General features: G+C 50.3%; 57 protein-coding genes and 1 pseudogene (2 of these 58 running past the window's edge). 7 read left to right on the forward strand and 51 right to left on the reverse strand.

The genetic code is table 11. From position 1 onward, the window contains the following. The 6 genes from RSX24_RS15810 to RSX24_RS15835 all read right to left on the reverse strand — a co-directional run. Positions 1-506 carry the start of a glycoside hydrolase family 30 protein gene (locus tag RSX24_RS15810; RefSeq protein WP_343261132.1) on the reverse strand. 988 nt of this gene lie to the left of the window's left edge, so only the first 506 of its 1,494 coding nucleotides appear in the window; its start codon is at positions 504-506; its stop codon lies beyond the left edge, outside the window. Positions 507-609: 103 nt separating this feature from the next. After that, positions 610-1,455, reverse strand: coding sequence for a carbohydrate ABC transporter permease (locus tag RSX24_RS15815; RefSeq protein WP_343261133.1), 846 nt, complete (start codon positions 1,453-1,455; stop codon positions 610-612). Beyond that, on the reverse strand, positions 1,448-2,335 hold the full coding sequence (locus RSX24_RS15820) for a carbohydrate ABC transporter permease (RefSeq protein ID WP_236415681.1): 888 nt from the start codon (positions 2,333-2,335) through the stop codon (positions 1,448-1,450). Before RSX24_RS15820 ends, RSX24_RS15815 begins: the two co-directional genes overlap by 8 nt. Positions 2,336-2,416: 81 nt before the next feature. After that, positions 2,417-3,685, reverse strand: coding sequence for an ABC transporter substrate-binding protein (locus RSX24_RS15825; RefSeq protein ID WP_343261134.1), 1,269 nt, complete (start codon positions 3,683-3,685; stop codon positions 2,417-2,419). A 182-nt stretch (positions 3,686-3,867) separates the two neighbouring features. Next, positions 3,868-4,896: a LacI family DNA-binding transcriptional regulator gene (locus RSX24_RS15830; protein WP_236415678.1), complete on the reverse strand. Its 1,029-nt coding sequence runs from the start codon at positions 4,894-4,896 to the stop codon at positions 3,868-3,870. A gap of 103 nt (positions 4,897-4,999) precedes the next feature. Continuing rightward, positions 5,000-6,151: a metallophosphoesterase family protein gene (locus RSX24_RS15835; protein ID WP_343261135.1), complete on the reverse strand. Its 1,152-nt coding sequence runs from the start codon at positions 6,149-6,151 to the stop codon at positions 5,000-5,002. 1,026 nt (positions 6,152-7,177) lie between these two features. Between RSX24_RS15835 and RSX24_RS15840 the strand changes: the two genes are divergently transcribed. Beyond that, positions 7,178-7,552, forward strand: coding sequence for an iron-sulfur cluster biosynthesis family protein (locus RSX24_RS15840; protein ID WP_236415675.1), 375 nt, complete (start codon positions 7,178-7,180; stop codon positions 7,550-7,552). A 252-nt stretch (positions 7,553-7,804) separates the two neighbouring features. Here RSX24_RS15840 and RSX24_RS15845 read toward each other — a convergent pair whose 3' ends face one another. The 5 genes from RSX24_RS15845 to RSX24_RS15865 all read right to left on the reverse strand — a co-directional run bounded on the left by RSX24_RS15845 (position 7,805) and on the right by RSX24_RS15865 (position 12,800). Then, a complete protein-coding gene (locus RSX24_RS15845) occupies positions 7,805-8,278 on the reverse strand; it encodes a hypothetical protein (RefSeq protein ID WP_343261136.1) in 474 nt (157 codons plus the stop codon). 287 nt (positions 8,279-8,565) lie between these two features. Further along, positions 8,566-9,426 carry a carbohydrate ABC transporter permease gene (locus tag RSX24_RS15850; protein ID WP_343261137.1) on the reverse strand — a complete coding sequence of 287 codons (861 nt, stop codon included), beginning with the start codon at positions 9,424-9,426 and terminating at the stop codon, positions 8,566-8,568. Between the two features lie 25 nt (positions 9,427-9,451). Beyond that, positions 9,452-10,396, reverse strand: coding sequence for a carbohydrate ABC transporter permease (locus tag RSX24_RS15855; protein WP_343261138.1), 945 nt, complete (start codon positions 10,394-10,396; stop codon positions 9,452-9,454). A 29-nt stretch (positions 10,397-10,425) separates the two neighbouring features. Then, on the reverse strand, positions 10,426-11,784 hold the full coding sequence (locus tag RSX24_RS15860; RefSeq protein WP_438286837.1) for a sugar ABC transporter substrate-binding protein: 1,359 nt from the start codon (positions 11,782-11,784) through the stop codon (positions 10,426-10,428). 56 nt (positions 11,785-11,840) lie between these two features. Further along, a complete protein-coding gene (locus tag RSX24_RS15865) occupies positions 11,841-12,800 on the reverse strand; it encodes an amidohydrolase family protein (RefSeq protein WP_343261140.1) in 960 nt (319 codons plus the stop codon). 464 nt (positions 12,801-13,264) lie between these two features. Between RSX24_RS15865 and solA the strand changes: the two genes are divergently transcribed. Beyond that, positions 13,265-14,425, forward strand: a complete 1,161-nt coding sequence (gene solA, locus RSX24_RS15870; protein ID WP_343261141.1) for an N-methyl-L-tryptophan oxidase — start codon at positions 13,265-13,267, stop codon at positions 14,423-14,425. A gap of 62 nt (positions 14,426-14,487) precedes the next feature. On the opposite strand, the gene RSX24_RS15875 is transcribed toward solA, so the two are convergent. From RSX24_RS15875 to RSX24_RS15985, 23 genes are all read right to left on the reverse strand, one after another. Then, on the reverse strand, positions 14,488-15,519 hold the full coding sequence (locus tag RSX24_RS15875; protein ID WP_343261142.1) for a zinc-binding alcohol dehydrogenase family protein: 1,032 nt from the start codon (positions 15,517-15,519) through the stop codon (positions 14,488-14,490). A gap of 63 nt (positions 15,520-15,582) precedes the next feature. After that, the gene (locus tag RSX24_RS15880; protein WP_343261143.1) at positions 15,583-16,959 is read right to left on the reverse strand and encodes an FAD-dependent oxidoreductase; all 1,377 of its coding nucleotides are present in this window, start codon (positions 16,957-16,959) and stop codon (positions 15,583-15,585) included. A 98-nt stretch (positions 16,960-17,057) separates the two neighbouring features. Then, positions 17,058-17,474 carry a hypothetical protein gene (locus RSX24_RS15885; RefSeq protein WP_236415666.1) on the reverse strand — a complete coding sequence of 139 codons (417 nt, stop codon included), beginning with the start codon at positions 17,472-17,474 and terminating at the stop codon, positions 17,058-17,060. 287 nt (positions 17,475-17,761) lie between these two features. Next, positions 17,762-19,819, reverse strand: a complete 2,058-nt coding sequence (locus tag RSX24_RS15890; RefSeq protein WP_343261144.1) for a methyl-accepting chemotaxis protein — start codon at positions 19,817-19,819, stop codon at positions 17,762-17,764. 520 nt (positions 19,820-20,339) lie between these two features. Then, a complete protein-coding gene (locus RSX24_RS15895; protein ID WP_343261145.1) occupies positions 20,340-20,552 on the reverse strand; it encodes a hypothetical protein in 213 nt (70 codons plus the stop codon). A 67-nt stretch (positions 20,553-20,619) separates the two neighbouring features. Next, the gene (locus tag RSX24_RS15900; protein WP_343261146.1) at positions 20,620-20,946 is read right to left on the reverse strand and encodes a hypothetical protein; all 327 of its coding nucleotides are present in this window, start codon (positions 20,944-20,946) and stop codon (positions 20,620-20,622) included. 121 nt (positions 20,947-21,067) lie between these two features. Next, on the reverse strand, positions 21,068-21,517 hold the full coding sequence (locus RSX24_RS32345; protein WP_438286838.1) for a CPCC family cysteine-rich protein: 450 nt from the start codon (positions 21,515-21,517) through the stop codon (positions 21,068-21,070). Continuing rightward, entirely contained in the window at positions 21,514-21,810 is a 297-nt protein-coding gene (locus RSX24_RS15910) for a hypothetical protein (RefSeq protein ID WP_343261147.1), read from the reverse strand. The genes RSX24_RS32345 and RSX24_RS15910 overlap by 4 nt, the downstream gene beginning before the upstream one ends. A gap of 122 nt (positions 21,811-21,932) precedes the next feature. Beyond that, positions 21,933-23,168 (reverse strand): IS110 family RNA-guided transposase, encoded by a 1,236-nt coding sequence (locus RSX24_RS15915; protein ID WP_343261255.1) that lies wholly within the window; start codon positions 23,166-23,168, stop codon positions 21,933-21,935. Positions 23,169-24,730: 1,562 nt separating this feature from the next. Then, on the reverse strand, positions 24,731-25,576 hold the full coding sequence (locus RSX24_RS15920) for a recombinase family protein (RefSeq protein WP_343261148.1): 846 nt from the start codon (positions 25,574-25,576) through the stop codon (positions 24,731-24,733). A 187-nt stretch (positions 25,577-25,763) separates the two neighbouring features. Further along, positions 25,764-26,273 carry an HGGxSTG domain-containing protein gene (locus tag RSX24_RS15925; protein ID WP_343261149.1) on the reverse strand — a complete coding sequence of 170 codons (510 nt, stop codon included), beginning with the start codon at positions 26,271-26,273 and terminating at the stop codon, positions 25,764-25,766. Positions 26,274-26,374: 101 nt separating this feature from the next. Then, positions 26,375-26,581, reverse strand: coding sequence for a hypothetical protein (locus RSX24_RS15930; RefSeq protein WP_343261150.1), 207 nt, complete (start codon positions 26,579-26,581; stop codon positions 26,375-26,377). A 124-nt stretch (positions 26,582-26,705) separates the two neighbouring features. Beyond that, positions 26,706-26,870 (reverse strand): hypothetical protein, encoded by a 165-nt coding sequence (locus RSX24_RS15935; protein WP_343261151.1) that lies wholly within the window; start codon positions 26,868-26,870, stop codon positions 26,706-26,708. 23 nt (positions 26,871-26,893) lie between these two features. Then, positions 26,894-27,160 carry a hypothetical protein gene (locus RSX24_RS15940; RefSeq protein ID WP_343261152.1) on the reverse strand — a complete coding sequence of 89 codons (267 nt, stop codon included), beginning with the start codon at positions 27,158-27,160 and terminating at the stop codon, positions 26,894-26,896. Then, the gene (locus tag RSX24_RS15945) at positions 27,153-27,626 is read right to left on the reverse strand and encodes a hypothetical protein (RefSeq protein ID WP_343261153.1); all 474 of its coding nucleotides are present in this window, start codon (positions 27,624-27,626) and stop codon (positions 27,153-27,155) included. Before RSX24_RS15945 ends, RSX24_RS15940 begins: the two co-directional genes overlap by 8 nt. A gap of 164 nt (positions 27,627-27,790) precedes the next feature. Beyond that, positions 27,791-28,162, reverse strand: coding sequence for a hypothetical protein (locus RSX24_RS15950; protein WP_229523048.1), 372 nt, complete (start codon positions 28,160-28,162; stop codon positions 27,791-27,793). Between the two features lie 14 nt (positions 28,163-28,176). After that, positions 28,177-28,389, reverse strand: coding sequence for a hypothetical protein (locus RSX24_RS15955; protein ID WP_229523047.1), 213 nt, complete (start codon positions 28,387-28,389; stop codon positions 28,177-28,179). A 347-nt stretch (positions 28,390-28,736) separates the two neighbouring features. After that, the gene (locus RSX24_RS32350; protein ID WP_438286845.1) at positions 28,737-29,063 is read right to left on the reverse strand and encodes an RHS repeat-associated core domain-containing protein; all 327 of its coding nucleotides are present in this window, start codon (positions 29,061-29,063) and stop codon (positions 28,737-28,739) included. A 360-nt stretch (positions 29,064-29,423) separates the two neighbouring features. Then, positions 29,424-30,587, reverse strand: coding sequence for an iron-containing alcohol dehydrogenase (locus RSX24_RS15965; RefSeq protein ID WP_343261154.1), 1,164 nt, complete (start codon positions 30,585-30,587; stop codon positions 29,424-29,426). 119 nt (positions 30,588-30,706) lie between these two features. Further along, the gene (locus tag RSX24_RS15970) at positions 30,707-31,009 is read right to left on the reverse strand and encodes an AbrB/MazE/SpoVT family DNA-binding domain-containing protein (RefSeq protein WP_343261155.1); all 303 of its coding nucleotides are present in this window, start codon (positions 31,007-31,009) and stop codon (positions 30,707-30,709) included. A gap of 219 nt (positions 31,010-31,228) precedes the next feature. Beyond that, positions 31,229-32,428 carry an MFS transporter gene (locus RSX24_RS15975; protein WP_339278464.1) on the reverse strand — a complete coding sequence of 400 codons (1,200 nt, stop codon included), beginning with the start codon at positions 32,426-32,428 and terminating at the stop codon, positions 31,229-31,231. 408 nt (positions 32,429-32,836) lie between these two features. Beyond that, on the reverse strand, positions 32,837-33,871 hold the full coding sequence (locus RSX24_RS15980; RefSeq protein ID WP_343261156.1) for an ROK family protein: 1,035 nt from the start codon (positions 33,869-33,871) through the stop codon (positions 32,837-32,839). A gap of 197 nt (positions 33,872-34,068) precedes the next feature. Beyond that, a complete protein-coding gene (locus RSX24_RS15985) occupies positions 34,069-34,338 on the reverse strand; it encodes a hypothetical protein (protein WP_343261157.1) in 270 nt (89 codons plus the stop codon). A 295-nt stretch (positions 34,339-34,633) separates the two neighbouring features. On the opposite strand from RSX24_RS15985, the gene RSX24_RS15990 reads away from it, so the two are divergent. Then, positions 34,634-35,386, forward strand: coding sequence for an IS30 family transposase (locus tag RSX24_RS15990; protein WP_438286846.1), 753 nt, complete (start codon positions 34,634-34,636; stop codon positions 35,384-35,386). A gap of 701 nt (positions 35,387-36,087) precedes the next feature. Here RSX24_RS15990 and RSX24_RS15995 read toward each other — a convergent pair. Together RSX24_RS15995 and RSX24_RS16000 are read right to left on the reverse strand one after the other, a co-directional pair. Further along, positions 36,088-36,795, reverse strand: a complete 708-nt coding sequence (locus tag RSX24_RS15995; protein WP_343261158.1) for a hypothetical protein — start codon at positions 36,793-36,795, stop codon at positions 36,088-36,090. A gap of 60 nt (positions 36,796-36,855) precedes the next feature. Continuing rightward, on the reverse strand, positions 36,856-37,446 hold the full coding sequence (locus RSX24_RS16000) for a hypothetical protein (RefSeq protein WP_343261159.1): 591 nt from the start codon (positions 37,444-37,446) through the stop codon (positions 36,856-36,858). A 252-nt stretch (positions 37,447-37,698) separates the two neighbouring features. Here RSX24_RS16000 and RSX24_RS16005 point away from each other — a divergent pair. Further along, positions 37,699-38,008: pseudogene (locus RSX24_RS16005) on the forward strand (IS30 family transposase); the annotation flags it as partial. Between the two features lie 28 nt (positions 38,009-38,036). Here the strand turns inward: RSX24_RS16005 and RSX24_RS16010 are convergent. From RSX24_RS16010 to RSX24_RS16030, 5 genes are all read right to left on the reverse strand, one after another. Continuing rightward, on the reverse strand, positions 38,037-38,498 hold the full coding sequence (locus RSX24_RS16010; RefSeq protein ID WP_438286839.1) for a DUF2262 domain-containing protein: 462 nt from the start codon (positions 38,496-38,498) through the stop codon (positions 38,037-38,039). 661 nt (positions 38,499-39,159) lie between these two features. Then, positions 39,160-39,639 carry a YbaK/EbsC family protein gene (locus RSX24_RS16015; protein WP_343261160.1) on the reverse strand — a complete coding sequence of 160 codons (480 nt, stop codon included), beginning with the start codon at positions 39,637-39,639 and terminating at the stop codon, positions 39,160-39,162. A 30-nt stretch (positions 39,640-39,669) separates the two neighbouring features. Further along, positions 39,670-40,227, reverse strand: coding sequence for a helix-turn-helix domain-containing protein (locus RSX24_RS16020; protein WP_343261161.1), 558 nt, complete (start codon positions 40,225-40,227; stop codon positions 39,670-39,672). A 336-nt stretch (positions 40,228-40,563) separates the two neighbouring features. Beyond that, positions 40,564-41,238, reverse strand: a complete 675-nt coding sequence (locus RSX24_RS16025; RefSeq protein ID WP_343261162.1) for a hypothetical protein — start codon at positions 41,236-41,238, stop codon at positions 40,564-40,566. A 1-nt stretch (position 41,239) separates the two neighbouring features. Continuing rightward, positions 41,240-42,232, reverse strand: coding sequence for a hypothetical protein (locus RSX24_RS16030; RefSeq protein ID WP_343261163.1), 993 nt, complete (start codon positions 42,230-42,232; stop codon positions 41,240-41,242). Positions 42,233-42,629: 397 nt separating this feature from the next. On the opposite strand from RSX24_RS16030, the gene RSX24_RS16035 reads away from it, so the two are divergent. Next, the gene (locus tag RSX24_RS16035; protein ID WP_343261164.1) at positions 42,630-44,897 is read left to right on the forward strand and encodes an alpha/beta hydrolase family protein; all 2,268 of its coding nucleotides are present in this window, start codon (positions 42,630-42,632) and stop codon (positions 44,895-44,897) included. Between the two features lie 156 nt (positions 44,898-45,053). On the opposite strand, the gene RSX24_RS16040 is transcribed toward RSX24_RS16035, so the two are convergent. After that, positions 45,054-45,512, reverse strand: a complete 459-nt coding sequence (locus tag RSX24_RS16040) for a MarR family winged helix-turn-helix transcriptional regulator (RefSeq protein WP_343261165.1) — start codon at positions 45,510-45,512, stop codon at positions 45,054-45,056. A 141-nt stretch (positions 45,513-45,653) separates the two neighbouring features. On the opposite strand from RSX24_RS16040, the gene RSX24_RS16045 reads away from it, so the two are divergent. Continuing rightward, the gene (locus RSX24_RS16045) at positions 45,654-46,535 is read left to right on the forward strand and encodes an SDR family NAD(P)-dependent oxidoreductase (RefSeq protein ID WP_343261166.1); all 882 of its coding nucleotides are present in this window, start codon (positions 45,654-45,656) and stop codon (positions 46,533-46,535) included. Positions 46,536-46,667: 132 nt separating this feature from the next. Here the strand turns inward: RSX24_RS16045 and RSX24_RS16050 are convergent, their stop codons facing one another. Next, on the reverse strand, positions 46,668-47,117 hold the full coding sequence (locus RSX24_RS16050; RefSeq protein WP_343261167.1) for a GNAT family N-acetyltransferase: 450 nt from the start codon (positions 47,115-47,117) through the stop codon (positions 46,668-46,670). 326 nt (positions 47,118-47,443) lie between these two features. On the opposite strand from RSX24_RS16050, the gene RSX24_RS16055 reads away from it, so the two are divergent. After that, positions 47,444-48,370 (forward strand): LysR family transcriptional regulator, encoded by a 927-nt coding sequence (locus RSX24_RS16055; RefSeq protein ID WP_343261168.1) that lies wholly within the window; start codon positions 47,444-47,446, stop codon positions 48,368-48,370. A 65-nt stretch (positions 48,371-48,435) separates the two neighbouring features. Here the strand turns inward: RSX24_RS16055 and RSX24_RS16060 are convergent, their stop codons facing one another. From RSX24_RS16060 to RSX24_RS16095, 8 genes are all read right to left on the reverse strand, one after another. Beyond that, complete coding sequence (locus tag RSX24_RS16060; RefSeq protein WP_343261169.1) at positions 48,436-49,194, reverse strand: SDR family NAD(P)-dependent oxidoreductase; 759 nt, start codon at positions 49,192-49,194, stop codon at positions 48,436-48,438. Positions 49,195-49,367: 173 nt separating this feature from the next. Continuing rightward, positions 49,368-51,167: a M28 family peptidase gene (locus tag RSX24_RS16065; RefSeq protein ID WP_343261170.1), complete on the reverse strand. Its 1,800-nt coding sequence runs from the start codon at positions 51,165-51,167 to the stop codon at positions 49,368-49,370. Continuing rightward, positions 51,160-52,398 carry a M20 metallopeptidase family protein gene (locus tag RSX24_RS16070; protein WP_343261171.1) on the reverse strand — a complete coding sequence of 413 codons (1,239 nt, stop codon included), beginning with the start codon at positions 52,396-52,398 and terminating at the stop codon, positions 51,160-51,162. Before RSX24_RS16070 ends, RSX24_RS16065 begins: the two co-directional genes overlap by 8 nt. 45 nt (positions 52,399-52,443) lie before the next feature. Further along, positions 52,444-53,427 carry an ABC transporter ATP-binding protein gene (locus RSX24_RS16075; RefSeq protein WP_343261172.1) on the reverse strand — a complete coding sequence of 328 codons (984 nt, stop codon included), beginning with the start codon at positions 53,425-53,427 and terminating at the stop codon, positions 52,444-52,446. Continuing rightward, positions 53,411-54,430, reverse strand: a complete 1,020-nt coding sequence (locus RSX24_RS16080; protein WP_343261173.1) for an ABC transporter ATP-binding protein — start codon at positions 54,428-54,430, stop codon at positions 53,411-53,413. Before RSX24_RS16080 ends, RSX24_RS16075 begins: the two co-directional genes overlap by 17 nt. After that, complete coding sequence (locus RSX24_RS16085; RefSeq protein ID WP_343261174.1) at positions 54,408-55,331, reverse strand: ABC transporter permease; 924 nt, start codon at positions 55,329-55,331, stop codon at positions 54,408-54,410. Before RSX24_RS16085 ends, RSX24_RS16080 begins: the two co-directional genes overlap by 23 nt. Before the next feature lie 41 nt (positions 55,332-55,372). Further along, a complete protein-coding gene (locus tag RSX24_RS16090) occupies positions 55,373-56,311 on the reverse strand; it encodes an ABC transporter permease (protein ID WP_438286840.1) in 939 nt (312 codons plus the stop codon). A gap of 101 nt (positions 56,312-56,412) precedes the next feature. Beyond that, on the reverse strand, positions 56,413-57,671 hold the 3' portion of the coding sequence (locus RSX24_RS16095) for an ABC transporter substrate-binding protein (RefSeq protein WP_236415631.1). The gene runs 343 nt beyond the window's last position; 1,259 of the gene's 1,602 nt are visible here — the last part of the coding sequence; its start codon lies beyond the right edge, outside the window; it ends in the stop codon at positions 56,413-56,415.

Here is a 57,671-nt window from a genome sequence, read left to right on the forward strand (position 1 = left end):
ATGGTCATCCAGTACGGCGGAGAATTGGAAAAGGCCTCGGTGATGTTGACGCCGCGTTCGATCGAGCCCTGCAAAACTTTCCGCTGTCCGGCATCCGCTTCCCAGTCCCATACGCCCGGTTCGGGCTGGTACCCCGGAACGTCGCCGCCGGGACGAAGCGCTTTCATTTCAGGATTTTCCTCGCCGCCGATGTTGTACCGCACAATGTTCAGCCCCAGCCCTTTGGCCGGATCAAACACAAGGTCCATTACTTCATTCAGCTTCGCCTGATCCTTCCATTCACCCAGATCGTTGGCCCACCAGGCCAGGGACGTGCCCCAGCCTTCAAAATGGTCATAGGACTGCTCCATGTTCAGGCGAACCGGCTCCCCCTCAAAAGTCAGCGTTCGGGATGCATTCATTTGGCTCATCAGTATTCCTCCTCCTGCCAGTAACGCGATCAGGGCGATGCCTGCCGCAATATAACCGGATTTTCGTTTGCCGCTGCGTTGCTTGTCGTTCGCCATCGTTCGCACAGCCCTTCCCATTTACGTTTATTCCATACCCCTGTCCGGGCATGCATGTGATTCACGTTGGGTTCTTTGCTGTCGTATTTGCTGCACCCCTGCGTTACTTGATGCCGCTGCTGCCTCCGCTGATGTTCGCTTCATAGACATACCGCTGGCCGAGCAAATACACCAGCACCATCGGAATCGTCAGGAACAGGGAAGCAACCATGACCAGGTTCCACGGCGGCATTTGCCCTCCGCCTACGGTCGTCAGGAGCTGAACGCCGAGGGCCAGAGGCATTTTTTCGGGATCATTGATATAAATGAGCGGCCCCATGAAGTTCCCCCAGTTCCACGAAAACGAGAAAATCGCAATCGCCGCCAGGATCGGATACGTCAGCGGCATGATGATTTTCCAATAGATGCCCGGATGGCCCATGCCGTCGATCATCGCCGCTTCGTCCAGCGACTTCGGAATGCTCATGACGAATTGGCGGATCAGGAATACGTTGAATGCTCCGGCAAAAAAGCTCGGCACGATCAGCGGATAGAACGTATTGATCCATTCCAGATGACGGAAGATGATGAACTGCGGCACCATCGTAACCTCGCCCGGAATCATCATCGTGCTCAGCAGCACAACGAACAGGAAGCGGCTTCCTTTCGCCTTGATCCTTGCAAAGCCGTAAGACACAACCGATGCGGACAACACCGATCCGATAATGGTGAAGACGGTGATGATGATCGAATTTTTCAGATACGTGCCCAAATTGTTATTCGTGAAGATCGTATAAAAGTTGGACCACTCAAACTCCGTCGGAACGAAGGTAAACGCCGATTTGACCGTCGTCGACTCGCTGGCCAGCGAGATGGAGATCATGTACACGAAGGGCGAAGCGAGCAGCACGCCGACCAGAATCAGAAAAATGTAGGAGATGACCTTCTCCGCCTTGGATGGATTACTCATTGGCTTTTCCCTCCTCGTAGTGCACCCATAGCGCCGATGAACGGAACACGATCAGGGTCAAGGCCAGAATGACGATGAACAGCACCCAGGCAATGGCCGAAGCATATCCCATCTTGTAGAACTGGAAGGCGTTCTGGAACAAATACGGCACAACCATCTGGCTCGCGTTATCCGGTCCTCCCGAGGTCACGATGAACACCTGCGCAAAGGTTTGAAGCGCACCGATGATGCCTGTCACCAGATTGAAAAAGATGACGGGTGTGAGCATCGGAAACGTAATGTGGAAAAAGGACTGCGTGTTTTTCGCCCCGTCGATGGCCGCCGCCTCGTACAGCTCCTGCGGTATGCCTTTCATCCCGGCCAGCAGCAGGACGACTCCGCCGCCAACGCCCCAGAGTGACATCAGGATGAGCGCCGGTTTGACCCAATTCGGGTCGAGCAGCCAGGAAGGGCCCTGAATGCCGAACACGGCCAGCGCTTTGTTGATGAGCCCTTCCGTCGGTGCCAGGAGATGAATGAACAGCAGCGAACTCGCGACGACCGGCACGACCGATGGCAGATAGAACAAGATGCGGAAAAAGGTGATGCCCTTGATCTTTTTGTTCAGGTAATACGCGATCCACAGCGAGATGGACATGCCCAGCGGAATGGAGATCAGAGCGTAGAAAAACGTGTTGCCCAGCGACTTCCAGAACAGCGGGTCATCGGTCAGCAGCGTTTGGTAATTATCGAAACCGATGAACTCCGGGGACTGGAACAAGTCCCAGTTGGTGAAGCTCATATAGATGGAAAACAGGATCGGTCCCAGCGTCAGCCCAAGGAATCCGATCAGCCAAGGCGAGATAAAGAGATAAAACCATTTCCCGTCCTTTTTTCTCACGTTAAGCCCTCCCATGACGTCGGGAGCGGATGGAGAGCGCCGATCGTCTGCGCCCCGTTTCCATCCGTTCCCCTGCCCATACTATTTATAGAGTCTTTCCAGTCCGCTCTGGATTTCGGTAACCGTCTCATCCAGGGAAGCTTTATCGTTAAAGTACACGCCGAGTTTGTCGTTGATCAGTTTCATCATTTCGTTCCACTGCGGGTTGAACGGTTCGGCATAGATCGTGGATTCCTTGAAGGCCGCCATGTTGATCTTTTTGCCGCCATACTCGGCATTCAGGAATTCGTCGCTTTCCAGCCCGGCCTTCGTTGCCGGCGCATCCTGTCCCGCCTTGATCATCGGCATCTGTGCCTCCGGCGTCGTCAGCGCCGCGATGATTTTGAATGCTTCTTCTTTATGCTTGGAAGCGTTCGTGATCGTGAAGCCGTTAAAGAATGCATTCGTTTCGCCCCAGATCGGGGAAATGTCCCAGTTGATGCCTTCGACCTTGGCCAAGGAGCCGATGTTCCAGAAACCTGTCGTTTCCATCGCAATCTTGCCTTGCGCGAACAGCGGATCGGCACCGATGTTGCCCATGTCGGCGATTTCGGTCGGTGTCGGGGACGCTCCGTATTTGAAAGTCAGGTCATTCAAAAATTGCAGCGCTTTGCGGACAGGCTCGGTGTTGAACGTCGGTTTGCCGCCCTCGTCGAACAGCGAACCGCCGTTCTGGTAGATCAGCTGCATCCACTGCGGCCACCAGCTGCCTGGATAGTAGCCCCATTGCACCGTTTTGCCGTTCTCCTTCACGGTCAGCTTCTGGGCTGCCGCAAGCAGGTCTTCCTGGGTCCAGTCTTTGGTCGGATACTCCACGCCCGCCTTGTCGAACAAATCCTTGTTATAGAAAAGCACCATGGCGCCCGCACGGTCAGGCAGGCCATATTGTTTGCCGTCGTATTTCATCAGGTTGGCAATGTCGTCGGAATAACGTTCCGAGATGCTGACATTGTTCGCTTGCAGCATTTCGTCGAGCGGAATGATCTGATTTTTGGAAGCATAGGCCTGGTAGTTCTCCGCAATCATCATGATGTCCGGTGCGGTACCGCCCGCGATCATCGTCTGTACTTTCTGGTCATAGTCTCCGGCAACCACGTTCAGTTTCACATTAATGTCGGGATACGTCTGTTTCACAATATCGAGCCGTTCCTGATAGATCTTTTTCTCATCTTCCGAACCCCAAATCGTCATGCTGAGATCCACCTTGCCGCCGGAACCGCCGGATGCACCGCTGTCGCCTTTGCTGCAAGCCGTTAGTGCGAATACCATTGTGAGCATTAATAACGAAATGATCTTCAAGCTTCTTTTCATACCGTGCGCCCCCTAGAAAGTTGAATGTTTTGGTGAAACCCATTTCATGAAATGGGTTTCATAAAGCCGGAAATTAAAACCCGATCCATTTTTATGAAAGGGGTTTCATTTACGAACCCATTATATTTCACCCTTCGCAGAAATGTCAACGCTTTCTTTTCCAAAAAAAACATGTTCCCCTCTTAACGAGGGGCAGGTCCCGTGCTCTGGCGAACAATCAGCTCCGGCTGCAGCACGGTCTGTTTTTTGGGCTTTCCCTGATTGATCAGCTCATGCAGCACGTCTACGCCGAGCTTGCCGAGCTGGTACGTATTTTGCGAAACGGTCGTCAGTTCGGGGATAACCGCACCCGCCAGCGGCGTGTTGTCGAAACCCACAATCGAAATATCGCCAGGGATGGATAGTCCGTGTTCGATCGTGGCTTTGATCGCTCCGATGGCCGTGTTGTCGTTGACGCAAATGACCGCCGTCGGCGGATTGTCGCGTTCCAGCAGCTCGTTCATCAACCGTTTGCCGTCATCGATGGAGAAGCTGCCCAGCAGTTGGCGGTCCTTCGGGAGTTCGAGCCCGTGTTCGCGCAGTTTTTTTTGCACCGCCTTCACTTTGACCATCGTGGTCGACGTCTCGGGCGATCCGCCTACAAACGCGATTTCCCGGTGGCCCAGCTCCAGCAAATGCTCCACGGCCAGCACCGCGCCTGCCCCCTCATCCGTATATACCCGGCGAAAGCCGCCCTTGGCAATATTTCCGTTCACCAGCACGATGGGCATGCGTTTGCCCATATCGATCATTTCCTGCGCCATGTTCTCCGGGCAGTTCTGGAGGTTGATCCGCCCGCCGAGAAACATGATGCCATCGACCCGTTTCTCGCGCAAAATAGACAAGTATTCGGATTCCCGTCCATAGTCCCCTGCCGTATTGCATAGAAAAAACGTATAACCCAGGCCTCTCGCTTCATTCTCTGCCCCCCAGAACACTTCGGGGAAAAACGGGTTGGTGATGTCCGGCAAAATGATCGCGATCGTGCCCGTTTCCTTCTTGATCAGGCTTCTTGCCTGCGCATTCGGCTGAAACTGGTGTTTCTCGATGATCGACATGATCCGCTCCCTGGTGCTGGCGCGCACGGGCGCCGTGTCGTTCAGAACGCGGGAGACGGTGGATACGGATACGTTCGCTTCCTTGGCGATGTCGTAAATGGTAATTGGCGTCATGGCAAACCTCTCTCTTTCTCTCGTTTTCCTGCTAATCATACCAGATAAGGATTGCCAATGAAATGGGTTTCATAGCCTTGCATTCGGGCGAAATACCACGACCTTATCTTCCTGCATTATCGGCTTCTTCCCTCGTTAAAATAAAGAGCCGACCATCGGCGTTTAAAATTTGCGTGCCGTTGTCCAGCTGGACGAGCGGCTGTTCCCAGTGGGTATGACCGCAAAAAACGACCGTCTCCGGCCCGGCCTCCAGCGCCTGCCGGATCAGCGGTTCGCCCATGCACCCGAGTTCGGGAATGCCCGGGCTCTGGTGCAGCAATAGGCAATCCGGCTGCTGCTTCAGCAGCTTGGTCAGGGATTGCAGGTACTGCTTCTCCGGCAGCCGGTTCGGCTTGTCCGGCCGGCCGATGATGCCGCCGAGGCCAGCGATGCGCAGCGGTCGCTGCTGGCCTGCGGCGCGGGGTGCGGGCCTGCCCGGCACGGGGCCCGCATGGCTTGGCGCGGGGCCGTCCGGAACGGGGCCCGCGCTGACCACGCCCGGGGCATCCAGGTAATGGATGCCCTCGGCGCGGTGCAACCGATGAGCGGATGCCTCATCGGTGAGATCGTGGTTGCCGTCGACGCCGGCAACCCAGCCGAACGCTTCCCGGAAGGCCAGCCATACGGGAAGCGGATTGCCGCTGGCGCCGCGCTTGCCGCGCCGGGCATAGAGGTCGCCGCACAGCAATACGCCCGTGCGGCGCGGATCGAGCTGCGGCCAGTACACTTCCAGCAGCAGCTTCGCGTGTTCCGGCAGCAGCTCGCCGAGCAGCCGGTCGACGGTTTGATCCCGTGCACCGTCTTCGCCCATATTAAAGGCATACAAATTTGCAGCGTTTGGATCACGACCGCTGACGCAACTCCCGGTTCCACCCTTTATACCACTGTTGCCGCCAATTTGTTCATTGGCGTATTTGTTGGTGTTTTCGTTAGTGTATTCGTCGTCCTGCTCCATATTGTGTACGCAAGGGCTCCCCCCGTTGTCGCTCAACCCCCGACCGGTGACCTGTCTTTCATTTCCACTGCACACTTTCACGGGCACGATGCCTTGCAAATCCGAAGCCACCAACAAAGCATCAAGATGCTCCGGCAGCCCGGAAACGATCGCATGATAGATCGGCAGCCTGGCCGCCGCGACCTCTCCGCCCGGAACGGCATTCAGGTAATCGAACCCGAACCCATCCATCGGCTCCGCATTCAGTTTGACGATTTTCACGTCACTCACCTCCTCGATTTGACGCTGCCAGGTTAGACTGCGGGCCTTGACCGACGTTGTATAATCATGCGTAAATTGGTTTCAGCCCGCACTTGTTTGTAATCCAACTCGCTCGTCGAATCACTAGTTATGTTTATAATCACACAGAGAGTGCAGTCCGCCCAACATCATCTGCTGCTCTCATCCTGCATATATATAGTCCTTCTCCTCTAATCACGCTTCTCCATAAATCACTAGACAATTTTGCCACACCATCTGCGATTTCTCCATCCACTCCGGATGCGCTCCCGTATTTGGCCTTGATTATCCACCCCAACATCAGAGCGAAGTTGGGCCCCGGACATCATCGGCGGGCAACGAACCCGAGACGTCTTATTTGGCCACATTTCGGCGGGGTTGAGCGCTAACGAACTTGAGCGTCGTTATTGGGGCTAAATCGCGTGTTTGTGACTCGTTTTATGCATATTAACGTGTCTCAGGTTTGTTACATTTTCAAAGTGTGGGATTCCCGCAGGATAAGGTGTACAATGTTCGTTAGAATTTCTCGTTGCGTATGTAAGCACTCCAAAAGGGGCGCAAACACAGATCAATAGCCGATATCATCAGCACAGCGGCCTCGACAGTCTCTTTTACTAGCCGCATATCCCATATGCAACGTTTGCATCTCACCCTTCACATTGCCATTCGCATACACATGCATATCCACATACACATTCTCTCCCAGCCTTATGCTTCCGTGCCAATCCGCCAATCTGTCCAAAAATGAAGCAGCGTGAGGCACCCCAGGCTAATCCAGCACATCATTAACAATGTCACCCTCATTGTAAACGGATCTTTCCACTGATTCCAACATAAGCTCAGCGCCACCCTCACCTAAATGGCGGTACTCCAAGGCATTCCGCATCCCCGCAGCCCAAACAACCTGCTCATATTTTGCATCAAGCTCCCTATGACTTTCTCATTCTAAGCGGCGGCACACGCCCATATACTGGATTGTAAGCGAATTCATAAGAGGATTAGAGGAGTGTGATCGACGTTATGATCATTCAGGTCAGCCCATTGGCGGAATCCAGGCTGCGTGCGAAGCTGGAGGACCGGCCAGGAACATTCAAGCTGTTCTATGACACGGATGGATGCGGTTGTGACGGGATTGCGGTGCTCCTGATCGTGAACGAGCCGGACGAGGATGATATTCACATTGAAGCCGGAAAGCTGCCATTTATCATCAACAAGCAGCAAAAGATCTATTTCGAGTCTTGCCTTCGCCTGCAATCAGAAGACAGTTTCCCTTCCTTCCGATTGAGCAGTGATTCCATGATATATGGCAATCATGTCAAGGTCCATGATCTTCGGGACATCGCAGACACTTCGCCGCAGCCGCTCAGTTGGTTCGTACGATAAAGTACTCGTCGTGGAACTGCTCATATGTTAAAAAGCTAGCACCCTAAGTGAAGTGCAACCTAAGAATAGACATTCGTAAAACCCCTTAGTTATTCCGTTGAATTCTAGGGGGTTATTTTACTAAGAGAAAAAAGTTTAAGCGATATTCCGAAAACCTCAAGCCAGAAGTCATATTTCTGAAAAAGCATAAAGAAAGCCTTTATACTTCGCATAATCCCATGAATTAGCGTAATAAAGGCTTCACAATATAATTTAATAGATGGACACCGTGTCTGATGGAAGTGAAATGGTAGAAACCGCATCCCATGTACTGACTTCCTCGATTTCCTTGATCGTCAACTCGGCAAAAAAACTGTATCCTCCGAATCCTTCCTGGTCGGTTATAGCGTCCTTAAACGCAGAGAACTTCGTTTTCAAAAAGTGTTTTTTGGATATGTTGAGATCATATTTAAGCATAATATTCACTTCAATCTTTTCTTCTGTTTCATTGAGTCTATGTTCGTCCATCAGGGTTTGCAGTGGTTTGAGAATCACTTCGCCAGCCATGGCCCCATCCCCCTCTGCCTTTTGTTTCACTCCTTCGCCCTCGATTGGAGGGTATATTTTTTTTGCCTTCACTGTTTTGACCGCAGGTGCCTTCAATTGTGCTTCCTTAGCTGAAACCACAGAAGGAATGAATAAGAGACATGCGACTAAAGAAACGATCACTTTTCTTCCTATCTGCATCCAATTCCCACCTTCTCCATTTAAATTTACAATCCTTTCCTAATGGACGTCAATTGAACAGTAAATGTTTCGTTGCCTGATTATTGTCCATCTGCTGCTGGTCTCCGTTAAGAAAAAAGATAAAACCTCCTTTCACTGAATAATTGAAGTGGCGAAAGGAGGTTATAGCCTGTTGAATATCTCGGCGCGAAACCAATGAATTCGGAGAAAAAATCCATTTGCAAGCTTTAAGGCGTGAAGCGAGAAAAGCATCAAGGACAAGATCCCCATCTATCTCAAGCTCCGCTTTATTTAAGGCCGGTTGTTGCGATCCCGCGAATGATTTGCTTTTGGAAAAAAAGAAACAACACGATCAACGGCAGCACAGAAAGCGTGGCACCCGTCATGATCTGTACCCAGTTGCTGCTGTCCTTCGCTTCGCTGGAGAAAAACGCCATGCCTACCGGGATAGTAAACATCTCCTCGCTCTGCGTGATGATCAGCGGCCAAATGAACGAATTCCAGCTGCCGAGGAACGTCAGGATCGACAGCGTCGCCAGCGCGGGTCTCACGAGCGGTACGGCGATCCGCAGCATAATGCCCCATTCACCCATGCCGTCGATGCGCGCCGCATCCAACAGCTCGGTAGGCAACGACTCCATGAACTGTTTCATCAGGAAAATGCCGAATCCCGTGATCAATCCCGGAAACAGAATGCCCCAATACGTATCCATCCCGTTCAGGCCGCTTGAGACAAGATACCAGGGGATAATGAGCATTTCGGTGGGCACCATCAGCGTGCTAAGGATCAGCACAAAGATCACCTGCCTGCCCGGGAACGAAAATTTGGCCAATATGTATCCCGTGATCGTATCGAACACGCATACGCTTGCCGTAGCAATCACCGCCACGTACAGGCTGTTCAGCATCCACCGGGGAAACGCCGTTTCACGAAACATGGCTGCATAATGCGCCCACGTGAATTCGGGCGGAATCAGGCTTAGGGAGTATATGTCGTCCAATGTTTTGAACGAAGTCGAGATCATCCACAGAAACGGAAATACCATCAATCCTAGCCCCAACGTAAGCAACACGTAACTGATCACAGCTCCGAAATGCTTTCGGCGTCCATTCGTGATCGCCCTGGGCCATGCGGCGGATCTGCTCATCCTTGAACATTCACCATCCTTTCCCTTACTCCTGACTGAAACGGTTGCCCATCACCTTCAACTGGATCAGCGTCAACCCGAAAATGATCACAAACAAAATGACGGTTGCCGCAGAAGCCAGCCCCATGTCGAAGCTTTTGAAAGCGAGATTATAGATATGCAGCACTACGGAAATCGTGGAATCGAGCGGACCGCCGCCCGTCATATTGAGCACCTGGGTAAAGGTTTGCAGAAAACCGATCGATGCCAGCACCGTGGACAGCAGTATGACCGGGTTCAGCAGCGGCAACGTAATATGTACGAAACGCTGCCAGGCGGTCGCGCCGTCGATGGAGGCCGCTTCATAGTACATTTGCGGAATGTTCTGGAGTCCTGCCAAAAAGATAAGCATCTGGAACCCGATATTTTGCCATACCATCGCCGCGATAATCCAAAAGATCGCCTGTGCGGGCGAGTACAGGAACGATTGCGGGCCAAGCCCGGCCTCGATAAACAAGGCATTCAAGATCCCGTTTTTCATCAGAATCCAGCGGAATACCCAGCTCACGGCCACGACGCTGGTCATATAAGGAATGAAATACGCGGTCCGGAACAGGCTGCGAAGCTTCACCACCTGCTGCAGCAGCAGCGCAACGACCAGCCCGGTCACCAGCTGTGCAGGCACGCCAACAATGACATAGATGCCCGTGTTCAGCAGCGATTGGAGGAATAGGGAATCGCCCAGCAATGCCGCATAGTTTGCCAGGCCGACGAACGGTTTGTCGGGCGAGAGCATGCCCCATTCCCGAAAGCTGACGTTGAAGGAATACAGGATCGGCAGAATGCGGATGACCACGAAATAAAGCAGCGGAATCGACAATCCGCCATAAATGAACAGCAGCCGTTTATGCCTGTAATGAAGCTTATGGACCCTGCGTTCGGAAAACAAACGTCGTTTCGGTCGAGAAGGAATGACGCCGGTTGTTCTCATCGCTGCGATGGCCTCCTTTGGTCAGGGTTTTATTTTTTCTTGTCCTGTTTCGCCCAGTAATCATCGTACAGCTGTTGGGTTTTGGTCACCAAGCCGTTGAAAGCCTGCTCAACGGGAACCTGATTAAGCAGCACTTCATCCACCGCGTTCACGAAAAGGGTTCGTTCCTGGGTTTCGTCAATGAAGAAATGAGCATTGGCATCGTTCAGTTGCGAAATGAACGGACCCAGCAGCGGGTCGTTGAAGTACTTGTCCTGAAGCGCCACTTCCTTCTGCGCAGGCAGTTCGCCCACCTTTTCCACCCACTGCTCCTGCACGCCCTTGCTCGTCAAAAATTGCAGGAACGCCGTTGCGGCTTCCAGCTTCTCTCCGGTCACGTTGGCCGGAATGGCATTGGCCCAAAAGGAGGCTTGGGTCGATTTCCCTTTGTAAGACGGAAGGGGAGCAACCGCGAAATTCAGGTCCGGCACGTCTTTTTGGATCGAACCCAGTCGGTAAGAACCGTCGATGTTCATTGCGGCATGCCCGGTTTTGAACGCATTCGCGTCATCTGTGTAAAAACCGTTGATCCCGACTTTGTGCACGGTAGCGAACTCGACCAAGTACTTGAACGCTTCCAGCCCTGCGGGCGATTCGTTCCACAGAATCTTCCGGCGATCCTCGCTCGTATCTTTGCCTCCCGCCTGGTACAGCAACCCGTCGCGGAACCAGTGATGCAGCTGGGAACCCGGTTCCCAAGCGAATCCTTCCGTCACCAGCTGCCCGTTCTGGTCCGTTTCCGTCAGTGCCTTGGCATCCGTGACCAGCTCCTCCCACGTCGTCGGCGGTTTCTCCGGGTCCAGTCCGGCTTTGGCAAACAGGTCCTTGTTATAGAACAATCCGAGGGTTCTCACGCCGGTGGGCAGCGCATAATACTTTCCATCCAGTTTGGCCGTTTGCACGAAAGGGAAAAACGTGTTTTCGATATCCGGGAAACTGCTCTCCGGCAATGGCTGCAAATAACCGGACTGCACGTATTTCGGCAGCCATCCGTAGTACAGGTTGATGACGTCCGGCCCCTTGCCGGCAGGCACCAGCGTGGCTACTTTTTGATTGTACTGGTCGTAAGGGAAATTGGTTTGCTTGACTTTGATGTCGGGATGTTCGCTCTCGAATTCCTTGATTAACGCGTCGATCAGCTCCACCTTGGCCGGGAACTCGTACTGCCAGTATTCAATCGTCACTGTCTTTGCCTGCCCGGCGGCAGCGGCATTTGCTCCCGTGTCCGCTTCCTGGGAAGGCTTTGCCGAGCAGGCCGTGATGCTTAACACCAGCGCACCTACAACCCACAAACACAGTGCTTTCCCAAGACCGAATGAAAATAAACCGGATCGTGTCAAGTCGACCACTTCCCCTTTGCTATAGTTTGGTTTTCCTTGCCTGCCGCTTCATTTATGAACGGTCCTCATTGCCGGGCCTTGCCTTCATTCCTGTGCCCTGCCTCTTTCCCCCATGGGACGTGAAGCAAACGTCTCGCATTGTTGCCGAAGATCAGCTCGATCTCCGCCTCGCGGAAGCGCAGGTCACGGCATACCCTGACTTGATCCTGCAAATACCGATATGGATACCCGCGCGGGAACCCGCTCGCATCCGTGCCGAAAATGATTCGCTCCGGCCCGAGCAATTCGTACGTTTTGCGGAACAGTGTTTCCAGTGTCAGCTCATATGGCACCCACCGCACCCATTGGTTGGAGCCTGACGTGTCGATATATACGTTGGGACAGCTCCAGCATAAATGCAGCAGTTCCTGAAAATATCCTGCTCCAAAATGAGGAATGATGAAGGGAATGTCCGGGTAAGCCCGAGCCGTATTGAAAATCGCCAGCGGGTTGATGTTGGAATGATGCACGATCCCCCCCGCATGGCCCAGCATCCCGAAATGGATCAGGACGGGCAGGCGGCGCTCCGCAAGGAATTTCCAGACGGGGTCCAATGAAGGTGAATCGAACGGGATCGGTGTGAGCGGGCCAAACAGTTTGTATCCTCGAAGCCCCAATTCGTCAACGGCGCGCTCCAGCTCGGAGGCAGCATCTTCGCTTTCAATCGGATGGCAGGCAAAGCCGGTGAACCGGTCGGGATATCCGGCGATTTGCTCGGCCAGCTTGTCGTTATCGAGCGCAGTGAGAAAGTTGAGTCCGCCGATCTTGTATTTGTCCAGCTCATCCACCCAACGTTCGATCAGAGGTTTCGCCGCTTCCCCGGCGGTCTCCTCAGGAGCCGGAAAATCCCACGAAAGCCTCATGCGCTCGCTTCGTTCCTTGCCGTAATTCGAAACCGATTCGTGCGGTTTGTGCGGGGACAGCAGCAGTTTATATGGCAGATGGCCGTGGATGTCGAACACTCGGAATTCAGGATTGGAAAACATCGCTTAGCTCCTCCCATGTTAGTTTTGTAAGAAAGATTTGATCGCATAAATGCCGACTAATCTTATCGGAATGTTTGTTTCAAAACTCTACCATGATTTCAATAACCATACAATGCCATGGCTTATCGAAAATTTGATGGTGGTATTGCCTTTCTTTATAAGCGAATGTATTGACTTCCTCGCAGATCAGGACTAAATTAGGCTACTATATAAACCGCACTAACAATCTCTCACTTGACTACTACGAGTGCAGTACCGTCTTCCGATTACTGTTATCCCCGGATTTTTTCGAATTCCCTTTTTCAAAGGGAAAATCCGGTGATAAGCCGTGCTTCCGATTCAGCTTTCTTGCAGAAAGCTTTTAGCGCACGCTTCGCTTCTTCAGATCGGTTCCGCCTCTCCGTTAACGTGTGGATATTTTTTTTCGGTTTTCTCTGGAGTACCAAGATGCGGGAGGGTTGGCCATGTCACATAACTATGACGTTATTATCGTAGGAGCAGGCTCGATGGGCATGAGCGCGGGTTATTATCTATCGCGGAGCGGGCTCAAAACATTGCTGATCGATGCGTTCGATCCCCCGCATGGCGAAGGCAGCCATCACGGTGAACCCCGTCTCATTCGCCACGTCTATAGCGGCGGACCCGATTATATCGCGATGGCGCTGCTTGCTCAGCAGCTCTGGGAAGAGCTTGAGGATGCCTCGGGCAGCAAATTGCTCGTTCCTTCCGGCGTGCTTAACATCGTGGATCCGGGCGTTTACTCCTTCCGCGACCGCTTGGCCCATGCGGATGAGGCAGGTGTGCGTTACGAACTGCTGCGGGCAAGCGAGATCATGAAACGCTGGCCCGGCGTCGACGTGCCGGAGCATTACGAAGCAATGTATGAACCTGACGCAGGCTATCTGTTCAGCGAACGCTGCGTTCAGGTGTATCGACAACGGGCCGAAGCGCATGGAGCCACCCTGTTGACGAACACGCTCGTCCAGCAGGTCGAATGCGGCCCGCAGACCGTGAGCGTCAAAACATCGGATGGCACGACCTACTCTGCTAATCGGCTCATATTGAGCGCAGGCGCCTGGTTCCGGACTTTGGAACCGTTCGTGAACCTGCCCATTCGGGCCGTGCGCAAAACGGTGGGATGGTTCGAAGCATCGGAGGAACTGTTTGCGGAGGAGCACTTCCCCGGTTTCACCCTGGCCGGACCAGAGGGCGGGTACTACGGGTTTCCAAGCATCGGCGGGGCGGGGTTAAAGATCGGCCGCCACGATACGGGCCAACCGTGGACGCCAGGCTCTCCCCCGGCTCCCTTCGGCAGCGAAGAAACCGACGAAGGCGACCTGCGCAGGCTGCTTGAACGCCGGATGCCTCGCGCTGCGGGGAGATTGAAGCGTGGAGCGGTATGCAAATACGAATTCACGCCTGACGAGCATTTTATTATTGATCGGCATCCTGCCTATGATCATGTATGGATTGCCGGCGGGTTTTCGGGCCATGGCTTCAAGTTCGCCAGCGTGGTGGGCAGCATTCTGTCCGATCTTGTGCAGACCGGGGTCACGGATCAGGACATTTCAAGGTTTGTCCTTTCCCGTTTTGCGGAAGCGAACATCTCCGGCACTTCCCCATAGAAAAGGGGCCTTCTGAGAAGGCCCCTTGGACGATATTCTGCTTTTTTCTGCGCATGCATGCCTCAAAATTTTTCCAAGACGATTTTCCCCACGGTCCGGCCCGTCTCCAGCATCGCGTGTGCCTTGCGCAGGTTCGCAGCGTTGATTGGCGACAATGTTTCGTTCGTGGTCGTCCGAATCACGCCTTCGTCGACGAGGCGCGCGATCTCGTTTAACAGTGCGTGCTGCTCAATCATGTCCGGCGTCTGGTACGTTGAACGCGTAAACATGAACTCCCAGGCAAACGTGGCGCTTTTGTTCATGAGCAAGGTCAGGTTTAACGGTTCAGCCGTCTCGACCACCGAGCAAATCTTGCCTTGCGGCGCGATCGCTTCGGCCATGTTCGCCCAGTGTTTCCCTGTACTGTTTAAGCACAAAATGTAGTCGACCTGCTCCATGCCGATCGCTTTCAATTGCGGCACAAATGCTTCGAAATGGTTGATGACGTAATCCGCTCCCAGTTCCTTGATCCAATCGGCCGATTCCGGACGGGAAGCCGTCCCGACGACCGTCAATCCTGAATATTTCGCAAGCTGCGTTGCGATTGAACCGACTCCCCCGGCCGCTCCGATGATCAGAATGTTTTTTCCTTCATTGTGCTCCTTCGTCTGCGATATGCCCAAGCGGTCGTACAAGCTTTCCCATGCGGTAATGGATGTCAACGGGAGCGCCGCAGCCTCTGCAAACCCCACTCGGGAAGGCTTGGAGCCAACGATCCGTTCGTCCACCAGATGAAACTCGCTGTTGCCTCCGGGACGCATAATGCTGCCCGCGTAGAATACTTCATCGCCTGGCTGGAACAGCGTGACATCCGGCCCGACCTGTTCAACGACTCCCGACACGTCCCATCCCAGCACTTTGGGTACGCTCTCCTCGCGGTCTTTCGGCGAACGGACTTTGTAATCGACGGGATTCACCGAAACGGCGTTGACCTTGACCAGCAGATCCCTTCCTGTTGGCGTCGGTGTGTCCAACTCTATGTCGATCAGGCTTTGCGGATCTTCAATCGGTAAATAGTTGTACAAACCTACGGCTTTCATCGTTTTTTTCGTCATGTCTTTGTTCTCTCCTTCAAGTTGAATTCATCAATTTATATCATTATAAAAACTTGGAATACGTCATTGGATCGCGCCAAGCAGATCGTTGATCGTCTCGGCCATCGACGGATGGGTGAAAATGGTATCGCGCAGCACCGTGAACGGCTGCTCCGATTGCATGAATACGGAAACGATGTTCACGACTTCGCTGGACTCCGCTCCGAACATCGTAAATCCAAGCAGTCGATCGGAATCCGCATCCACGACCGCCTTCATCAGACCATCCGTCTGCTGCAACTGGCGAGCCCTCGTCGATGCCGTAAGAGGCAGCTTTGCCGTCTTGACGGCATGCCCCCGTTTCACCGCCTCCTGTTCCGTATATCCGACATGTGCCAACGGAGGGTCGATAAAAACGGAGTAAGGAACGAATCGGCGGTCGACGGTCGTGCGTGTCTTGTCGCCAAACATCTGGTTTTTAACGATACGGGAGTCATCCAACGAGATATAGGTAAATTGCGGCCCGCCGTTTACGTCGCCCATAGCCCAGATATGCGGGACAGTGGTCCGAAGTGTTTCATCGACTCGGATAAACCCGCGTTCCGTCACCTCTACGCCTGCTGCTGCCAGATTCAATCCATCCGTATTGGCCCGTCTGCCCGCAGCGACCAGCACGGCATCTGCCAACCATTCTTCTTCGCCGTCAGGCCCGGACAAGAGCAGCCGTGCAGCTTCGCCCTGGCTTTCGATGCTCGTAACGTTCGTCTGCAGCCGGAAGCGAATTCCCTTCTGCTCCAGCACGTTTTTCACTTCTTCGGCAATCTCTCGATCTTCTCTCGGCAGAAACACCTTTCCGCTCTCAAGAACAGTCACCTGCGAGCCGAACCCGGCATAGATGGATGCAAACTCCAAACCGATATATCCGCCTCCGATAATCGTCAACCGGGAAGGGAGTTTAGCCAAATCCAGCATTTCGGTACTCGTATAGACACGGGGACCATGGATGCCCGGAAGATCGGGAATGTTCGGTTTGGCCCCTGTATTGATGAAGATCTGCTTGGCCTCCACCATAATGGTATCCGACTCGGTCTCCACCCGGACCTCATGCTGCGAATGAAACGAAGCCGTTCCGGTCAGCACGGTGATGTTAGGGTGGTTGTTCAGTTGATTGAAGTTTTTGTCGCGGAGCAGAGAGACCAGCTCATTCTTTTCCTGCATGGCATGCGCGTACTTGGCCTGTCTCGTTTGCTGGTCGTTCCCTTCTTCCCGTGAAGCGAGATGCGCTTGATAGGCCAACGCTTTCGTGGGGATGCAGCCGATATTAATGCAGGTTCCGCCGTACATGAAAGGCGACTTTTCCACCACACCCACCTTCCAGCCTTGCTCGGCCAGAAATGGAGCCAACGTTTTCCCACCTTTGCCGAAACCAATGATTAACGCGTCAAATGTTTTTCTGGTCATTTTGGACCCACCTTTCTATACGAGAATGATCATTCTAAAATAGATAAAATCATCCCTCTTTGATGTGAACATTGCCTCTCCACTTGCGTGCCTTATCTTCAGCTGATGGCGCTTAACAAAGGAACCGGGTTGGACAACCACTGCACGGCTTCGTTCCAATCGGTGAAGTTCTCCTGGTGATAGGGTAACGCGCCAAGCCCCTCTACCGTCCGGTTTACGCTTAACTTGGCGATGACGCTGGTCGGCTGCAGCAAAGCGATGTATTTGAGCCCGCTCTCATACGCCCGTCGGATGAAAAATTCCCCGATCCATACCTTGTCATCTGCCTTAATCGCTGCTCCGTTGCGCGTATCCATCAGCACTTTGCTGCCGTTCATTTTTTGGAGCAACGCTGCGCCTTCCAAAAGGATCGTTTGAAATTCCTGCCCGTAAGCAAACCCTTTCCATTCGATAATTACGCTCTGCAGCTCCTCGTTCCATGATACGACGCCATTTTTGGATTGAAAATGAACCATGTGGGCCAACTCCTTCGACATTTGGATTGTTGTATTGAATTTGAGAATGATCATTCTAATTCAGGTTGAGACATCTTGTTTCTTCATCTGCATTGATCTTATCATATTGAGAATGATTGGTAAAGAATTATTTTTACCGATCATTCTCAATACATTACATTTCCGTCCATCAACGTAATAAAGACGTGCACGAGCCTGAATCCATGGAACTTGAATTCAGGCCGATACACGTCTTTGTTAATTACATTCGGAACGGACGATGGGGCAGCGCCAAGGTTCCGAATAGGCTATTTCGTTTTGAAGCGGGAAGCTTCCTCGGCAAGCTGTTTGGTCAAGTCGTCGATAGTGCGAACCATGTCGGCCAGCATTTCCGTCTTGGCGGTCTGCTCCTGCATCGTCGCCGAGACTTCTTCCACCGAAGCCGATACCTCTTCCCCGGAAGCGGACAGACTCTGTGCCGATCCAAGCACGTCGTCCTTGTCGCGTTCGATCGATGCGATTTGACCCGCGATATCCTGGATCTGGTTCAGGATGGTGTTCATTTTTTCAGTTGCGAAACGGAAAATCTCCTGCGTATCTGCCACGCTCTGCTTATGCTGCTCGGCAATGGCCTCGATCGCCTGTACGCTGCGATTATTCTGCTCCACATGTTCGATCGTCTGCATGACGATCTGGTGGATGACGTCCGACTGCGCGGTCGTCTGCTGCGCAAGGCTGCCGATCTCTGCGGCAACGACGGCAAATCCGCGTCCCTGATCGCCTGCACGCGAAGCCTCGATGGAAGCATTAAGCGCAAGCAATTTCGTTTGTTTGGCAATGCCGGCAATGGTCTCGGTAATCTGCTGGATACCGCTTGAGCTTTCGGCCAATTGGACCGTAATATCGGAAATGTTGCGCACCTCGGCCTCATTCCGATCATTGACGGCAATCAAAGCATCAATCGTCGCCTGATTGTTGCGGAATACGTCCTTGATTTCATCGGCCTGTTGTTTGACGGACTGGGAAACTTCGTTGACATGCTCAATTTTGTCGCCCACGTTCATGAACTTGTCCACGATCGCTTCCGTATCACTGGATTGGGATACCATGGCACGCGCAATTTCCTGTGCCGTTATCGTCGTGTCGGTGATCGAAACCGCGGTCTGCTTTGTCGATGAATCCAGCTCCGCGGTACTGGCGTGCAAAATGCCGATGGAATCGTTCATGCGCGATATCAGCTGTTTGTTCGCCTCGGCCATCATGTTGAAGCTGTCCGCCAGCCGCTTGAATTCTCCGCTGTATTTGCCTTCGGCCTTTACGGTAAGATCGCCTTCCGCCAGCTGTCCGAACAGCTTGGTCACGCGAGTAATCGGTTGGGTAACCAACCTTGAGATGAGAATCCCAGCCGCAATGGAGACCGCAATCGCACTGAAAAGCACGATATACATCTTGTATTTCATGGCTTCGAGTGGTTTGCTTACGTCACTCATGGAATCCTCGACGATCACCGTCCAATTCGATCTCGGGATTTTGGAGTAAAATGCGACTTTCTCCTCCGTACTGATTTCTCCCTGCTGCAGCTTTTCGCTGACTGGAAGATCAATCAGGAACTGGTACTCGTCCGATTCCATTTTCTGTCCAGCCATCTTCTCGTCCGCGGAGTTGAACATTACCGTACCTACCCGGTCGAGGATGATCACTTTGCCTTCTTCATTGATTTTTACGTTCTGCAATTGGTTAACAAAAAAAGAGGTTGAAGCCGTGGACACCAGAACTCCTTCCACCTGCTTGTTGTCATCCAGTAATGGCATCGCAAAGGCCGTACCCAGCGTGCCCAACTGTTTGGAGATGATCCCCTCGCTGATGACGTTGCGGCCCTGGATTGCCTCTTTGAAATATGTACGGTCGCTGCGTTCCCCGCCCACTGCCTCAGGATCATTGGCGGCAACCACGACGCCGTTCCGGTCCAGAAGGATGATGTTGCTGTTGCCCTCCATGCCCGCGAGACTGTCTGCCAATATGCCGTTGGACTTGTCCACCAGCTCCTTGTTTTCTGCGAAGAACGCATCGTTATCCTGATCAGACGCATTGCGGAGACTCAGCAGTTCATGGAACGTTTGATGGGTCGTAATCAGGAACGTGGACTGTTCTTCCAGGCTTAACGAGGAAAACAGCGCTTCGCCGATCCGGTCCGAGGTGGCCCGTATTTCATCCTTGCTCTTGTCCAGCGTAATGCTCTCGGCTACCCTGTAGCACAGCATTGCTGTCACCACCAATACGATCGTGACCAGCAATCCGATCATCAGAGGCAGCTTCACCTTGAACGACATGCCCTGCATTCGCTCTTTTTCTTTGGGTTTCAACATGATTGCGTTCACCTTCCACTTTCATCATTGTACATGTCAGTTCATATGCCTTGATTCTATATCGGCAGATGACATCTATTTCATCAGTGAAAGAGTGGCAATTATAAATTTGGAAATTTATAGCCCTTTTCTCTGAACAGTCCTGTTTTTACCAGGCCGCTAGACATGTATAACGATTCGTTGCCGTTCAAAATCCTTGCGAAGAAACTGGTCAAAGAAAATAAACATGGAGATGCTGATTCATGTTCTATAAGAAAAAACCTTGAAGATGTTATCCTCAAGGTTTCAGTATGGGGAGTTTATACATGTTCCTGGTAAGAAATTGACTCAACTAATGGACCAAATATCGGGATCAACTTTGTCATATACCAATTCATATCAGTTATTTTGTTGTAACTCTCTACATCAAGCACTTTTCGATTGATATCAGGACACATAATAAACGTACCGTTCCCTTGAATTAAAAAGGTGCCCCCTATGTTCGTATCCTTCCAAGTCATTTCAACTTCAATGATTTCTCCTAAACTATCCTCTTTATGGCCAAAATTCTTAATAACTCTTCTACAGGAATATTGACGCTTTGCCAATCATACTCATCGTCATCGCCGATGGGTAAGAAAGTTACGTTTCCATGGTCATTATATGACCAACCGAATTCCTCCAGTTTCCGAAAAATAGTCATTCCTGAGATTTGCTCTGATAAACTTACTTCAATAGAGGATGAAACAGACATGCAAGATCTCTCCCTTTTTAAGAGGGTTTGGCGAATAAGAATTAAATCAAATATTAAGCGGCATGTTCTATTTCGTAAAATAATCACTGAGACTGCTTTGATCAACCGGTTTTAAACGGTCAAAGTATTTTTGTTCATATAGTGCCTTAACTGTTAAGTTAATATTCTCTTTACTTACTTCCTTCACTAGAACTAAATTAGGCTCAATGGAATAGTACCCATAATCCTTCAACTCCGATTCAAAATCCTGCTGCAGCCTTATGATGTCATACACATAAACATGGTATAGGTTGTTTGAGATACTAACAATGACATCGTTTCTATATCCTCTACTAATTGCTTCGCATTCGGCTAATTCTGTATCTTCGAGAAAATATACTTTTATTTCATCCACGACTCAGCCCCCATTATTTTATCGGTGATACTTTAATTTAATAAGTCCTTAAGCCCCGTTCAACAAAATAGCTGTATTTCCCCATGCAAAAGGTTACTTGGGAACACCTGTTGGGCAATCATCAGTCTTTCCCATTTAACCATTTGTTTATATAGTACTTATTAGAATTTATGCTGAGTTTATTCTGATAATCTGCTATACTTCCTTTATTGATAGACCTATAAGAATTTATATCTGTAGTTCCATCATCTTGCCACTTGCAATATGGGCAAATATCATAACCTGTTCCTGCAATCTTATCATAAAGTTCTGTTAAAGTTTTTAAACCACAACAAGGGCAAGGATACAATTCTTCTACTTCACCAATAACTTCAACTTCATATCCTGTAATAGCATAAACGATCTCTGCTAAAAACCCGTTACTAACACCTTGAAAATCCATCTCACTTAGTTCCATATTAATTTTTGAAGAACTTTCCTCAAAATACTTTGGCAAATCTATTTCTTTTTCAACAATATCACGTACTGAGCATATTAATTTAAAGAAATTCTCCCTGGATATATTTCTCATTCAATTAATCCCTTTCCTTTTAACATTAAGATTACAGCATCATCAGGACGACCATCCCATTTATAAAATGACTTGATTTTACCTCCCACATCAGTCCCTACGAATATAGATTTAGTTGACGGCTCATATCTATATATAAACGCTCCATCTTTCACTTGTATAATACTATCAGATGTGCTAGTACCAAATTCGTAAGCCATGTTAGAGTATTCTTTTGATGATTTTGCCCCAAATTCATTACCATGTTTTTCATAGTGCGCTTTTAATTTCCCCTTACTCCATAAATCAGCCATCTTCTCTGTTGGTCGCCATAAAGATTCAGCCTGTTGATTAGGATTACCCGTCCCCTATGTTGTAAAGCTGAACTATTGAAAAGTAACGGTGGTTGCTAGAATTACTAGCAATACCACCAGTTTCAGCTTGCTTGCTTTTCTACTTTTTCAGGCAGACGGAATGCTGTTTTGTTTTTCATCATGCCGTAGATGATGTTAACTAACCGCCGCATCACACATACCAATGCTTGCGTTGGCGTTTTTCCTTCTTCTTTCTTGCGGTTGAAATACTCATAAAACAGCGTATTGCGCGGCTTTTTGCTCCCTTTTGAAACTTGAACCTGTTGAACAGCCAGATTGTAAAACAGTCCATGCAACACTCGATTGCCTTGTCTGCTTTTCAGATTGACGTGCTTACCACCCGAACCCACTTTTACAGGGGCAATTCCGGCAAAACGAGCCAGCTTATCTGCACTAGTGAAGCGGTATATATCGCCTATTTCCGCTACCAATGCAGAAGATGTTACCAGATCTATGCCCGGCATTGTCTCCAGTTGAAGATCGAGTAGCTTCATCATGTTATGTAATTCGCCTTCCACTCGGACGATTTCCTTCTTGTTGAACCGGATGTCGCGGACATGGCTACGAATGAGAAAGTCACGCTGCTCCTGATACGTTCGGGTTGTGTCGCCATCTGCCTGAATCCACGCTAACAATTGCTCAGCCTTCCGGGTGGAACAAGCGTTGTTGCTGGTCAGCCGCAGAAAATGAGCCAGTGATTCTACTGTTTCGCCTTTTAGCAAATAAGGCGATGGGTACTTGTGCCAAAATGACAGCGCACATTTGCCATCCAGCTCACTAAAAAACTTCTTGTAACTTGGACAGTGGTAGCTGAGCTGCATGTGCAATTGGTTTTTAAGCGAGGTCAATGCCTTAATCAAGCCATTTCTCCTCGTCACCAATTGACCAATCGTCCAGTATACGTCCTGCGGGTTTGCGCCCGGTAACATGTCCAGTTTGTTCAGCAGGATTCTGGCTACGCACTCCGCATCCCAGCTATCGCTCTTTTGCGTGGTTGGATAGCTCTTGCGCTCGGCATACGACAGAGCAGAGTTGACCTCTTTCACCTGTTGCTTCTGATCCAGCAAGTACACAGCCAGCGAACGACCATAGCCGCCAACGTCTTCTAATCCATAGATCGGCGTAATGCCTCGTTTCTTGAACCGCTTCACAAATGCAATCAGTTCAGGGAATGCCGATGGCTTATTTTCAAACGTAACTTCGCCTAATTTCTCATGCCAGCAATTGACCACAACTGCCGTATGGGTCTTTTTATGCAGGTCAATACCTATGTAGATATGCTTCGCTTTGTAGTGCATGTCATCCTTCCTTCTACCCATCAAGTCCGATGCGTATTGAAACCATGTCGGCAACCTCAGTTCAAGCGTTAGCTGCTTACGCAGCCCGCAACGGGACGCTAGCCAATCCATGCTTTCCTTATGCATCGTCTGATGGATATATATCAAATTCTTTGATTTTTTTAAGCCCAGCGACAAAAAAGTTTCAGACTGTTTATGCCGCTTGCCTTTATTGTTGCGAAGTATACGATATTTTCCAAAATCTGCACAACCCTTATTTTTGTTGTCGTGTTCAGCCGGGGAGCTGTCGTATACTTTATTTGTTACTGCCATTTGTAACGGTCGCTCTTGAACTTGTGGTTCCTGCTGCCCAAGCAATACCCCACATAGTTCTTCTAACAGCGGATTCCACGCTTCCCTTGCTAACTCGTTGAAATCCACTTGATACGAGTTAGCAAGGGTTTCTTTTACCTTTTTGCGTGTATACAGCGTTACTTCCTCTATGTCTGCCCCGTCTCTTAACCTCCGCGCTTGTTCTGCTCTCTTCTTTGGAAGGCTACCCCAATCGGTCACTACCGCTGCAAAGTATTGCTTGTTCTGTTCAGGTGGATGATGCAGCAGTTCTGCTAACGCAATTCTTTTTTCTGGCTTGAACACATTCTCAATTCGGGTTAATTCCTGGTCAATCACAATATTTTGGTTCTCATATAATTCCAACTGCTTGTTGTATATCTTGCAATGACCGTTTGTTTTACGTTGGTGCTTCTTGCCGAAGTAGCGCGTCCCTTTGTATTCCGTCATTTTTCGGCGTCCATCCTTGGGTATAACCAGCACATTATCCATTGAAGTCCGCACATCATAGGCTACGTCACAGCTAACAAAGTAAATGCCGCTGGCAATTCGACGTAAAATGTCTAGGACATCCTTGAAATAAAAATAATACTCAGGCCTTGTCTCTATCCGCAACGTGTATGCCATGCCTTTCGACTCGCTCCCGTTTCTATAAAAGACATGCAAGTAAGCACCGTTCGCCTTCTTCAAATGCAATTGATAACTGTACCCCTCATGATAAAATCTCTGTTTATACAACTCACTGCTTTTAACAGCCTTGCGCACTAAAGCATAGTAAACGCTTCTGGGCACATCCGTATATTCCACCACGAATTTGTCGATAGATACCTTCGCTTTCATTGCCTGCTGCCCTCCCACTCTCGCACGCTTTTTATGACTTGTGATTGTATTTTTTAAGACTTAATCGACTAATTTATAATTATCGGACTTACCTGCTTTCAGGTCATTTAAACGCAAAAAAACACTTGTCGCCAATGAATGGCAAAGCAAGTGTTCAAAGTTAAAAAGTTTATGGTTTGCAAGTTAAGAAAAAGTGGGTTCAAGTTTGCTTCATAGCAGCAACGTCAACGCTGTGAAGTTATTATGACATCCGGGCAGATAAGAGTCAATAATCTATACATACTCGCTCAGATAACTGTACTGCCTCTTCCCTATAATCGCCTACGAGCTTTCACGATCTCACCGTTTGCTGCCTGCTCTGGTGTCTTTTGTGGTGAATACCCTTCAAAACGTCAGCTTACCGGGTTCTCACAAGGCTGCTGCGATAATCGTTTGCGTTCTCTCGCCTTGTTCCATAGCTGCCGACTAATGATACGAGGGAATACATCCTTCTGCCGTATACCGTTTTGCTCCTTGCTGCCGTGATAAGTGTTGAAGCCTGTATACTTTTCATTGCTGAGGACATTCTGTACCTGTACAACCGTCCATGCCTTGCCTGTCTTGGTTTGGATACCAGCTTTGTTCAGCAGCTTGGCGATGCGATAAGGGTTCGTCCCCTCTACATATTCTTGAAAGATGTACTTTACGGTACTGGCTTGCTGCTCATCCAGCACCATGTTTCCGTTCAGTAGTCTATACCCATACGGAACACCTCCACCAGCGTATTGATTCTTTCTAGCCGTAGCGATTCGTCCGTTTCGGGTACGTTCATTGATGGTTACACGTTCAAACTCAGCAAAACCGCCAAGCATTTGCAAGAAAATCTTCCCTTGCGGAGTCGAGGTATCCATTCGCTCCGTCACACTTATGAACGCCATGCCGTGTGGTTCCAATTCCTCTTCGATCAAGTCCAGCAGATGATTCAATTGACGATGGATACGGTCTGATTTCGTCACGACAATCCCGCCAACCTCATGTTCGGGCTGCTGAATGTAATACAGCATATCTTGATAACCATCTCGTTCTATTGTGCTGCCGCTAACTCCTTCGTCCTTGAAGATCGCTGCCAGTTGCCAGCCCTGACTCACACAAAACGCTTCAATCTGCCTGACCTGTTCACTAATGGATGTGTTCTCCATCTGACTGTCCGAGGAGATACGCACATAACCTACCCATTTCTTGACCTTTGTTTCCTTCATGTAAATGCCCCCTGTTTTTTGTAACACCATACGACCTTACGGAAGGCATTTACAACCCTCTTTATCCTTTTTGCCGCTCGTTAACCGTGATCGTGGTAAGACATTTTTACATTCATTTTTAGATGCCACGCCTTCTGCTGTAGTAAAAAGGAGCGAAACAAAGCGTGTGCTCTGTCTGCTCCTGTCTTCATCCTTGAAACTTGCTTCTCGCTTGTTGCAGTATCTCGACCAACTGGTCTAACGAGCCATCGCTTTTCTGTTTCTGCATATCCCTGAGCTTGCTGTTCTCCCGAATCAGTGCCGCAACATTCATCTGCACTTTGGTGATGGCGTCTTCAATGGCTCTAATTTCAGCAGGGTCAGGCTTGTCCTTCTGTTCCTCCTGCTGAATACGTTGAAGCATTCGTCTAATGCGTAACGCTGAAAGTCGATACTCGCTATCCACCTGTACATCTAGGTCGGTTGAAACCTGATGGTACAACTCTTGCTCTTCCTCCGTTAGCGTATCTAGCCAAATCGTTTCATACAGTCCATGCTTCAAGGCGTTTTTGTTGCCTTTCAGGCTCTCGCTATGCTTCGCCTTGTTCTTTGGTCCCGTAGACTTTCCGCCATGAAACCTGCATCGCCCATTCACTAAAGCTGCTTTCCTACAAGATTCTCCGTTTTTCGTCTTTGCCCCACATTGGCTTTTTTCCATCCTTTCACCGCCTAACCTCATCTCATGGGGTATCGTTTCCCCGACCGGGGGAGGGTTTCTTGCCTCCAAGCTGTTTATCTATTTGTTTCAATACATGTTCGCTATTCTTGTTCATCTTCTTCAAGGAATGACTCCTTTAATGCTTTCCTTCTACTTTCTTCCCTCTGTTTCTTATGCAACTGAAATGCCTCAAGCTGTTCCGTTCTAACAATAAACGTAAAGCAGTCGAAGTACATACGTGTAAGCTCTGCTTTCGTTTCGACCTCGTGAAGTAACAGTTCCCATAAGAATTCTTCATGTTTCGTCATTTTGCTTTTTCCCCCTGTGAATTTCGTATTTGGTTGCTCTCGTGATTTCGTGCCTGCTGCGGTAAAATGCCCTTGGTTGTACATTTGAATGGGTGCAGCGTCTAAGAGCGCCTAGCTGCGTATGCTATGCTTTGGATTGCTGTGCCTTGCGTTCCCAGTATCTGCGCTCATACTCTTTCGCTTTCAGACGATTCTCCAGCTTCAGCCGCCATTTGCGCCGATATTCTCGTTCATACTGTCTTCTGTATTCCCGGCGTGCTTCTAATGCTTCCGGGCTTAGGTTCAACATCTCTCTATTCCTCCCTCTGGCTACTATATTCTGCCTGTATCGCTATTTATCGTGTCGCGGACTGCATCCTGTACCGTTGTTCTTAATTCTTCTGCTGAGCCTACACCTTCAATTTCAACGATTTCACTATCGTCTACGATCTCAATGACAAAGTTGCTGTCATCTTTGCTCGCCTGCATCGCATAGGCTCCCCTCTCTGTAAACAGTTCAATTCGTTTGCCTGTTCCCTTATGCTTCTGCAACAGATCGCGCATCACGCCTTGGTATTTTTGACGTATACCTTTACTCATCTGCCTGACCCTCCAGTTCTGCAAGCTGAGCTACTTTTTCAGTTAGTATCTGCCTTGTTTGTTTCAGCCGCTCCTCTGCATCCTGTACCATTTTCGCCGCCGCTGCCTTTGCATCTTCAAGTTCTTGCTCCTGACGTGCTTGAACTGACTGGTTATATTGCACAAGCTGCTTGCAATCTGATGCTTCTTGCTCTAGTCTATCTATGAGTTCTAGTGCTTGTTGGCGTGGTAGTTTATCCTTCTGATCTGCTACCGTATCCAAATGCTCCGCTCGGTTCAACAACTGCTGAATCTCTCCTCTAACCTGAAAATCTGTACGTCCTGATCGCTGCAACTCTGCCGCCTGTCCACGTAATTCCCTTGCTTGCTGACAGTAACTACGAATTTCATCCAGTAGTTGTTCATAGGCTACTTGTGCCTGTGCAATCATTCCTACCTGTTTTACTTCCTGTTCTCGTTTCGCCATATCATCCAGCTCCTTCGTTTATTTTCTGCACGCAAAAAAGCTCATTCCTACTCATAGTTCAAGTGGGAAAGAGCTTTTGAAAGTTTATCAAGTGTTTAAATTGTTTAGTGTTTGGTTTGTTGGTTGTATTGTACGATCTTGCTGTTGGAGTTGTAAACTCCTAACTATTGTCCATCCTCATTCTTTATTTCTTTCCACTCAACCTCGCTAGATTGAATGTTTAATACAATTACATCATCCAAACCATTGAGAACCATTTTAATACGCTCACCTTTTCCTTCAAATGGGAGTAGATCGACCTCTAGTATTTCACTACTATCCAAATTAAATAATTGAGGTTCAGTTTTGTAGAATGCTACATCAGAGAAAATTAATATTCCAAGCTGCATTTCTGGTTCAGTTTCAATATAGAAGGATTGTTTCCACTGACACAATTCTAATGTCATCCTTAACTGCTTCTTGACTTCATCATATTCTAAATCCTCTACAAGACTATCAAAAAGGGTATACGCTTTGATAAATTCTGATGGTTTCATTTTACTCTCCTAATCTAAGGTATAATGTGAGATGCTTTTGAGCCTTTTGCTACCGGATTACCATTAGCATCAAGGTAATAATCATTTTTCCCTGTACTATTGGGATTGTGAATATGATAATGATCCTTACCCTCAAAACCGTTTGCTCCTGGTTTCCCAGGATCAAACCTAACTTTCATTCCTGTAACAGGGTCAATATATTCTCGTGAGCTGGTATTCTTCGCCATTCCTTCAGGCGTTGTATCCTTCCAACCGTTATTAATTAATTCTTTAGGATCCTTCGGTAAATTATTAGTAGTATACTTAGCTTTTGGCGTCCCCTTAGTAGACTGGCCACTATTCGATGTGGAAGGCTTGCTACTACTCGATGATCCGCTTCTGGCTCTGCCTCACCGCCACCCATGCTTCCGCCTGGGGTCATTCTTCCTGCACTAGCGCTGCCGCTGCCATTATCTAATCCTAATAGAACATTGCTGCCGGCTTGTTTCCTTTTCCACTTGGGTCTACGTATTGAAGTAGATTGTTCTCCACATACGTATATAGATGGAGACTAAGCGGATTCGTAGCTTCTCCTTCAAATGTATCTTCGGTGGATAAATCTTCCTACACTTGGATCATACCACCGGGCTCTTAAATACTGCAGTCCTGTTATTTCATCCCAATATTCTCCCGCATAACGCAGGTTATTTGGGACGGTTTCATTTGTTTGTTCCGGGTTGCCCCAGATATCATACGAATATTGGTTTAGTATGTTACCGGATTTGATGCGATTTAACTTGTCATACGTGAAGAGATACGTATTTCCTTCCTCGGTTTTGCTCGTTATGTTCCGAATGTTATCATAAGCATAGCTATAGCTCGGCCCTTGGTTCCCATTGAATGTATGGGAGAGGCCGGACAGGTTTCAAACCGTCATACATGTAGGTTTCTTTCCAACCAGCAGCAGCACTTTTTTGAGCCATACTATTGTTGCCACGATACGTGTATGCAAAACTCCCGAGGACCGTTCCACTGTCACTGGCCAAACTCAGAGATGCCAGAAGTGCCGAAGCTCCCTTTTATGACAATGAGATGAGTGGCATCTTCTTAAAGAAACTGGTTAAGGAAAGGTAAGCACTCATGTAAGCCACCAAGCTGTAACTGTACAGTTGGAATGTCCCGATCGTTCAACGCAAAAAGCACCGCCATCCCTTGTTCAAAGGGATAAACGATGCCTGGTTTGCATGGGCCTGGCAGCAGGGCCAAGCGTAGAAATCTGTTCTTATAGAGAGGCTTGGTATATGGAGACGACGTCTTCGCGCTGCAATTGGTTGAAAAAGCCGAATGGTCCAAAACGCATGGCTTTATCGGCCATCGCATCAATCTGGCTGTCATCAATGTCGTAATCGGCCAAGCGGCTGGGAGCTCCGATCGAAGTCCAGAATTCGCGCAGCGCTTCAATGCCTTCTTCGGCAACCTGTTTGTCCGATTTGCCTTCCGTGGATACGCCAAACACGTTTACGGCGAGTCGTTTGAATCGCTCTACATTGACATCGAGATTATGCTTCATCCAGTGCGGGAAAAGGATAGCCAGTCCGCCGCCATGGGGAATGTCATACACGGCCGACACCGCGTGTTCGATGTTGTGCGTTGCCCAATCCCCGGCAAGACCCATGTTCAGCACATCGTTCAGTGCCATCGTTCCACAGTAGAGAATGGTTTCGCGAAGTTCATAGTTTTCCAGATCTTTAATGAGCAAAGGCGCCGTCTCAATCACCGTCCGGAGAATCGTCTCGCAGAATCCGAGCTGAACCGGCGTGTTGGTGTCCGGATGGAAATAATGCTCGAAGACGTGCGACATCATGTCTACCATGCCGTAAACGGTCTGGTCCAGAGGAACGGTATACGTATGTACCGGATCGAGGATCGAAAACGCGGGATAGGAATATTCGCTGAACCAGGCCCATTTCTCCTGCGTATCCTGATTGGTGATGACCGAACCGTTGTTCATCTCGGATCCCGTTGCGGCCATCGTCAGCACCGTTCCGAGCGGAAGTCCGCCTTGCGGTGTGGCCTCGCGAACGACAACATCCCACATGTCTCCCTCGTATTTGGCCCCTACCGCGATCGCTTTGCCGCAGTCGAGCACGCTGCCTCCGCCAACCGCAAGCACCAATTCGATCTGATGCGTCCGGCATAACTCCACGCCTTTGTGAACCGTGGATAGGCGCGGATTCGGTTCGACGCCTGCCAGCTCGGTCACTTCTGCGCCGATTGCGTTCAATTGGGCGATCACCTGATCATACAGCCCGCTGCGCTTGATGCTCCCGCCGCCATATACAAGCAAAATACGTTTTCCGTATTTGGGTACTTCCGTTTGCAATGCCTGAAGCTGTCCTTGGCCGAAAATCAGCCGGGTCGGATTATAATACTGAAAAGATCTCATAACGTTTGTTTCCTCCAAAGAAGTCTGAATTTTTGTGGAACAACTATTATAGTTCTCTTTATATGTAAAAACAAATATAGGTTTATCAAGCCTGATCCGATTGCAACGCTTGGGAATACTCACAGCGATTCAGCGCCCTCCGTGCCGACGTCGATTTCATCATGACGCTGATCTTCTTTCACTCTTGAAAGCAAATTTTTGAGGTGTGCACGCAACTCTTCATTAGATTCAGAAGGTTTAGTTTTGGGACGCAGTAACAATTCATTATTTTCCGTAACGCGTATTTCAATCTCCGAACCTTCCTCCAGATTAAGACGTTTAAGCAGTTGATTGGGAATCCGAATGGCACTGCTATTCCCCCACTTGCTGAGTGTGACTGTCGTCATGACCTTTTCACACCTCTCTTTGGATTGTTGTTCCAATTATACTCCTCCTCACCACAATTGAATATCCATATGATCTACATAGAGGATAATGAAGATGGTTCGTTTTGCCCTTATTAATGGAAAGAATATCATCGGAGACTCGTTTGTCCATCGTTATTTTGAAAAACAAAAACATCCCTGCACGTATTTCCACGACAGGGATGCTGTTTCGCTTTTAGCTTCGATGCCGAGGCATCGGCTGCGTAAATAAATTTCCTAGATAAGTTCCTGCTTCCGCTTCAGATATACATACAACGCGACGCCGGATACCGCGCAAATCGCTGCGCATAGTCCGATGAACCCGTATCCTGCCTGAAGTCCGCGCAGCAGGCCGGTTTCAGTTGTCTGACCGTAGAAACCCTTCACACCTTCGATGACCCAGCCGATCACGTAGTTGCCGATGACGCTGCCCACGCCCATCAGCGTGACCGTAAACGTAATCGCCGTGTCGCTGCCTTTGGGGTACCTTTTGGCAATGAAGGCCATGACCGTCGGATAGATCATCGCGATGCCTGCGCCGGATACCGCGAACAGGAACGCCAGACTTTCCCCGCCCCCAATCGCCGCGAACGTGCATACCGCCGAGAACGCAGAGAACAGGATGAGCGACAGCACAAACCCGATGCGGTCCGTCAGCGGCCCAAGCAGCAGCCGCCCAAGCGAGAACGTGAGGAAAAACGCTGACAACATGCCTGAGGCTTTGACCGTATCCCACGCATACGCTTTTTCCAGGAAGTTGACCAGCCAGCCGCCTACCGCAAGCTCGGATACAACGCCGAAGGACAGAATGGCGACCATCATCCAGAGTGCAGGATCACGCGTCAGCATTTTGAGGGAAATGCGGTCCTCATGCGCCAGATCGTCGCCCGGAAACGTGCTGCGCAGGGCAGCAATGATCGGCAGCAAACAGAGCGCCAACATGACGAGGTACATGCCGCGCCAGTCGAGCTGGTGTCCGAATATCGTGAGCGACATCACACCTGTGGCAAGCAGTGGCGCAATCGTCGAACTGGCCCCGTAGAAGAAATGGGACAAGTTCATCATCATGCCCGTATTTTTCACGAAAATCCGTGCCCCCAGAATCGCAAGCGCAATCTCCAGCATGCCGTTTCCGATGTACATGAAGAAATAGGATGATGCAAAAAGCGGATACGTATGAGACAAATAAATGAATACCCCCGACAAAATCATCGAGGCAAAAGAGATAATGCTAACGGCCTTGATGCCCCATTTGCGCACCAAAATCGCGGTGAACGAGCAGGCAATGAGATATCCGAGCGCGTTCAGGGACAACAACGTCCCAAGCTGTTTCTCATCCAGGTTAAAGTCGAATTGAATGCGCGGAATCGCGGGACCTTTAATATTCTCCGAGATGCCAAACACGATAAAACCTAGAAAGATCGTTGCCAGCTGCATGGCATATAACTTGTTGAATTTCTTTTTCGTCGTCGCTCGCTGATTCAAAATAGGTCCTCCTGTAATCCGATCCAAAGATCAAAAATGGTGCTGCGGACACCAAGCTTTACTTTTCCTAATATAAATTGTGTCTGGTCGTGCCAAAACGGGATGATAACGTTCCCGAATTCGTTTTCGGAATAATGCCCCGAGCGAGGGAAAGCGGTACTGCTGGAGATCACTCAGGTAAGCCGGAGCAAACGTTTCTTCCTTGGTACTGCTTTCTTCCAGCGCATATGCAGGACAAAATGACAGCTTTTGCATCCTTCGCTCGGGTTGGTTCAGCCTTTTTATCAGCAATCGTCATTCGTTTGAAAATTACTCGCCTGCTTATTTCTCGGGTCGTCTTTACTTGTTCACGGCTTCCCTTTACCAGCGTTTCTCGACCCGTTCGATTCGGTAAGTCAGGCTCTCCAGCGTCACCGCCACAAGGCCATTTACATATTCGCGCCGGGTATCCTGGTGGATGAGCAGCTTCGGCATATGCTCCTGCGGAATCGTATCGAGACAGCGTTCGATGATGGCATCGTGCATGCCCGGCTCGACGGCGTCCCCCGTAATGACGATGGCCGCAGGGTTGATAATCGCAATGATCGAGACCATTGAGTGCACGACCAATTGCAGCAGCCCTGCGGGCGTTTTCAGCATTTCAAGCTGTTTTTCCCGCGTCATGCCAAACGGCAGATACGAAATTTCACCCCCGAAATGGGTGTTGCCGGACAAAGAGTGCCCTTCGATCATAAAGCCCGCACCCGGAAAATAATTCGGGGAAAACGACAGCACGGCAAAGTTTTTTTCCTCGGCAAAATGCTGCTCGGTGTACAGCCCGTACACCGTCAGGTTCATGTCGTTGCCCACGACCACTTCCACGTCCTCGTACTGCTCCTTGAGCCGCGGACCAAGCGGCTGCTCCGCCAGCTCCGGTACGTCGCAGATGCCGATCACCCCATGATGCGCCACGCCGGGAATACCGATCCCGATCGCTTGCACGTTATGATACCGGTCAACAAGCTCCGCAACCAGTTTCTCCATCGTAACGAGAGTAATCTCATCGTACAGAAGCGTCTGCTCATCCAGTACCTCGCCATTCAGGTTGGCGTTAACCGCCACGATCGAGCGCTCCCCATTCACGATGCGAACGATAAGTGACAACACGCTTGCGTAATCCGCATTAAACTGATACCGGCTCGCGGGTCTGCCCCCGCTCGATTCGTCCGGTCCAAGGTCGATAATCTCCCCGGTCTGGAGCAACTCGTTCAGAATCGTGCCACACGTCGCGACACTGAGTTTCGTTAGATTCGCGATAGACGCCTTCGTGCCAACGCGGATGGTGCGCAGCGTATTTTTTACCAGCTCCACGTTGATTCGTTTGACCTGCTGCGTATTGTGTGCTGTCGGGTTCAAGGCGGTGTCAAGCCTCCTTTCGCGATGTTGGATTTCACGGTTGATTATTTTAAAAGAGTTTTAATAAGTGAAGTTTAGGTGGAGTCGAGCGGAAAGTCAATGCTTCAGTTGAAAATAAAACAGCTATGAAAGAGCGGAAAAAGACAGTGCAAGATCGTAAAACTCATGACCCCGCACTGCCCTCTGTCGGTTTCGTGTTATGTAGACTGACTGATGCGATACGCCAGCATGCTTTTCTCCAGCCGAATTTCGAATAATTTTCGGTTTAGTTCCTGCTCCATCGTGTGTAGGTGGTAAGCTGCTTGCTTCACGGTATCCATTTCCAAAACGCCAGCCTGCTTGGCAATGATGTCCATCGCGTCAAGAATAAGTTTGCGACACGTGGTTAGTTGTTCGACGTAATCGTCTTCCTGGAGAACGAGTTGTTCGTACTTCGAAGCGATCTCCACACTGTCGTTACTTACCATGTCATCACTCCTTTGTTAAGGAGAGAGTATCATAAATATAACCTGAAAGTGGTACGTGAATGCGTAGCATATGAAACTCTATACGACATGTTCACGACGGATTGTAATATGAAGTGCGACACCTACTGGAAATAAATAAAAACGGGCACATGGTCGGATTTGTGTAGAATGAAGTCACCACAACAACCATTCACACAAAGAGAATCCTCCATGAGCTACTCACATCTTAGCAACATTGAGCGCAGCAAGCTAGAAATCCTCCACCGGCAAGGAGCTCGGGAGACACCCTTCGACCATTTGCCGTGAATTAGAGCGCTCAGCTTCATCTGGGACGTACAACTCAGAACAAGAGCAGAATGCGTATCAGGAGCGGCGTAAAGCTTCGGTATCCACGGGCAAATGGTCCGCAACCTTGGCTGCTTCGTTGGAAGAAAAGCTGAAGGTCATCTGGTTTCCTGAACAGATCGGCGCGTTTTCGCATGGATGGCCTGCCTGTCGTATCCTTCAAAACCATCTATCGCTGGATCTACAAAGGAAGACTGGTCCGTGGTGTACTGCAAGTCCTTCGAAGCGTCAGGAGCCTGCTGAAACTCACGGTAGATTTATCATTGGAAGATCCATTGCTCAGCGTCCCAAGGAGGTTCGTTCCCGCGAGACGTGTGGACACCGAGAGCTGGACACCATCGTATCAAGCCGTGGAAAAAGTAAAGGATCTATCGACACGTTCGAAGAACGGAAGACACGGCTGTATACCGTCATTCTCATGCCGGATCGGACGGCCTTGTCCATGGAAATCGCCCTCGGTGTCGCCATCTTGCAGTATCCTAAAGGGACATTTCTCACCGCCACGGCTGACCGTGGGAAGGAGTTTGCTTGCTATTCAAATGTGGAAACCAACCACGGGATAGATGTTTATTTTGCGGATCCCTATTCCTCTTGGCAACGGGGTTCCAATGAGAATGCGAACGGGCTGCTTCGAGAGTTTTTCCCGAAAGGTACGGATCTTGCTGAGGTGAAGGCTGAAGACCTTGCCCGCTCCTTGATTTAATCAATAACAGACCCCGTAATTGCTTGGGGTGTGAACCGTTCACGAATCCTTTTCAGAGAAACTGTCGCACTTGGCTTGACAATCCGTCATCGCTTAAGAGACCACCTCATTTATGAAATGCACCCTGTCAAGCAGACAGACTAAAAAAACAAAATCATCAGTATGCAATCCCCTCGGTTATTCCTAGCTGAGGAGATTATTTTTTCTTCGTTAAGCTGCTCGTCGATATTCGTTAGGGGATAAACCATTTAGTCGTTCGGTATATCGATAATTATTGTAATAGCACATTTAGGATTGTACACTTCGCAGGAGATCGTCGTATGTGTCATATTTCTCCAAGTAAAATCTTTCTGCTTTAAAGGTACCCCAGAATCTTTCAATAGGCTGGTTGTCCAAACATCGACTTACACAGACATACTTGTCCTAAACTTGTATTTCGCTTGAATTCGCTTATATTTGAGCGACGTATATTAAAAGCCTCGGTAACCTTGTTTTTATGGCCCCCCCAGTTGTTTTGCCTCATGGTTAGGATTGGATTCATGTCGCAGGCAACGCCTTACCACCTGAATCTTCATTTCATATGAAATTGGGCTTCTTTTTGACATTACAAAAACTCCCATCATGGTAGAGGTAGAAGTTTTTTTCTACTGTCTACTATGATGGGAGTATATCATTAAAAAGGTGGTCTCTTAAATAATTATTTAGTTAATCTCAATATTAACATCAGGCACGCTTACCACTGTTCCACCAACCTGTTCAGTGTAAACACCAACTTGTGAAGTACCACCTGGAGCATATTTCTTATAAATCAACTTACCGGCAGTGTTAACGCCAACCGCGTAGTTAGTCAGATACATAGTAGTATAAGCAGGGATAGTTTTTTCAACACCATAGGTTTTACCGGCAGTATAGTTTTTTTCAGCAGCCAATTGAATTCCTACTTCTAATTCTGTTCCAGCCAAAAACCCTGCTCTCAGAGAAGCTGTATTTTTAATAGAGGCTGTGACATTCCATGTGGCTGTAGATGAGCTTTGTTGTTCATATTTGGCTTTGGTTTCCCCAGCACTGTTGTTTGCTACACGGAAGGTACCCATATTTTGATAACGCCAGTTCTTTGACACACTGTCTGGATCGTAACGGTCAAAGGAATAAATATAACCATCACCCGTCGGAGGCGCCATCGTTTGTACACGCTCACTCAGAGGAATGACTTCAACCGTATTTCCGTTCATATCTGTTTCCCAGGCTCTGTGTTCTGGGATTTTAAATTCATTTTGTCGGATGTTTTCATCAATTTTTTGTTGAATTTCTGCAGGTATTTCTTGTTGAGCAAACGCAGCTTGAGGGGTAATCAACGTAAGAGATAAGACAGAAAGGATAGACAGTTTCAACAGCGTCTTCTTTTTCATAAATATACCTTCTCTCGTGATATTTTTACTTCTTTAAATTACTATACTATTCCAAAACTGTCAAATATTTTTAAAAAAATCCACTATTTCTTTCATTGCGGCTCTCATTGTAACAATACTTGCATCCTTCTCAGCATTCACCGTAATAGATATAACAAGATTTTTATACAGAAAGGTCGCTACATCTGTATTTTTAGAGAGTCCAGAGTTAGTCTTTTCAAAACCTTTGGATGAGTCCCAAATTACCAGATCTTTATCCAGATAATTTTTTGTGTAACCTATTCTTACCTGTATTTGAGTCGATTGATCCTTATTCTCATAAATGTAAATTTGTTGAGTAGGGCGCATATCGCTTGTATCTCCGTTGACAGTTAGAGATTGCCTTTTATCGAAGGTGAGTTCCTTTTCTACAATAACTAAACTTTTGATGAGGGGAATGTTCTTTAGGGTATAGTTAGGAATGTGGACGACCTCAGAAAATTCCTGAACTAAAGCTTCGTATTCTTCATAAGTGTAAATATCAGTCTTAGGTTCATTTTTAACTTCCGTCTGTATAGTAGGTTCGTATTGTCCTTCAGGTTTTATTGCATCACATCCAACTACGACAGAGCACAACAAGACAACACAAATAATAAGTTTCTTCTTATTCATTGAGAATACCCCTTAATAAATGTATTTTGGATTACTCAATAAAATATAATGTTTATTTCAAATTAGGCATGTTTTTGCATTTCCACAGTAATAAACGTTATGGAAATGGAAAAGTCTGATAGTTTTCTTATTTTTTTGTTTAATTTAAGGTCCTTCACATCTTTGAATAAATTCAAAACAATAATTATCCCTCATACGGTGATAAAAACCGGTTAAAGACAAATAGAAATCGCCCTCGGTGTCGCCATCTCGCAGTATCCTAAAGGGACATTTCTCACCTCCACGGCTGACCGCGGGAAGGAGTTTGCTTGCTATTCAAATGTGGAAACCAACCACGGGATAGATGTTTATTTTGCGGATCCCTATTCCTCTTGGCAACGGGGTTCCAATGAGAATGCGAACGGGCTGCTTCGAGAGTTTTTCCCGAAAGGTACGGATCTTGCTGAGGTGAAGGCTGAAGACCTTGCCCGCTCCTTGATTTAATCAATAACAGACCCCGTAATTGCTTGGGGTGTGAACCGTTCACGAATCCTTTTCAGAGAAACTGTCGCACTTGACTTGACATTTTCATGAATGTTATACGGGACTTCTTAAATATCCGCACGGATTAGATTATAGTCATTGTCAAAATACGCATGGATTCTGTGGCCGCCAAACAATTCTCCGTCGTCATACTCGCAGTAAATATGAGTATGCTTGATCACAATATCCAACAGTCGGATGCACGCCGCAAATCTTTCTTTGCTGACGTTATACTCCCCCGCGTCAACCCGATCCCAGTCCAGGTCCGGGTCATCCTCGTCGTACTCTGGCCAGAAATCATTTTTGAACGTCACTAACTCACCCGCGATCCTTGCCTTGGCCTGTTGATCAAATTCAGACAATCCCTCGTACAGCTTCTCAGCCCGGTGTATCATCTCTTGCATGTTGACTTTGTTGTCGGACGCATCCAATGTCCAGTGCACTGTGCCTTCGCGAAGAAGCGTGTATCCTTCACTTATTTCTTCGTAAACCAATGTGCCCATCTTCGCACTATGAATCGATTTCAGCAACGTTTACCATCCTCCTTTACAACATACCGTTCATTCCGCCGAACATCCTGCCTAACACATCCCATTGTACAAATATCCAACATAATATCATTGCTAAAGATAGACCAACCAACAGATTCGTTTTGTTCTTCGGGATGGCAGCCAGCAGGATTACGACCATCAATATGTATACCGCATAAAGCCATGGGATCAAATAATAATGCGTGTGAATCGGCAAGTATGCGTTTCGTAATTCGTATCCTTCCGCCAGCAGCACGGTGATGGGAAGCGATAGGATCGCAGCAGAGATGAACCCTTTTCCACGCGCATACCACATCACATACGCACAGACTGGAGAAATTAATGAGACTTAACCCATAAGTTTGCCATTTGGCAAGCTTATGCTTCCAATTCCCCCATCTACATACACACATTCCTATTTCGCTTTGAAAATGTGCAAAAAGTGCCCGTTTCAGGACCTTTATGAATGAAAAATCACTAAAAATATCGGTTGCAGGAAGTAAGACCTTCAAAATGTACAATTTGAGTTAGAGGGAGTGTAAATTATGGTTTAAATGAAATCTTTAAAGTCAAAGAAGTCAATCACTATTACGATTGACTTCACTTGAATTTATTGAGCTATCGTTTCCCGTTAGCGAAATAACAGAAAGTTAACACAAATTTATTTAACACAGATTACTCGTCCTTTTGTCATTTGCACTAATTCTTCAGGTGTTAATTGAAACACTGCTCTTGGATGTCCGGCAGCAGCCCATATCTCTCTAAATTGTAACAAGTCTTCATCAATAAGAGTGATGATTGACTCTTTATGTCCTAAAGGGGGTACGCCTCCAATAACAAATCCTGTGTGTTTACGTACAAATTCAGCGTCAGCTTTTCCTAAATTGTCATTCAGATGGGTGTTAATTTGCTTTTCATTAATTCGATTTACTCCACTGGCTATCACCAATAAGGGTTTATCGTTATTTTTGAGTCGAAAGATAATTGACTTAGCTATATGTGCAACCTCGCAACCTATCGTATCGGCAGCTTCCTGTGCAGTTCGTGTACTGTCAGGTAGTTCTATAACTTTATTTGCATATCCCAACTCTATTAGTTTGTTTTGCACCTGTTGTGCACTATCTTTAAGTTGACTTGTCAACGTGTATCCCTCCTTAATGATTACAAGCAATTAAGATTCCGCATAATACATAACAACCTGTATTGTCACATCTTCGTCCGATTTATTTATATAACGGTGTTCAACATTGCCTGCAAATCTTATAGCCTGTCCTTCTTGTAAGGCGTATATTTCATCCTTAATCTGTAGATTAAACACTCCAGAGATAACTGTGATGTACTCTTGAACCCCATCATTGTGTGGGAGTGAAACATAGTTACAAGTAGGACTAAGAATAATCGTAAACGTTTCAATACGTGTTTGGGGGTCAAACGGAAACAGCAAGTATACTCTACAATTTCCATTGTCTTCTGTTAAATCTGGAATTTCTTTTCGAGTTGCAATGGATACTATTGCCTCATCCTCTTTAAGTAGAGATGAAAACGAAATATTGAGTCCCGTAGCAATTTTCCACACGGTTGTCACTGTGGGCTGCGTTTCTCCTCGCTCAATTTGATGAAGCATACCTTTACTAACCTTTGTTAAATCAGCAAGCTTATCTAAGCTTAACTGCCTATGTTTTCTAATACGTTGCAGGTTGTTTCCTATCCTGATGTGTATAGCATTCAAGAAGTAACATCCCCTTTCGTTCATTATACTATACAAATATATCATTATACAGTACGTTTTACAAACGTTGTATTGGGCTAAACTGCCCGTTCGTATTATGAGGTCATCCAGTTTTTTACTGTTTGACCTCTTTTGTTCGTAGGAGGTTTAGTATGGGTAGCCGGGGTAGACGTCTCTGCCCGTGGGGCTTGACCCCGTGAGCTAAACTGTTCACCCCCTACTTCATCCCAATATTCAACAGCCCGATGCACGCCGCAAATCTTTCTTTGCTGACGTTATACTCCCGTGCCCATCTTCACACTATGAATCGATTTCAGCAACGTTTACCATCCTCCTTTACAACATACCGTTCATTCCGCCGAACATCCTGCCTAACACATCCCATTGTACAAATATCCAACATAATATCATTGCTAAAGATAGACCAACCAACAGATTCGTTTTGTTCTTCGGGATGGCAGCCAGCAGGATTACGACCATTAATATGTATATCGCGTATAACCAAGGTATCAAGTAATAATGAGTGTGAACTGGCAAGTACGCGTTCTGCAATTCATACCCTTCCGCCAGCAATAAGGTAATAGGAAGCGATAGGATCGCAGCAGAGACAAACCCTTTTCCACGCGCATACCACATCACATACGCACAGACTGGAGATATCAACGCACATATGCCCCAGAACAAGATGGCTTTTCCAGGAAAAAAATTCAGGAACAGCGTGGTATACACGTAATACACGGCAAGCATGGAAACAAAAAACGCAAAAACGTTCGCTGACGCCCATTTGGGCGAGCAGCTAAACACCGACAAAAGCGTCGCCGTAAATACCCAGATCCCCAGGCGTCCGCCGATATTATCAAATATGGGGTTAATGCTTGCATTGTCTACTAACTTTGCGGCTACACCCATAATGATTCCCAGCACGATGGCATAAACGATGGAACGAAGCTTGTGTTCTTTGGTCGACCCAATCGGGGTTCGAATAGAATTCAAGGCTCGGTTGCTTACCATTTCACACATCCCCCAGACGAGCGATGGCATATTGCAGCAATTGTGCTTTTTTCGCTTGCGTAATCTCCAGTGGGGCGTCTTTTAATGCAAGTGGATTCACTTCGATTTTTTTTCCGGCAGCCTCCTGCTGCTGCGCAATTTCCATCATGGTGTTCACCGGGCTGGTGTAGTTTCTAAGCAATGAGCGGCGTAGTCTTTCCGTGAGCTTTTCCGGTTCCTCGTTTACGAAGCAAAGCTTGCCGTGTACCAAAGAAACATGTTCCTCAAATTGGTCCTTGAGATCGACGACATGCCAGCCTGACCAAATCTCCCGGACCTCGCGAATCACTTCTCCCAGATCAGGGGCATACCACAAATGGATCGTTCGGGCGGGGATATCGAGATGAAATCCTTGATCCGGAATCTCCTCCGGCCATTCTTTCAAATCCAGTTCCGTGCGTCCGACATGTTGATCCAAGTGTTCGAGCAGTTCGGGACCTTGCAGCAAATATTCCTCCATCTCCCACTGTGCCGGATATAATCGTAGTTCCCCGTTCGAAAAAACGATGCTCGCAATCGTTCGCACCCAGCCTTCCGCCGATTCCGGCGCTAATGCAGCAGGCTCTACAGGCTTGTTGGTCCGCCCCGTCAATTCATCCGTGGGATGGCCGACATATTCAGCCAGATCCAGAATGCCCGCCGATGCCCATTCAATGGACCAACCGGGCCATAGCGGCTTCATCATTCGAATCAGGTGCCTGCGCAGCGGAATTTCGTAATTCACGTCCTCCCCGCCATACCAGAGCAGCACTTGACGATCCAAATCCATCAGCGCGCCCCCTTCTGCCCAGGCCGTATCAAGCCATGCTGTCGTCGGCTCTTGACGTTTGATGAATTCCAATGCTGCTTCCGGGCCCCAAAACAAATTTTCCGGCATCGAGATGCCGCCCCAGTGACTGTAATACAGTGAATATGTATGATGTTCAACCAGTAAAAGATTTGCACGATGCCCCATTCATCTTCTCTCCCCTGTATTTCATAATCGTTGTTACTATAGAAACCGCATTAATCAATCACACTTGGCCACTGCGAGTTCAGTACCATCTTCCGATCGCTGTTATCCCCAGATTTTTTTGAATCCCCTTTTTCAAGGGGAAATCCGGTGATAAAGGCGAACGCTTCGCTTCTTCAGTTTGGTCCTGCCTCTTCGTTAACGTGTTTATGTTTTTGCGGTTTATATATATCAATAATATTATAAATCCTCCACTTTTCCCCAACCTTTTAATTCCTTAAACGTAATATTAAAGTAAGAAAAAAGACAGTCCGTTGAAAGATGCCTTTCGTATACTTAACGTATCCAGCGTACGAATCGTTTGAACGAAAATGGACCATGAACAGGAAGGTGAGTTTTCATGCAAAAACAGAGGGTAAACGACCAGCGTTCCGTTAAAAAAATACCCTTGCCGACATTGCCCCTGAAGCGCGTTTCTCCCCTTGGGCCGGGGTGGACAGGTGCGATCACGGTATTAAGCTTAGTCACGTTATGTAATGGATTGGTGCAAGGATACTACTATTTGGGATCACGAAGCGTTGCGGACTATTTAATCGGGACTTCATTGTTTTTGACCGTAATCCTGGGTATTACCGGAATCATTGCCGGGTTGCTGCATTGGGCAAAACAAATGCCTTCACGATATGTGTGGTCCATGCTTGCTTCGTTCTGTGTGTTGTCGATCAGTTTTTTTGGTCCCATCCCGTTAACGCTGCTGGTTGCTCTAGTAATGATTATTTGCTTTTCCCTGCTCGGTGCGGTGCTCTATCGATTTAAGGCTGGAGCTTATCGGGAAACTAAGAGCTGGAAAAAACGGACGGCAGGAGCAGCTGCCGCAGCGGCTCTCATTCTGATCTGCATGCTGGGGTACTGGCTCATGAGTGAAGGCAAAGCTGAGCTAACCGTGCCGTATCCGTTACAAACCGTCAAATCGGCGGAACAATACCGCACGACATTGTCCAATCCGGCGGAGCTTGGGAAATTTCGCGTGAAATCGATAACCTACCGAAGCGATCCAACATCTCGCAAAGATCTCGGAGAACAAGGCATGCTTATAACCGAACCCGTCGACGGTTCAGCCTTTGTGGACCAATGGGCGGCGAGACGCACAAAAACGTTCGGTTTCGGGCCGGAAGCGATGCCGTTAAACGGGACGGTCTGGTATCCCGAAGGCGACGGTCCGTTCCCGCTGGTGTTGATCGTACACGGCAATCATCTTGCGACGGAGCCTTCCGATCCGGGTTATGCTTATTTGGGCGAGCTGCTGGCAAGCCGGGGATTCATCCTGGCTTCCATCGATCAAAACTACCTGAACACTTCTCCATTCAACGACCTGTTCATGTTCAGCGTTCTGAAAGGAGAGAATCGCGCCAGGGGATGGCTGATGCTGGAGCATCTCAAGACATGGGACAAATGGAACTCCACCGAAGGCAATCCGTTCTATGGCAAGGTGAATATGCAGCGCATCGGGCTGATCGGACATTCCCGGGGTGGCGAAGCCGTCACCACGGCGGCAGCTTACAATGAAATGACATCCTATCCCGAGGATGCCAACATCAAGTTCGACTATCATTTCAACATCCGTTCCATCGTTTCGATTGCCGGCACCGATGGGCAATATCAACCGGCCGGACAACCGATTGCCTTGAAAGACGTGAACTATCTGGCCCTGCACGGCTCCAACGATATGGACGTCTCTTCGTTTGCCGGAGCGAATCAGTATCACCGGACCCGATTTACGGGTAACAACGGATTTTTCAAATCCTATGTGTACATTTACGGAGCCAACCATGGACAATTCAACAACGAGTGGGGCAAACACGATGGTGTCGGCTTGGGAAACATGCTGTTCAATACGGCCGGGCTTCTTCCCGAGGAGCAGCAAGCACTGGCGGCAAAAGTGCTGATTTCGTCTTTTTTGGAAGCCACGCTGAAGGATCAAGCCGCGTACCAAACCGTGTTTCAGGATCTTGGGCACGCCAGGGAATGGCTTCCCGAGACGATGTATATCAGCAATTATTGGGATGCAAACACAACAACGATCAGCAGTTATGACGAGGACAGCGATCCTGAGACGACCACGTTGTCGGGGGGCCGCTTGGAAGGAGAGTCGCTTGGGGGATGGAAGGAGCAGAAGATGGAGATGGCCCATACGGTCGAGCAGTATAGCGCCGTTTCCCTGGAGTGGGATCACGCGACAGCTTCTTCCGTTCCTGCCTACAGGGTCGTTTTGCCTGATCGGGGAATCGAAACGACCGAGCAGAGTTCCATCGTGTTCTCCCTGGCTAACGGGAATGCGGATCATGATGCAGAAGACGGAACAGACGCGCTGGTCGATCTAACCGTTTTGGTTGAAGATGACCAAGGAAATGCCGGCCGTTTGCCGCTAAGCAGCGTTTCCCCCCTGCTGCCGATGTTCGAAGGGTCGCTTGCAAAACGGCCGTTTGCTTTCTTCCAGACAACCAAGGAGCCGATCTTTCAGAATTATGCCTTCAGCCTGGCCGAGTTCGCCAAGACCAACTCTAATTTTAACCCGGAACGAATCCGCAAAATCAGCTTTGTGTTCGATCAGACGGCCAAAGGAAACCTATTCATCCGGGACATTGGCATCCGCAACGCCAAGCCGTAGATACTACCTGATGCTTTGCAATAAACAGGAAGATTTTATCTAAAAGGACGTCGTCCTTTAACCGACTTGATGGTTATAAACCAAAGATCCCCTCCGAATTTCAGCGCTGCGATGCTCGGTTTCGGATGGGATTTTTTTTGCCGCTTCATCTCCCCTCTATTTCTCCAATCCGTTAAACTCCCTCAGCATCTGTGTAAAATCAGTCAAGCGCTGGTCATCCCAATGGGAAATTCGCCCGTAAAACGCATCTTCCTTTTCCTTCAGCGCCTCGATCGTCTGCTGCCGTCCCTGCTCCGTGAGCGAGAGCAGCACGCCGCGGCGGTCTTCCGGCGATACCTCGCGGCTGACGTAACCGGCTTGCTCCAGCTGTTTGATCAAACGGCTGACCGAGCTGCGGTCCATGGCCGTCGCTTCGGCCAACGCAGCCGCGCTCGCCTGGCCGTGGGAATACAGCCAGCGAATCAGGTGAAATGCCGCAGGTTGGAGGGCTGCGTCGAAGCGTGCCGCCGTTTGCACATGCAGTGCATGCGACGCGCTGATTAACGCTTGGATCTGCTCTCCGAGCGCGAGTTCCAACCGTTCCCGTTCAGTTAGATCCGCTTGAAAATCCCTCATCTCCAATATTCCTCCCACTCATTTAATTGACAAATATCAATTAATCATTATAGTTGATTTATATCAATCATATAACCCCTCGCAGTCTCTTGTCAAAATCAGAGGACGGATTTTATTTTATTCGCCAAAGGAGAATGATTCATGTCCAAGTCCAATCATCCGATCGTTGTCATTACCGGCGCCACCAGCGGGCTCGGTCAGCTCGCCGCCCTTGAACTGGCCAAACGCGGCATGCAGTTGGTGTTGACTGCCCGAAGCCGAGAGCGCGCCGCTGCCACCCATAAGCTCATTGTAGAAGCCGTGCCTTCCGCGCAGATTCAATTCTTCTACGGAGACTTGTCTTCCATGCAGGACGTGCAGCGCATCGGACAAGAAATCGGCACGGCTTTCCCGAAAATCGACGTACTCCTCAACAATGCCGGGCTGCATGCGTTCGAACCTCGCACAACGTCCGAAGGATTGCCCGAAATGATGGCCGTCAATTACCTGTCGCCATGGCTGCTCACGCATACGCTGCTGACTTCCCTGCGAAATGCCGGGAAGGCGCGGATCGTCAATGTCGCATCCGAAGCTTCGCGCCGTCACGGAACGCTGACCTTGCCGGATGATTTGACCGACACATCTCCCTTCACGGCGCGCGGATCCTCCCCGATCTATGGCAAAACCAAGCTGCTTAATATTATGTTCACCGCTGAATTGGCGCGCCGATGCGCAGGCAGCGGCATATCGACGAATGCCCTGAACCCCGGCTTCAACGTAACCGGACTTGGCCGTGAACTCCGGTTCGCATCCGTGCTCGAACGCATCCTGAACGCACTCCGCATCGGCGACCCGCGCCGGGGCACGGATATGATGGTGCGCTTGGTAACGGAGCCCAAATATGGGCAGGTCACAGGAGGTTATTTTAATGTAGGGACGGGAAAAGAGATCCACGCTGTCGCCCCTGCCCGGGACGTGGCGTTACAGCAGCAGCTGTGGCGTGATACCGAAACCTTGCTTGCAGAACGCGGATATTTGAAATAAACAAGTACAGCAGTTGCCATGATTCATGAACTTCCGGACAACACAAAAAAGGGGCTTCATTGCCCCTCCTTCAGTCTATCCGAAGCTAGCTGCCAAAAGGCTGCGTCTAAGCTTCAACTGACTGCTCCCGCATTATTCAGAACTCCGTACAGACATAAACACGTCCACCTCATCCTCGCTGTCCACCGCAAAACCGAAACGTTCGTACAACCGCCGTGCCGCACTGCCTTGCAGGACGTTCAGATGAACGATCCGCCCCTGCACCTCGGCTCTCGCAAGCAATGTCTTCAGCACATGTGTACCGATGCGCCTGCCCTGATACGCAGGATCAATGTAGAAATGCTCCAGTAAATACGCATCTTCGCCCTTCGGCTTCAGCGCCACGCATCCGGCCTCATTCCCGTCCACCTCAATGATCCACGTATGCTCAGGATCGAATGTCTTTCGGAACCGCGCGCGCACGTTCACATCGTCATATCTGCCCAAGCGGTTTAAATCGTCATACAACACAACCGCCCGCAGATCGGCGAGCTTGTCCTGGTCTTCCTTTGCAGCCCGTCGCATGTTCACCTGCACATCCATGGATACATTCTCCTTTTTCCACCATTCGCATTAAAACGAAAAAGCCCTTAGCCCACCAAAACGAAACTTCATGGCTCCTGGGCTTAAGTATAACCTATCTTAGTCAATATCAGAGTCTCTGAACGCCTAAAAGTTACGCCGTGCACATTCCACAGCCATCTGCATCCAGGACATCCCTTCCGAAACGAATCCGATCTATCCGTACGCATGCAGACAAGCTTACCAAATCCAGGAGGAACTATGCTATACTACTTAACAAGCAACGCCCGTCACAATGCCGTCATGCATCCAAACTCGATATAAAAAGAAAGGTGTATGCCATGGAAATGAGAATGATCAAAACCTTTCAGACCATCGTGAAGCTGGGCAGTTTCCAGCAGGCCGCAGAAGCGCTGCAGTATTCTCAGCCAGCGATTACGCTGCACATGCAGAAGCTTGAAGCCGATCTCGGCGCCAAACTGATTCATCGGGGCAAAAAGATCGAGCTGACGGAAGCGGGGAAAATATTCTATGCACGTGCCGAAATGCTGCTGAGGGAATACGATTTCCTGACACATACCATTGCGGATATTCAACAAGGCGAAGCAGGGTATGTACGGTTAGGCGTTTCGGAGCCTACGGCAAGCCATCGGTTGCCAGCCATCCTCTCCGCATTCAGGGCGCATCATTCCAAAGTCAAACTAAACGTTCGCATCGGGGACAGCAAGCTGCTGAACGAACTTTTGATTGACGAGCAGCTCGATTTCGCCGTTTGCCCTTCACCGGAAGCCAGCCTGGATACCGAGTTTCACCCGCTGCTGTTTGAGCCGATGGCACTGCTCGTATACGAGGATCACCCTTTTGCCGAAATGAATGAAGTCCGTCTTAAAGACCTGAAGGACCACCATCTGTTATTCACGCCTCCCAATTGCCCCATCCGGATCCGCATCGAACAACTGTTGAAAGAACACATCGGAAACGATTATCAGGCCATTGAAATCAGCAATATCCGATCGCACAAGTACTACGTGCAAGCGAAACTGGGGATCACGATCGCTCCGGTGGGAACGATTGCTCCCGAAATTCCGGGTACAACGATAAGAAAACTATCAGATTTAAACGTCGGACCGCTTGTCGGCATTCTGCGCAAACGCAACATGCCCATAGGCTCTGCGGGGACAAAACTGATGCAGGATATTCGCTCCGCGTTGCTGCAACGCCATTTGCATATTCCCGAATTTCAGCCCCCGGCGCCGATCGCGCGGGCAGAGTAAAAGCTGCGGCTCAGTGCCGCAGTTTTTTAGCGTTCGGGCTTGAAGGCAGTGCGGCCTAATTCAGCCTACTTCAGTCTCCCTGCCGTACGTCCGCCATCCACCGTTAACACAGCCCCTGTAATAAAGCTGGCCTGTTCCGATGTCAGATACAAAATGGCTTGCGGCGCGTCATCCGGGCCCGAAGTGCGACCAAGCGGCGTAATACGAATCATCATTTCCGTGTGCTCTTCCGTCATCACGCTTACCTCGCTGCCCGGAGCGTAACCGGGAACTACCGCGTTCACTCTAATATGGTACGGGGCCAGCTCCAGTGCAAACGTTTTGGTCAGCATTTCCAAACCAACCTTGGAGACCGAATAATTACCCATACCTACGCCAGCCGTGCTGGCGGCCCCTGAACTAATGTTGATAAACGAACCCGGCACTTCGTTCTCGATCATCCGTTTGGCAAAACGCTGGGTCAACAGGAACGGGGCGGCCAGATTCAGGTCCAGCGTCTCGTTCCATTGTTTCAGGTCCATCTCCATCAATGTCCGATATGGATAGATACCCGCATTATTGATAACGATATCGGGCGCCCCCCAATGCTGCTGTACCGCTGCGATCAACCCGTCCACCGAATTTTCGTCGGTAAGGTCGGCCGCATGCCTATGAACCTCCACCGCCTCCAACGAAGAAGCAGCATTTCGCAACGGCTCCTCGCGTAGATCCGTCAAAAACAGCCTTGCTCCTTCAGCGGCATAAGCACGTGCAATCCAGCGGCCGAACACGCCTGCCGCCCCGGTAATCACTACTTTTTTGCCAATGAATCGATGATCTGGCATGCATCCGTACTCCTTTTTATCATCTATGTTGTGTTCATGCCCGCAACGGGCAACCCTTCATCCTTTTACAAAGCCCAGGCTTGCCGGATTGAAATCGACGAGTCGCGCCTCTTCGTCCTGTTCACCTCGACGATGATCACATTCACGCATGTTCTTCACCCATTTTCCCGAATTCAATGGTTCCCGACATGTGCGGGAGCTTCCGCTTTCTCCAACTCGTCCATTCCGGCAGCAACCAAATGTTCCGCTCGTTTCAACTCATGGCCGAACCGGTTCATTTCACGCACCAACCCGGTTCGCAACCGATAATAAACATCGCTGCCTGGAGTGGATGCTGCCAGAAGCTCGGCATCCGCCAATGCCGGTACGAGCGGCTGGCTGATCGCCGGATCATGCCCATACACGCTGCCCCGTACATAATTGAGGGGCACCAATATGCGGCTGAGTCCCAGCACAACCCGGTTCGCAACCCGAAGGCCCGGTTCGGACAACCCCGGCGAGACCGAAGCAACCAACCGATAGAATGCGTCCACCGTCTGGGCAAGCTGCCGAAGCCGAAGCTCGATGCGTCCAAAGTCGAGGTGCTCTCCCGCCAGTTTGGCATAGGCATTCACCCTGTCCTGCAGGGCATGAACGGCTTCACGCTGGTCGATGGGCACGATTGGCGCGGATGCGGCATGGTAGATGGCAGCGGCATATACTTTGCAATCGCGTACCAGATGCGCCGGGTCCAGCTTGTCGAGCGTATCCTCGGTGGTATGCCACCACCAGCCGAACCAACCGTCGGGCTGGTAGGACAAACCCATGAAGACCGATGGCAAGCCGACTCCCCAGAAAGATTGGTCACCGGCTCGGCCGAAAGGCGACCCGCGGAAGGGTTCCTCCGTGACGACGCGGACAGCGTCTGCGCACAAGGAGCGCGTCTCCGCCATCGTGTTGGCTGCACCGAGGCTAACCGCGCCAACGGCACCCACCGAGTCGATGTTGACGTGCAATACGCCATTCTCGTACAGCTCTTCCCAATGCAAATCGCTGTATAACGCAGAGCCTGCATACCTGCCGTGCGAATGGCCGGACCAGAAGGCCAGCCTGACGCTTCGCCGCAGACGTTCCCGGTACAACGAGAGCACGCGGGCCGTCTCCAGCATGACGGCATTGGCCGAACCGTTATCCATGGCGCCGTAATGCCAGGAATCCACATGGCCGCTGAACAGAATGAACTGCTCGGGCTCCGCCTGTCCGCGGATTTCCGCCGTCAACGTCGGAATAGGGAGCCAGCCGGTCGTTACTTCCGTCTGGATCACAGCGTGAACGATGCCATCGTTTCCGCTTTCCAGCCGGGCTTTGATTCGTTCACCATCCGTCCGGTTGACAGACAGGACCGGAATAACCGGGTATCTGTCTTCCAAAGACGCAGGGTTCCCCCATACCGCCGATACGATCATTTCATGGGTGTACGTCCCGTTGTTGATGAAAATCGCGGCGCTCGCTCCTTGCTGCTGAAGTCGGTCCAACACGGTCCAGTTCGCCAAGCCGTGCACAACGGCAGCGCCTCCGTTGAACTCATGATCGCCGATGGCCTGCGCGTCCACATATTGAAGCGGTACGTCCAACCGCGCGGTCGATGCCGACATGGCATGCGTAATGGCATCGTAAGCGACGCTGCCCACGATCAGTTCCGCGTGTCCTGGCAAGCTGATGAACGCGTCGTGGAATTCCAGCTTTGGCTCCAACCCGAAACCCTCCAGCGTATCACGGATGTACTCAAAGGCACGCAATTCCTCAGCCGAGCCTGAGAGACGTATTTCCTTAGCCACGTTTTCGTTATATACGGTCAAACAGCCAGCATCAATGCTGCCGAGGATGGTTTCCAGCGCTGTCTGGCGCACTCGTTCAGCCTGTTCCTTTTCCCTTTCTCGCTCCGTCCAATACCCCGTTCCTGCCTTCCCGATCGGTGGTTTCCGTTCAGTCACGGGCATCGCCCACCTTTCCGGCCACCCCGATGACGAGGTCGTCCTGCGAATTCCCTCCAAGGTAGCGTAGCGCCGTTTCCCCAAGGATCGCGATGCCCGTGAAGATCGCGCGCTCGTCAAAGATGATCGAATCGCTGTGCAAAGGCAGCTGTGACCTGGCGTCTTCCGCCGATACGGTCCCCAAGCGGAACATCGCACCCGGCACATGCTCCAGATAAGCCCCGAAATCTTCGGCCCCCATGGAGGGTTCCAGCAGTTCAACGACAGCTTCCCGCCCCACGATGGCCTCTCCGGCCTGACGGATCACGTCCACGAACCGGTCGTCGTTTACGACGGGCGAGCCTCCCCGATAATACGTCAATTCGGCTTGTCCCCCGAAGCCTTCGGCAACGCGCTGAACCAATTGCCGGATACGCTCCGGCAGCGCATCGCGCGTTTCGGTGCGGTGCGTGCGGACAGTGCCCGCCAACAGCACTTCATCGGCAATGATATTGTACGCCTTGCTGTTGCTTTGAAGCTTCGTAATCGACAACACGACGGAATCGAGCGGCGAAGCATTTCTGGACACGATCGTCTGCAAAGCGCTGATGACCTGGGCCGCGATCACGACGGCATCCACGGTCTGATGGGGATAAGCAGCATGGCCACCTTTGCCCGTAATGCGTATATCGAACGCGTCCGCCGCAGCCAGCATCGGCCCCTTGCGGATACCGACCGTTCCTGCGGGCAAGTTCGGCCATACATGAAGGGCCGCAATGGCGTCCACCTTCGGGTTGTGCAGCACGCCGTCTGTAATCAAGTCGGTGGCACCTCCGCTCACTTCCTCGGCAGGCTGGAATATGAACTTCACCGTGCCATGCAAATGTTCGCGGTATTCGCTCAGCGCCGCGGCCGTGCCTAATAGAATAGCCGTGTGTACGTCATGTCCGCAGGCATGCATCACCCCCGGATTAAGGCTGGCGAAGGGCAAGCCTGTTTTTTCCTCCATCGGTAGTGCGTCCATGTCTGCCCGCAGTGCCAGCACCTTTCCCAGCCTGCTTCCATGAAGCAGCCCCACGACACCCGTGCCGCCGACGCCGGTCCGCACTTCCAGACCGGCTCCCTGCAGAAACTCCGCAACGGTTTGGGCCGTCTCGAATTCCTGATGTCCCAGTTCAGGATGCTGATGGAACTGGCGGCGCAGCCGGATCGCTTCATCCTTCCACTTTTCGGCAACCCATGCAAAGCTCATATCATACTCCTCCTTCTCTTTCTCCTATATAACAATCAGAACGGGTCAGTGTTGATAAAGGTGGCACTGTACCTCCCTGCCCGGGGCAACGGCAAGATTGTCCGGCACGACGGCTCTGCACACATCCATCGCATGGGGACAGCGGGTGTGAAACACGCATCCGGACGGCGGGTTCAGCGGAGAAGGAATTTCTCCGCTCAAGACGACCCGCTCTCTCTTCAGGCGCGGATTCGGCACGGGCACGGCCGACAGCAGTGATTTTGTATACGGATGCAGCGGATCGGCAAACAGTTCTTCCGTCGGTCCTTGTTCGACCATATGCCCCAAATACATCACTCCGATCCGATCGGCAATGTGTCGTACCACGCTCAGATCATGCGCAATAAACAGATACGCTATGCCGCTCTCCTGCTGCACTTCTTCCAGCAGATTAATGACTTGCGATTGGATGGAGACATCCAACGCCGATACCGGCTCGTCACAGATAATGAGCTTGGGATCGAGCGCCAGCGCTTTGGCAATGCCCAGACGCTGGCGCTGTCCGCCTGAGAACTCGTGCGGATAACGACTGTAATGCTCCTCGTTGAAACCTACTTTGTACAGCAGCTCCAACGCTTTCTCGGTCCGTTGCCGCTTGCTGCCTTTGCGGTGAATCAGCAATGGCTCCTCAATGGTGTAACCAACGCGCTTGCGCGGATCAAGCGAAGTGTACGGGTCCTGGAATACCATCTGCATATGCTGGCGGTAACTTCGAAGCTGGCTTTTGCCTAGGCCGAAAATGTCCGTACCGTCATAAACGGCGTTTCCGGACGTCGGTTCGATCAATCGAAGGATCGTTCGGCCGAGCGTGCTTTTGCCGCAGCCCGACTCGCCCACAAGTCCGAAGGTCTGCCCGGCATGGACGTCAAAAGATACACCGTTCACAGCCTTGACTTGGCCCTTCGTTCTGCCCAGAGACGATTTCACCGGAAAATGTTTGGTCAATCCGTCGATATGCAGCAGCGGCTGCTCCTCAGACAATGTGCTCATATTCCTCCCCCCTCTCCTGCGTCGCCGCTGCGATACCCGGATACCAGCAGCGCACTTTATGATTTTCCCCGATGCCCTTCAAGGGCGGGGTCTCCTTCAGGCAGCGTTCGCTGGCATGCGCGCATCTGGAGGCGAACCGGCAACCGGCCGGAACATGGTGGAGGGAGGGCACCGTACCTTCGATGACATGCAGCTTCTCGCTGCGATCCCCGTCAATCCGGGGGATGGAGCTCATCAGCCCCGACGTGTACGGATGCTGGGGGTTGAAGAACAGGTCATCCACATCCGCTTCCTCCACGACTTGGCCCAAATACATGACTGCCACTCTGGAGCATGTTTCGGCGACGACCCCCAGATCATGCGTGATCAGGATGACGCCCATGCGGTTTTCATTCTTTAAGCTGGAGATCAAATCCAGGATCTGCGCCTGAATCGTGACATCGAGCGCTGTAGTCGGCTCATCCGCAATGAGCAGCTTGGGATTGCAAGCCAAGGCCATCGCGATCATGACGCGCTGCCGCATGCCGCCCGATATTTCATGCGGGTGCTCGTCAACACGACGTTCCGGGGACGGAATGCCCGTTTTGCGCAGCAATTCCACCGCCGCTTCTTTTGCCTTTTTGCCTCGTAACCCCCGATGGAGCCTCAAACTTTCGGCAATCTGCTTACCGATGGTATGCACCGGATTCAAGGAAGACATCGGGTCCTGGAAAATCATCGAGATGTCGTTGCCTCGAATACGCTCCATCTCCCGCCCGGACAACGCAAGCAAGTTGGTTCCCTCATAGCGGACCTCTCCGCCGTACCGTACGGCCTCTTCGTCAAACAGTCGTAGGATCGATTCGGCGGTGACGCTTTTGCCGCAACCGGATTCACCTACAATGCCAAGCGTCTCTCCCGCATGAACGCGGAAGGTGACGCCATCCACCGCATGAATGGTTCCTCGTTCGGTAGCAATGGACACTTTCAAGTCCCGTACGTCAAGCAGCGGCTCTTTTTCCACGGCGCTTCCCTCCTTTCGCCTTGCGTGCATGCGGGTCCATCAGGTCCCTGAGCCCGTCGCCGAACAAATTCAGGCCGAGTACGACCAGCAGCAGGAAGCTGCCGGGAAACACGGTCATCCACCAAGCGTTATAGATGACGTTTTTGCCGTCGAACAGCATGTTTCCGAGACTCGGCGCAGGCGATGGGATGCCCGCACCAAGGAAACTGAGCGACGCTTCCGTCAGAATGGATACCGCAAAAATGAACGTGGCCTGAATGATGAGCGGCGATAAGGTGTTGGGAGCCATATGGATCCAGATGATCCGCCAACGGCTTGCCCCTTGGGCATGCAACGCCTCGATGTAGGTCAGTTCCCTGACCACAAGCGCCTTGGCCCGAATGATTCGCGCCACGGATGGAATGAAAATGATGCTTAAGGCGATGACGACATTCACCTGACGCGGTCCGAGTGCAGCCATGATCGAAATGGCGAGCAAGATGGAAGGGAACGCGAACAACCCGTCGCAGATGCGCATCAGGATATGGTCCAACAGCATGTAACTGGCCGACAGCAATCCAACCAGCATGCCGATCAGCGACGAGATGGCCGTCACCGCCAATCCCACGATGACCGAAATGCGCAGTCCGTACACCGCGCGGGTGAATACGTCGCGACCGAAGTTGTCCGTGCCGAACGGATGAGCCAGACTGGGCCCTTTCAGGCGGTTGACCGGATCAATCTCCAACGGGCCGTATGGTGTCAGAAGCGGCCCGAAGCTAATGAGCAGCAAGAGCAGGAACAGAATGAACGCCCCCGTCACCAGTAGGCGGTTATGCGTGATGCGCTTGAAGGCCAAGCGCCGGTTCGTGGCGGAGCGGAGCCCGGCCGGGGCCAGGGCGGCTCCCGAATTCGCCGACATAGGCGTTCCTCCTTTTGTAGTCAAAATTAATGACGATGAAATTATTTTTTATTCAGACGAACGCGCGGATCAACCACGCCGTATAACAAATCGACGATCAAGTTCACGAATACGTATGCCACGGTCACGAGCAGCACCGAGCCCTGAATAACCGTGTAGTCACGGCGGCTAATGGAATTGACGATCAATTGCCCCACGCCCGGAATATTGAACAGCGTTTCGATGACGGCTGCACCTGTGACGAGACCGCCAAAGGATTCGCCGATGACAGTCAGGATGGGAATGAACGCAACCCGGAGCACATGTGTGTAAATGATCCATTTTTCCTTTACACCCTTGGCTTTGGCCGTTTTGATGAAGTTCTCCGACAGCACGTCCAGAATGGACGCTCTCGTCATGCGTGCGATCAGGGCAGCTTGGATTACGCCCAGCACAATGCCGGGCAACAGCAAGTATTTCAGGTGTGACCACAAGCCTGACTCCAGCGGTTGATATCCTGCAACGGGAAGCCATTGCAGCTTGACCCCGAACAGGATGACCAGCAGGGAGCCGAGCAAAAAGCTTGGTATGGAGATGCCTAACATCGAGAACCCCATGATGAATTGGTCCACGATGCCACCTCTGTGTCTAGCCGCAGTGATGCCTAGCGTCAATGCCAGCGCAATACCGATGATCTGGGCAAGGATGGCAAGAGACAACGTGGGTCCCAACCTTTCCACGAAAGCTTGCACAACCGGTTTGTCCAGAAAAACGGATTGTCCCAAATCGCCGGAGAGCAGGCCCAGCAGCCAAATGCCGAATTGCTCGTAAATCGGGCGATCCAGTCCCATCCGGCTTCGCATTTCGTCAATGTCGGCCTGGGTTGCCTCCTCACCCAGCAGAATCGCCGCCGGATCGCCGGGCGTCAGATGGATGATAGAGAACACGACCACCGCCACAACGAACAGCACAGGCACCAGCGAAAGCAACCGGCGAACCATGTATCCTCCCAATCAAATCCCCCCGCTTCGCATCAGTTAGCAGAATGGCAGCCTTTATGCGTGAATGCGCCGCAGCTTGGGCTGCCGATTTGCCGCCTTTTTTACTTGGTATTGGACGTATTCCAGAAAATCGGTCCGAGGATGTTTTGGAATCCCTGAACGTTTTTGGACAGCGCCGTAATTTGTTTCGAGTGCCCAATGATGGAGAAGGGCACCTCGTCCCATACAAATTGTTGCAGTCCATCGATCAACGGACGTGCTTCTTCCACCGATGAAGCAGTTCGAATGCCTTGAAGAAGCTCATCCAGCTTCTCGCTCTTCAGCAGCCCAGCCGCCCCTCCCCAGAACGAATACTGGTAGAACGTTGGCCGGAATGCATAACTCATCGGATAGATGTCCCATCCCTTTCCTGTCGCAAGCTTCTCCTGCAAGGTAGGCCAATCGTACACATCGAGCTTCACCTTCACCCCGATCGATTCAAGCTCTTGCTGGAGCACGACGGCCACATTGTATTGGTCCACGTAATCACGAGTGGTGAAGATGGTAATCTCCTCCCCGTTGTATCCCGCTTCTTGCAATAGCTGCTTGGCTTTCTCGGCATTCGCCTGGCTATAGGCTTCCTTGCCTTTCTCCGAGTACCAGTTCGGGAATTCCGGCAGGACCAGGGAGGATGTTTTGACATAAAATTGCTCGTCCCGGAACGTCGATGTCAGGATGTCGTCCGCATTCTGGATCGCGTTGACCGCCTGACGCAGCTTCACGTTCTGAAATAGGCCGTTCTGGCTGTTATAGAAGTAAGCGATCAGACCGCCCGGACTCAGATACGTCTGCAGATCCGGATTCGAAGCGACCTGCTGCTCATTGTCCACCGAAATGTTGAGCGCAATGTCGTACTCCCCGGAAGCAATCCCGGCCAACCGCGTGGACTCATCCGTCACGAAGCGGAAGTAGAGATCGCTGGCGATCGCTTCCTTTTTGCCTCCCGCACCGTCGGCCGGTTCGGTTCGCGCACTGTAATCATCGAACTTCTTCAGGTGAATGTACTGATCTTGCTTCCATTCCTCCAATTGATAAGGCCCTGTGCCGATGAACTCTTTAATGCCCGTATCCTCGGCCGCTTCGACCACCTCTTTTGGATAAATGGCAGCAGCCGGAATGGGGTCGGCCAACAGCTGCAGCGTCAGCAAGAACGGCGTTTTCAACTGAAGCTCCACCGTATATTTGTCTTTGGCTTTGGCAACGGCACCGACAAAATTGGCTTTCCCATGGCTGGACAGCCTGATCCAGCGATTCAATGAAGCCTCGACATCCTCGGCTTGGAGTTCCTTGCCATTGTGAAACTTCACGCCTTGGCGAAGAT

The organism is Paenibacillus hubeiensis (assembly GCF_032334105.1).
In the GTDB taxonomy this organism is placed as follows: Bacteria; Bacillota; Bacilli; order Paenibacillales; family Paenibacillaceae; genus Paenibacillus; species Paenibacillus hubeiensis.

What these genes read in the sequence shown, in the direction of transcription:
- RSX24_RS15815 (WP_343261133.1), bottom strand. Translation starts at nt 1,455, where the DNA reads ATGAGTAATCCATCCAAGGCGGAGAAGGTCATCTCCTACATTTTTCTG.
- RSX24_RS15825 (WP_343261134.1), bottom strand. Translation starts at nt 3,685, where the DNA reads ATGAAAAGAAGCTTGAAGATCATTTCGTTATTAATGCTCACAATGGTA.
- RSX24_RS15830 (WP_236415678.1), bottom strand. Translation starts at nt 4,896, where the DNA reads ATGACGCCAATTACCATTTACGACATCGCCAAGGAAGCGAACGTATCC.
- RSX24_RS15845 (WP_343261136.1), bottom strand. Translation starts at nt 8,278, where the DNA reads ATGCAGATAGGAAGAAAAGTGATCGTTTCTTTAGTCGCATGTCTCTTA.
- RSX24_RS15850 (WP_343261137.1), bottom strand. Translation starts at nt 9,426, where the DNA reads ATGAGCAGATCCGCCGCATGGCCCAGGGCGATCACGAATGGACGCCGA.
- RSX24_RS15855 (WP_343261138.1), bottom strand. Translation starts at nt 10,396, where the DNA reads ATGAGAACAACCGGCGTCATTCCTTCTCGACCGAAACGACGTTTGTTT.
- RSX24_RS15865 (WP_343261140.1), bottom strand. Translation starts at nt 12,800, where the DNA reads ATGTTTTCCAATCCTGAATTCCGAGTGTTCGACATCCACGGCCATCTG.
- solA (WP_343261141.1), top strand. Translation starts at nt 13,265, where the DNA reads ATGTCACATAACTATGACGTTATTATCGTAGGAGCAGGCTCGATGGGC.
- RSX24_RS15875 (WP_343261142.1), bottom strand. Translation starts at nt 15,519, where the DNA reads ATGACGAAAAAAACGATGAAAGCCGTAGGTTTGTACAACTATTTACCG.
- RSX24_RS15880 (WP_343261143.1), bottom strand. Translation starts at nt 16,959, where the DNA reads ATGACCAGAAAAACATTTGACGCGTTAATCATTGGTTTCGGCAAAGGT.
- RSX24_RS15885 (WP_236415666.1), bottom strand. Translation starts at nt 17,474, where the DNA reads ATGGTTCATTTTCAATCCAAAAATGGCGTCGTATCATGGAACGAGGAG.
- RSX24_RS15890 (WP_343261144.1), bottom strand. Translation starts at nt 19,819, where the DNA reads ATGTTGAAACCCAAAGAAAAAGAGCGAATGCAGGGCATGTCGTTCAAG.
- RSX24_RS15895 (WP_343261145.1), bottom strand. Translation starts at nt 20,552, where the DNA reads ATGTCTGTTTCATCCTCTATTGAAGTAAGTTTATCAGAGCAAATCTCA.
- RSX24_RS32345 (WP_438286838.1), bottom strand. Translation starts at nt 21,517, where the DNA reads ATGAGAAATATATCCAGGGAGAATTTCTTTAAATTAATATGCTCAGTA.
- RSX24_RS15910 (WP_343261147.1), bottom strand. Translation starts at nt 21,810, where the DNA reads ATGGCTGATTTATGGAGTAAGGGGAAATTAAAAGCGCACTATGAAAAA.
- RSX24_RS15915 (WP_343261255.1), bottom strand. Translation starts at nt 23,168, where the DNA reads ATGCACTACAAAGCGAAGCATATCTACATAGGTATTGACCTGCATAAA.
- RSX24_RS15920 (WP_343261148.1), bottom strand. Translation starts at nt 25,576, where the DNA reads ATGAAGGAAACAAAGGTCAAGAAATGGGTAGGTTATGTGCGTATCTCC.
- RSX24_RS15925 (WP_343261149.1), bottom strand. Translation starts at nt 26,273, where the DNA reads ATGGAAAAAAGCCAATGTGGGGCAAAGACGAAAAACGGAGAATCTTGT.
- RSX24_RS15930 (WP_343261150.1), bottom strand. Translation starts at nt 26,581, where the DNA reads ATGACGAAACATGAAGAATTCTTATGGGAACTGTTACTTCACGAGGTC.
- RSX24_RS15935 (WP_343261151.1), bottom strand. Translation starts at nt 26,870, where the DNA reads ATGTTGAACCTAAGCCCGGAAGCATTAGAAGCACGCCGGGAATACAGA.
- RSX24_RS15940 (WP_343261152.1), bottom strand. Translation starts at nt 27,160, where the DNA reads ATGAGTAAAGGTATACGTCAAAAATACCAAGGCGTGATGCGCGATCTG.
- RSX24_RS15945 (WP_343261153.1), bottom strand. Translation starts at nt 27,626, where the DNA reads ATGGCGAAACGAGAACAGGAAGTAAAACAGGTAGGAATGATTGCACAG.
- RSX24_RS15950 (WP_229523048.1), bottom strand. Translation starts at nt 28,162, where the DNA reads ATGAAACCATCAGAATTTATCAAAGCGTATACCCTTTTTGATAGTCTT.
- RSX24_RS15955 (WP_229523047.1), bottom strand. Translation starts at nt 28,389, where the DNA reads ATGGCGAAGAATACCAGCTCACGAGAATATATTGACCCTGTTACAGGA.
- RSX24_RS15965 (WP_343261154.1), bottom strand. Translation starts at nt 30,587, where the DNA reads ATGAGATCTTTTCAGTATTATAATCCGACCCGGCTGATTTTCGGCCAA.
- RSX24_RS15975 (WP_339278464.1), bottom strand. Translation starts at nt 32,428, where the DNA reads ATGCAGCTGGCAACGATCTTTCTAGGTTTTATCGTGTTTGGCATCTCG.
- RSX24_RS15985 (WP_343261157.1), bottom strand. Translation starts at nt 34,338, where the DNA reads ATGGTAAGTAACGACAGTGTGGAGATCGCTTCGAAGTACGAACAACTC.
- RSX24_RS15995 (WP_343261158.1), bottom strand. Translation starts at nt 36,795, where the DNA reads ATGAAAAAGAAGACGCTGTTGAAACTGTCTATCCTTTCTGTCTTATCT.
- RSX24_RS16000 (WP_343261159.1), bottom strand. Translation starts at nt 37,446, where the DNA reads ATGAATAAGAAGAAACTTATTATTTGTGTTGTCTTGTTGTGCTCTGTC.
- RSX24_RS16025 (WP_343261162.1), bottom strand. Translation starts at nt 41,238, where the DNA reads ATGGTAAGCAACCGAGCCTTGAATTCTATTCGAACCCCGATTGGGTCG.
- RSX24_RS16030 (WP_343261163.1), bottom strand. Translation starts at nt 42,232, where the DNA reads ATGGGGCATCGTGCAAATCTTTTACTGGTTGAACATCATACATATTCA.
- RSX24_RS16035 (WP_343261164.1), top strand. Translation starts at nt 42,630, where the DNA reads ATGCAAAAACAGAGGGTAAACGACCAGCGTTCCGTTAAAAAAATACCC.
- RSX24_RS16040 (WP_343261165.1), bottom strand. Translation starts at nt 45,512, where the DNA reads ATGAGGGATTTTCAAGCGGATCTAACTGAACGGGAACGGTTGGAACTC.
- RSX24_RS16045 (WP_343261166.1), top strand. Translation starts at nt 45,654, where the DNA reads ATGTCCAAGTCCAATCATCCGATCGTTGTCATTACCGGCGCCACCAGC.
- RSX24_RS16050 (WP_343261167.1), bottom strand. Translation starts at nt 47,117, where the DNA reads ATGGATGTGCAGGTGAACATGCGACGGGCTGCAAAGGAAGACCAGGAC.
- RSX24_RS16055 (WP_343261168.1), top strand. Translation starts at nt 47,444, where the DNA reads ATGAGAATGATCAAAACCTTTCAGACCATCGTGAAGCTGGGCAGTTTC.
- RSX24_RS16060 (WP_343261169.1), bottom strand. Translation starts at nt 49,194, where the DNA reads ATGCCAGATCATCGATTCATTGGCAAAAAAGTAGTGATTACCGGGGCG.
- RSX24_RS16070 (WP_343261171.1), bottom strand. Translation starts at nt 52,398, where the DNA reads ATGAGCTTTGCATGGGTTGCCGAAAAGTGGAAGGATGAAGCGATCCGG.
- RSX24_RS16075 (WP_343261172.1), bottom strand. Translation starts at nt 53,427, where the DNA reads ATGAGCACATTGTCTGAGGAGCAGCCGCTGCTGCATATCGACGGATTG.
- RSX24_RS16085 (WP_343261174.1), bottom strand. Translation starts at nt 55,331, where the DNA reads ATGTCGGCGAATTCGGGAGCCGCCCTGGCCCCGGCCGGGCTCCGCTCC.
- RSX24_RS16090 (WP_438286840.1), bottom strand. Translation starts at nt 56,311, where the DNA reads ATGGTTCGCCGGTTGCTTTCGCTGGTGCCTGTGCTGTTCGTTGTGGCG.